This is a genomic window from Bacillus cereus group sp. BfR-BA-01408, from assembly GCF_022663305.1.
Taxonomy (GTDB): Bacteria; Bacillota; Bacilli; order Bacillales; family Bacillaceae_G; genus Bacillus_A; species Bacillus_A pacificus.
Genome location: NZ_JAKUFF010000005.1, coordinates 1 through 57,671, shown reverse-complemented (window position 1 = coordinate 57,671; position 57,671 = coordinate 1). Strand labels below are relative to the sequence as shown.

The following is a 57,671-nucleotide window of genomic DNA, read 5'->3' as shown; positions in this document are numbered from 1 at the left end:
GTATTGCAGCTGCTGAGGTAGAAGGCGTAGCGGCAATGCGTGGTAATTTTGCTACAGATGTTGTTGAGAAGTTAGGTAAGAAAAATCATGGTAAAGGTGTAAAGGTTGAATTAGCAAACGAAGATATTATCGTTGACCTTTATGTTGTGATGTATTTTGGCGTAGCAATTCCAGTTGTTGCACAAAAGATTCAAGACAACATCCGCCAAGCACTCTTTACAATGACAGGGCTTGAGCCAAAAGAAGTGAATGTTCACATCGTTGGCGTAACATTCGAAACACAAAAAACAGAAATCGAACCAGTGTAAGAATGAAAAAGGTGCCTAGTAACATAGGCATCTTTTTTATCGTTTCGTTTCTTCACAAATTACAATCCTCTAATTATTATACTATTTCAAAAAATGGGAAATAAAAAAGAAAATGTTTCGTTTTACCAAAAAACGTACATTGTGATAAGATATGGAACTTGAAGTTAATCTTTTTATTATTTTTCAGCCTTGTAACCCGTGTGTGAAACGATAAATTGTGTTATTATCATTGTATTATAAGGTTGGAAAATCAATGAAAACTGTAAGAGTAAGTGAATTGACGGCTTATAAATTATAATAATATAACAAAGCATAAGGAAAGACTTGAAGCATAAAGGAGAGTTACAATGAAACGTAGGACGGCTAGAGAAAGAGCTATGCAAGCATTATATCAAATGGATATTACAGGTGAATTAGAACCGAAAATAGCGGTGGAAAACACGCTAGATGAAGGTGAAGAAACAAATGAGTTTCTAGAATCACTTGTAGTAGGTTTTGTAGAAAATAAAGAAGTAATTGATGAAGCGATTCGTCAAAACTTAAAAAAATGGAAGCTTGAGCGTATTAGTATTGTTGATCGCAGTATTTTACGTGTAGCTGTGTATGAAATGAAATATATGGAAGAAATTCCGCACAACGTAACAATTAACGAGGCAATTGAAATTGCTAAAACATTTGGGGATGAGGAATCTCGTCGTTTTATTAACGGCGTTTTATCTAATATAAAAGATACACTGTAATTTCTTTAAGGGGGAATCTTAAAATGGTAGCAGTAATCATCAAAGGAAATGAAGTTGCGGAGAAAAAACGAGCACAATTAACAGAAGAAGTTGTGAAGTTGAAAGAGCAAGGGATTGTACCAGGATTAGCAGTTATTTTAGTTGGAGAAGATCCAGCATCTCGTTCTTATGTAAAAGGAAAAGAAAAGGGCTGTGAACAAGTAGGAATCTATTCAGAGCTAATTGAATTTCCTGAAACAATTACGGAGGAGCGTTTGCTTGCTGAAATCGATCGCTTAAATGGAGATGACCGCATTAATGGCATATTAGTGCAATTACCTTTACCAAAACATATTGAAGAAAAAGCTATCATTGAAAGAATTTCACCAGAAAAAGATGTAGATGGATTTCACCCAATCAGCGTGGGACGTATGATGACGGGACAAGATACATTCCTTCCATGTACACCGCATGGTATTGTAGAGTTAGTAAAAGAAACAAATCTTGATATCTCGGGAAAACATGTTGTAGTAATTGGAAGAAGTAATATTGTCGGCAAGCCAGTGGGACAATTGTTCTTAAATGAAAATGCAACTGTCACATACTGTCATTCAAAGACGCAAAATATGAAAGAGTTAACGAAGCTAGCTGATATTTTAATCGTAGCAGTAGGACGACCTAAAATGGTAACAGCTGATTATCTGAAAGAAGGAGCGGTTGTAATTGACGTTGGTGTAAACCGTTTAGAAACAGGAAAACTTTGTGGTGATGTTGACTTTGACAACGTGTTAGATGTTGCAGGTTACATTACACCTGTGCCAAAGGGTGTTGGTCCAATGACGATCACAATGCTTCTTCATAATACTGTTGAATCGGCTAAGCGTGCAGGTGTCGTTTGTAAATAATTTGAGTCGGCTATGAGGAGAGAGAAATGGAGAAACAATATTTAACCGTTACAGCGTTAACACGCTATATAAAAACAAAAATAGAATATGATCCGCATTTACAGTCTGTTTGGTTAAAAGGTGAAATTTCCAACTTTAAAAATCATAGCCGTGGCCACATGTATTTTACATTGAAAGATGAAAATGCAAGAATCGCAGCGGTTATGTTTGCGGGTCATAATCGTAATATTAAATTCAGACCTGAAAATGGGATGAAGGTACTCGTGAAAGGGAAAATTTCTGTTTACGAGGCGAGTGGTTCTTATCAAATTTATATTCAAGACATGCAGCCTGACGGAGTCGGAAACCTGCATTTAGCTTACGAACAATTAAAGGTTCGTTTAGAGGAAGAAGGATTGTTTTCTCAAGTTTATAAAAAAACAATCCCTCCTTATGCGAAAACAATAGGTGTGATTACGTCACCAACAGGAGCAGCGATTCGTGATATTATAACAACGATTAAACGTCGTTATCCAATTGGAAATGTTATTGTGTTTCCAGTACTTGTACAGGGGGAGTCAGCAGCTCCCTCAATTGTACAAGCGATCCGTACAGCGAATGAAATGGAAGGGATAGATGTCCTAATCGTTGGGCGCGGTGGAGGTTCTATTGAGGAATTGTGGGCGTTTAACGAAGAAATGGTTGCAAGAGCTATTTTCAAGAGTGAGATCCCTATTATTTCAGCAGTAGGCCATGAAACAGACTTTACAATTGCGGATTTTGTTGCCGATTTAAGAGCACCAACACCAACTGCAGCGGCTGAGCTGGCAGCGCCTAATATTATCGAGTTACAAGAAAAGGTATTACAAAGAACTCTAAGGTTGCAAAGAGCAATGAGAGAGTTAGTACATAAAAAAGAAGAAAAACTACAAGTATTGCAAAAATCTTATGCGTTCCGTTATCCAAGACAAGTATATGAGCAAAAAGAAGAGCAATTGGATAGAGCGTTAGAACAGCTTGTGTTAGCGAAAGAGCGCTATATTGATAAAAAGGTAAATCAGTTAAAACAGCTTTCATTTTATTTAGAGAAGCACCACCCATCTCAAAAAATTATGCAAACGAAGGTAGCAGTTGAAACATTGCAAAAGCAATTGCAACGTGAAATGCAAACGTTACTTCAAACGAAAGAATTTGCCTTTGTAAGAGCTGCTCAAAAACTTGAAGCGCTAAGTCCGCTTAAAGTAATGATGAGAGGGTACGGGCTTGTATATGATGAAGAGAAGCAAGTGTTAAAAAGTGTGAAAGATGTTAGCCTTGGAGATGCTGTTTCAGTTCAATTACAAGATGGAATACTAGATTGTAGCGTATCAGGAATAGAGGAGCGTGAATTGAATAATGGAAAATAAATTAAGCTTTGAAGAGGCAATTTCGCAACTTGAGCACCTCGTTTCTAAGTTAGAGCAAGGTGACGTACCTTTAGAAGAAGCAATTTCTTATTTTAAAGAGGGTATGGAATTATCTAAGCTTTGTGATGAGAAGTTGAAGAACGTACAAGAACAAATGGCAGTTATTCTTGGGGAAGATGGAGTGCTTGAACCGTTTACTGCTTTAGGAGATGAAGCATAGTGACAATTGCTTTTGATACTTTTTTGAAAGAAAGTAAAACTTTCGTAGAAGAGAAGCTTGTAAGCTATGCAAATGAATTACAATGTCCAAATGTACTTCGTGAAGCGATGGCATATTCTTTGGAAGCGGGTGGAAAGCGTCTCCGCCCGTTACTTTTATTTGCAACATTACAAGCGTTTGGTAAAGAAAAAAATCTTGGTGTAGGTGCAGCTTGTGCTCTTGAAATGATACATACATACTCGTTAGTTCATGATGATTTACCTTGTATGGATGATGATGATTTAAGAAGAGGGAAGCCCACAAATCATAAAGTATTTGGTGAAGCGATGGCAGTTTTAGCAGGAGATGGTTTGTTGACATATGCTTTTCAAGTTATTATGGCATATGAGCAAAAGGAAATCTCTGCTGAGAAAAAAGTAAGACTTGTTCTTGAGCTTGCAAAGGCGGCAGGGCCAGAGGGAATGGTTGGCGGACAAGTAGCAGATATGGAAGCGGAAGGGAAACAGCTTACGATTGATGAGCTAGAGTATATTCATAAGCATAAGACTGGGAAACTACTTGAATTCGCTGTACTTGCAGGGTCGATACTTTCTAATGCCACAGAAGAACAGGAAGAAAAATTACTTGAGTTTGCAAAATATATCGGCCTAGCTTTCCAAATTCGAGATGATATTTTAGATGTGGAAGGAACCGAAGAAGAGATTGGAAAACCGATTGGTAGTGATGTTTCCAACGAAAAGAGCACATATACGACGTTATTTACTGTAGATAGAGCAAAGGATATTTTAGAAGAAACGATTGCAAAAGCAAAAGATGCTATTAGTTCCTTGCAATTACAAGATGAATATTTACTATCTATTTGCGATTTGATTGCAAAACGTAATAACTAATATAACAGCGTTTTCATTTGTTGAGTCATTCATCATTTTATGATATAAATGTAGGAAAAGGTTTTTCTTTTCTTGTTATTGGCAAAAATATATGTAGATTACATTGCCGTTATCACTTCGTGTTAGCGGCTATTTTTTTCATCGCCTAAAGAAATATGGTTTATAATAAGATTAGGGCGCAATAGACTGGTTAATAGCAGGACAAGGTGAAAAATAAAAAAAGAGAATTTCTTGTTTTGTGTAAATGTTTTTTATAATATTTGACATGTTGACAGATTATGAAATGAAAGTGAGTGATCCATGTGGATCTAACGCAAATTCAAAACCCTAGTTTTTTGAAAGATATGTCTATCAGTGAACTAGAGGGATTGAGTGAGGATATTCGTAAGTTTTTAATTGAAGAGCTCTCTCAAACAGGTGGACATATTGCGCCTAATTTAGGTGTAGTAGAACTCACAATTGCTCTGCATAAATTATTTGATAGTCCGAAAGATAAATTTTTATGGGATGTAGGACATCAATCCTATGTACATAAAATTTTAACTGGACGTGCAAAAGAATTCGGCACATTAAGGCAATATCAAGGTCTATGTGGTTTCCCAAAACGTTGTGAGAGTGAGCACGATGTATGGGAAACTGGCCATAGCTCGACATCATTATCTGCTGCAATGGGAATGGCTCTAGCACGTGATTTAAAGAAAACGAAAGAATATGTTATACCAATCATTGGTGATGGTGCTTTAACGGGCGGAATGGCTTTAGAGGCATTGAACCATATTGGACATGAAAAAACAGACATGATTGTTATTTTGAATGATAATGAAATGTCAATTGCGCCAAACGTTGGTGCGCTTCATAATGTGCTTGGACGTCTACGTACCGCAGGAAAATACCATTGGGTAAAAGACGAGCTAGAGTATATTTTGAAGAAAATCCCAGCTGTCGGTGGGAAAGTTGCTGCGACAGCAGAGAAAATAAAAGATAGTCTTAAATATTTACTAGTATCCGGTGTCTTTTTCGAAGAGTTAGGCTTTACATATTTAGGTCCAGTCGATGGACATGATTATGAAAAGTTATTCGAAACGTTGCAATATGCAAAGAAAACAAAAGGCCCAGTGCTTGTTCATGTTATTACGAAAAAAGGAAAAGGTTACAAACCAGCAGAGAGTGATGTTATTGGCACTTGGCATGGAACAGGACCTTATAAAATTGAATCAGGTGACTTCGTTAAACCGAAAGAAGTTGCACCAGCATGGAGTGCTGTTGTTAGTGAAACAGTACTTAAGTTAGCGAGAACGGATGAGCGTATCGTTGCAATTACACCTGCAATGCCTGTTGGATCGAAACTTGAGAAATTCCAAAAAGAATTCCCAGATCGTATGATTGATGTAGGTATTGCAGAACAGCATGCTACAACAATGGCAGCGGGTATGGCAACGCAAGGTATGAAACCATTCTTAGCGATTTATTCAACATTTTTACAAAGAGCATATGACCAAGTTGTTCATGATATATGCCGCCAAAATTTAAATGTTTTCATCGGAATCGATCGCTCTGGTTTAGTAGGAGCAGATGGTGAAACGCATCAAGGTGTATTTGATATTTCATTCTTACGCCACTTGCCGAATATGGTACTTATGATGCCAAAAGATGAAAATGAAGGGCAACATTTAGTATACACGGCAATGCAATATGAAGATGGACCAATCGCATTACGTTATGCGCGAGGTAATGGACTTGGCGTTCATATGGATGAAGAATTAAAGGCGATTCCAATCGGTTCATGGGAAACGTTAAAAGAAGGTACACAAGCAGCTATTTTAACATTTGGTACGACAATACCAATGGCAATGGAAGCGGCTGAGCGTCTTGAAAAGGCTGGAGTTTCAGTGAAAGTAGTGAACGCTCGCTTCATTAAACCAATGGATGAAGCATATTTACATGATCTCTTAGGAAAAAATATACCAATTTTAACGATTGAAGAAGCTTGCTTAATTGGTGGTTTTGGAACAGGAGTAGTTGAATTTGCGTCTGAGAACGGGTACCATAGTGCGTTAGTTGAACGAATGGGTATTCCAGATCGTTTCATAGAGCACGGTAGTGTAACAAAATTATTAGAAGAAATCGGTTTAACGACAGATGCTGTTGTAGACCGTATTCATACAATGATTCCATCAAAACAAAAAAGGGCGTAACAAATGAGTGCGAAAAAAGAAAGAGTAGATGTACTATTAGTAGAGCGAGGGCTTATAGAAACACGTGAGAAAGCAAAACGCGCCATTATGGCCGGCCTTGTATATGCGAATGAGATGAGATTGGATAAGCCAGGAGAGAAAATCCCACAAGATACAGAGATTACGGTGAAGGGGCAAGTTATGCCGTATGTAAGCCGTGGTGGTTATAAACTTGAAAAGGCATTAGAGACATTTCATCTTGATTTACAAGATAAAGTTATGATAGATATTGGTTCATCAACTGGTGGCTTTACCGATTGCGCGCTTCAAAATGGAGCGAAATTATCTTATGCATTAGATGTAGGGTACAATCAACTTGCGTGGAAATTGCGTCAAGATGAGCGTGTTGTCGTAATGGAACGAACGAACTTCCGTTACGTAACACCAGCAGACTTAGAACGTGGTTTACCGCAATTTGCTAGTATCGATGTTTCGTTTATATCATTAAAACTTATATTACCAGTTTTAAAAACAATGCTTATGCCGAATGGGGATGTAGCAGCGTTAATTAAACCTCAGTTTGAAGCTGGAAGAGAGCAAGTTGGTAAAAAGGGTATCGTTCGCGATCGAAAAGTACATGAGGCTGTCGTAGAAATGATTGTAGACTTTGCTATAAAAGAAGGATACGACGTAGAAGGTTTAACATTCTCACCGATTACGGGCGGGGATGGTAACATTGAATTTTTAATTCATCTGAAATGGCATGGTGAACGTGAGAATGGCGAAAATCATTCTCCAGTTTCTGTTGAGCAAGTAGTTACAGAGGCACATGATGTCCTAAAACAAAAAGGGAAAGGGGAATAACATATGTTGTTCCTCTTTTTGTTGTAATTGTATAATGATTGTAAAAACAATTGTGTACAAGTAACGAATTATAAGTTAACATAAATAAGTGAAGTATACCAATGTTTAAACTATGGTAAGAGATAGTGTGAGGTGCAAATGTATGAATAAAGGTCAGCGCCATATTAAAATCAGGGAAATTATTGCGAACAAAGAAATTGAAACACAAGATGAATTAGTTGATATTCTACGTAATGAGGGATTTAATGTAACGCAAGCGACAGTATCGCGCGATATTAAAGAATTGCACTTAGTGAAAGTGCCATTACATGATGGTCGCTATAAATATAGCTTGCCAGCAGATCAACGATTTAACCCGTTACAAAAATTAAAACGCAATCTAGTGGATTCATTTGTAAAATTAGACACGGCAGGACATATGCTTGTGCTAAAAACATTGCCTGGTAACGCTCATTCACTTGGAGCACTTATTGATCATTTAGAGTGGGATGAGATCATCGGAACCATTTGTGGTGATGATACTTGCTTAATTATTTGCCGTACACCTGAAGATACAGGTGTTGTCTCTGATCGTTTCTTAAATATGCTGTAACAAAAAAATCTTGTTTGCTTTCCTCTGTAAAGTGGAAAGTGAACAGGATATTTTTATTGGTTAAAAACGTGAATTCTTAATTGTAATATAATATTTTCTTTGAATAAAATTAGGAAATAGGTGGATTGACCCGTAAAACAAATGTTTGGTACAATGGAGCGGTTAGAAAAGTAATTTATACATACAAACATATAGTATGACTATTTGAATAAAGAACTGAGAAAAGCCCTTCATAGGGGATTAGTTTATAACGAGGTGAATGGGGCATTGTTATCGGAATTATCGATTAGAAACTTTGCTATTATTGAGGCATTAAATATTTCTTTTCAAAAAGGATTAACGGTTTTAAGTGGTGAAACAGGGGCCGGAAAATCGATTATTATTGATGCGATTAGTTTACTTGTAGGTGGCCGTGGTTCAGCAGAATTTGTTCGATACGGAACAGAAAAAGCTGAGATAGAGGGGCTATTTTATGTGGAAGATGATAAGCATCCATGTATTGAAAAAGCAGAAGAGTTGGATATAGAAATAGAAGACGGCATGATTATTTTGAAGCGTGATATCGCTGCAAACGGAAAAAGTGTATGTCGTGTAAATGGAAAACTAGTTACCCTTAGTGTATTAAAAGAAATTGGAAAAACACTTGTTGATATTCATGGGCAACACGAAACGCAAGACTTAATGAATGAAGAACGTCATTTATTTATGCTCGATCATTTTGATGGAGAGCGTATCGTTAAACAATTAGATATATACCAAAACGTATATGCTGACTATGAGAAATTAAAAAAACAGTTGAAATCGTTAAGTGAAAATGAACAACAAATGGCGCATCGCTTAGATTTAATTCAATTCCAGCATGAAGAAATCCGTAAAGCTGATTTAAAGATGGATGAAGAAAATGACTTAACTGAAGAACGATTGCAAATTTCTAATTTCGAAAAGATTTATAAAGCATTAGGTGACGCGTATCGCTCGTTAAGTGCTGACGGACAAGGGTTAGATAATGTACGAAGCGCAATGGGACAGATGGAGAGTATTACACATTTAGATGAAGTGTATCAAGAAAATCATGATTCCATTGCCAATAGTTATTATTTATTAGAAGAAGTTGCCTATCAACTAAGAGAAAAGCTCGATATGATGGAATATGATCCGAATCGCTTAGACGAAATTGAAACGCGTTTAAATGAAATTCGTATGCTAAAGAGAAAATATGGAAATACTGTAGAAGAGATTTTAGCGTATGCTGATAAAATTGAACAAGAAATTTTTACGATTGAAAATAAAGACGTTCATATTGAAACGACGAAGAAACAGTTGAAGGAATTAGAAAGTGTTATTCTGAAAGAAGCAACGTTGTTAAGTAATATGCGTCATGAACTTGCAGAGCATCTTACAAATGCCATTCATCAGGAATTAAAAGAATTATATATGGAAAAAACAAAATTTGAAGTGAGAATCATGAAGCGAGAAGGAAATGCAGAAGAGCCTCTCGTGGAGGGAGCACCGGTAAGACTTACAGCGGATGGTTACGATCATGTGGAATTTTATATTTCAACAAATCCGGGTGAGCCGCTAAAACCACTTTCAAAGGTTGCTTCTGGAGGAGAGTTATCCCGTATTATTTTAGCTTTAAAAAGCATTTTTTCTAAGCATCAAGGTGTTGCATCTGTTATTTTTGATGAAGTGGATACTGGTGTAAGTGGCCGGGTCGCACAGGCTATTGCGGAAAAGATTTATCGAGTATCAGTAAACTCACAAGTACTTTGTATTACGCACTTACCTCAAGTAGCTTCAATGGCGGATTCGCATTTATTTATTCGAAAACAAGTAGCAAATGATCGAACAATTACATCAGTTACCGTTTTAACTATGGAGGATAAAGTAACAGAAATAGCTCGAATGATTTCTGGTGTGGAAATTACAGATTTAACGACAGAACATGCGAAAGAATTACTTACGCAAGCGCATCGTTTTAAACAGACAGCAGAGGCTATCCAGTAATGGATAGCTTTTTTTCTCAAATGATGATTTCTTAATTCTTCCGGTTATAAATAAAGCATTGCAAGGAGAGATTAAAAAGTGAAGCCAAAAGGCTGAATGTGGGGTAGGAGCGAGGAGAGTGAATAAATTGAAATTAGAAAGATTTCGCAAAATAATAGGTATTTTTCTCCTTGTTTCTTTAGTTTTTATTGGGTGTTTTAAACCGCTTCGGACGTTTATTTCATCTCCGAAGCAACTTGTTGTTTTTGAAGGACAACAATCAGAAATAGCTTCATTACCAGTGTTTAAAGCTTCATCTACAGATCGTCATGTGTTTACAGTAAGTTCAAATGAACAAAAACAAGGACTTATGGTAAATTCTCATCAAAATGGTGAAGCAGATATGGTGTTTCAGCTTGCTGGTTTTCCAGTGAAAAAAGTAAATGTGAGAGTATTAAAAGATTTCAAAGTTATTCCAGGTGGACAATCAATTGGTGTAAAGTTAAACACAAAAGGGGTACTTGTTGTAGGCCATCATTTAATTCAAACTGAAAAAGGGAAAGTATCTCCTGGTGAAACAGCTGGTGTGCAAATTGGAGATATGATTACTGAAATTAATGGTAAAACAATTGAAAGAATGAGTGATGTAGCACCATTTATTCATAATAGTGGGGAAACAGGCGAACCGCTTAATCTCGTTTTGTTAAGGGATGGAAAGCATATCCGCACTAAATTAACACCACAAAAAGACAGTGGAGAATCGTCTTATCGCATTGGTTTATATATTCGTGATTCGGCGGCTGGAATCGGAACAATGACATTTGTTCATCCTGATTCTATGAAATATGGGGCACTTGGTCATGTCATTTCTGATAATGATACGAAAAAGCCGATTCAAGTCGAAGATGGACAAATTATGCGTTCGACAGTTACATCAATTGAAAGAGGTAGTCATGGGAATCCAGGGGAGAAATTAGCGAGGTTCTCACCTGATCGTGAAGTGATTGGCAATATTACAATCAATAGTCCATTTGGTATTTTTGGCAAATTGAATACAAATATGACAAATGGCGTAATGGATAAAGCAATGCCTATTGCACTATCTCATCAAGTAAAAGAAGGACCAGCAAAAATATTAACGGTTATTGATCAAGATAAAGTGGAAGCGTTTGATATTGAAGTTGTGAGTACAGTACCGCAAAAGTTTCCGGCAACAAAAGGCATGGTAATAAAAGTAACAGATAAACGTTTATTAGCGAAAACAGGTGGTATCGTACAGGGGATGAGCGGAAGTCCAATTGTACAAAATGGAAAGGTAATTGGCGCTGTTACACATGTATTTGTAAATGATCCAACATCAGGATATGGTGTTCATATTGAATGGATGTTACATGAGGCTGGAATTAACATTTATGATCAAGAAAGAAAAGCGAGCTAATTAATAATTAGCTCGTTTTTCTATTGAAAAATTCGTTGAAATTTTGTAAAAGCTCCGCAAGAGGTGTTTTTTGTTGTAAAATAAAAGGAAAGGGTTGAACGTTTCGTTGTTTTTCTATGATGGAATGTGTTGCGAAAAGGAATAAATAAACGATAAACATATTTTTTTGTGATTTTATCGGAAAGTAACAAACTTTAAAAGGGAATTTTCACACAATTGTCGAACAATTCATGTAGCCTAGAAGGATACACATGTCGGAGAATCGATTCGGTAAGGGAGGAAAAGCTGTGGAGAAAATTAAAGTATGTCTTGTGGATGATAATAAAGAATTAGTATCAATGCTAGAGAGTTATGTAGCTGCTCAAGAGGATATGGAAGTAATCGGTACTGCTTATAATGGTCAAGAGTGTTTAAATTTATTAAAAGATAAGCAACCGGATGTACTTGTATTAGATATTATTATGCCACATTTAGATGGGTTAGCTGTACTAGAGAAAATGCGCCACATTGAAAGGTTAAGACAGCCTAGCGTAATTATGTTGACAGCGTTTGGACAAGAAGATGTGACGAAAAAAGCAGTTGACTTAGGTGCGTCATATTTCATATTAAAACCATTTGATATGGAGAATTTAACGAGTCATATTCGTCAAGTGAGCGGTAAAGCGAACGCTACTATTAAACGTCCACTGCCATCTTTCCGATCAGCAACAACAGTAGATGGAAAACCGAAAAACTTAGATGCAAGCATTACGAGTATCATTCATGAAATTGGTGTGCCTGCTCATATTAAAGGGTACATGTACTTAAGGGAAGCAATTTCTATGGTGTACAATGACATCGAATTACTTGGATCTATTACGAAAGTATTGTATCCAGATATCGCGAAGAAATATAATACAACAGCAAGCCGTGTCGAGCGTGCAATCCGTCACGCAATTGAGGTAGCATGGAGTCGCGGGAATATCGATTCTATTTCGTCCTTATTCGGTTATACAGTATCTATGTCAAAAGCAAAACCTACGAACTCCGAGTTCATCGCAATGGTTGCGGATAAGCTGAGACTTGAACATAAGGCTAGCTGAGAATAGAAGAAGTAAGGGATTTAAGTTTTTAATAATTCTTGAAATGTATACTTGATAGTAAATTTAAAACCAATGAACTTTTTAATTAAAGACCAATGAATGTTAGAATTCGTTGGTCTTTTTATTGTACATGTTCGAAGTGAAGGTTAAATTGAATCACGGTATATCCGATGAGGGATTTTAGCAAGCAAGTCATCCGTGATATAATAGAAAATAATAAAAAGTCCTGTGAAACAGGACTGTATTATTCTTCGTCTTTATTTTGTTTTTCTAATTCAACTAACTTTTGAATTAAAATGTGCTGTGGCATATGCATAAGTTGTTCAAGTGGAACACCTAATGCTTTTGATAGGCGGACTGCAGTGTCTGGAGAAATTTGTAATGGTCTCATAGAAGTACCTCCTTTTTCGTATAGTATAGCATAAGATTGGGGGAGTGAGGATGACTCTTATATTTGCACATCGTGGTGCAGCGGGAACGTACCCAGAAAATACGATGATTTCATTTGAAGCAGCTGAATCTTTTAAGGCAGATGGAATTGAGCTTGATGTTCAATTAACGAAAGACGGAAAGGTTGTCGTCATTCATGATGAAACAGTGGACCGGACAACAAATGGAAAAGGTGCGGTTCGAAATTATGTATATGAGGATTTATGTAAATTAGATGCGAGCTATAAATTTGGTGATAAAGTAGGTTTTTGTAAAATACCTCTTTTAGAAGAAGTGTTACAATGGATTGAACAAACAGGGTTGTTACTTAATGTTGAACTTAAAAATAATAAAATTCCATACAGAGGCTTAGAGGAAGAAGTTATAACGCTTGTACGCAAATTTAATTTAGAAAATCGTGTTATATTTTCTTCATTTAATCACTACAGTATGAAAAGGTGTCATATGATGGCTCCTGATATTCAAACAGCGATTTTATATCGCGAAGGCCTGCATAGCCCATGGGCATATGCAAAAAAGATGGGAGCTACTGCGGTGCATCCGAATTATCGTTACCTTCAAGATGCCATTGCTGAATTAACGATGGAAAGTGATGTAGAAGTTCGGCCCTATACAATTAATGAAGAAACACTTATGCGTAAATATTTTGATATGAACATATCGGCGATTATTACTGATTATCCTGAAACGGCAAGAACGTTATTGCCAATAAAAAAATGAGACCGCGTGTAACGGTCTCATTTTTTTATTGATAAGTAGTAGGACTTTCCTATCTTTTAAAGCGCGCTTGTACTTTATTTCGTTTACGGTCTCGGTGTAAGACGAAGCCACCAAAAATATAAAACCCTAGTCCGAAGCAAAGAGCGCCAATTAAAAATTGTAACCAAAGTATAGAGAGTGGAGGAAATAGAATCCCGAATACTGTATCTCTCATTAACTTAATGCCAAGCACAGCTAATGAAATAGGGATGAGTGCTAATAATAGAGCAAGGTAACGCTGCATATAAACGCTCCTTTTCAGATTATTTCGTTTATTTCAATAATGTTATATGAAAAGGGGGTTTGTCAAGAGGGGGCTGAACGAGTAAGATAAGGGTGTGAAAAATTTTGCAGAGATACTTCGAGAGGAAGTGTAATATATGAAACAAAAAGTTTTAATTGTTGGTGCAGGTGAAGGTGGTAGTACACTGCTACGTCTGTTACAGAGTTCGAATATATTTCAGATTATAGGGATTATTGATATAAATCCGATAGCAAAAGGGTTACAGATGGCAAAGGAATACGGGATTGCAATTGGAGAGAGTGTGACTCCGTTTCTTTCTATGCACATTGATGTAATGTTTGATATGACAGGTGACGATAATTTACATAAAGATTTATTAAAGAAAAAGCATAAAGATACTCTTCTTATACCAGGTGATATTGCAAAGATTGTTACGAGATTAGCACATGAGAAGGAAGATTTAATTGGAAAGTTAGAAGAGCAAACGCAGCAAGGTGATTTAATTTTAAACTCCACGCATGACGGTATGATAGTGATTGATCAAGAAGGACAAGTTCGCCTATTTAATAAAAGTGCAGAACGTATTATCGGATATAAAAAAGAAGATGCGGTAGGCAAATATATTTTAGAAGTTATTCCGACTAGTAAGCTGCTTCGTATTATACGTACGAAACAAATAGAAGTAAATTATGAACTGACGCTTGAGAATGGAAAGAAAATTATTACAACCCGTATTCCAATATTAAAAGAGGGAGGAGAAGTGCAAGGGGCATTTGCGATTTTTAAAGATATAACAGAGGTTGTAGATCTTGCGGAAGAAGTTACAGATTTAAAGGAGATTCAAACGTTACTTGAGGCGATTATTAACTCGTCTGAGGAAGCCATTTCGGTCGTGGATGAAAAAGGACGAGGGTTAGTAATTAACCCTGCATATACGAAATTAACAGGTTTAACAGAAGAGGACATTATTGGAAAGCCAGCTACAACTGATATTGTAGAAGGTGAAAGTATGCATATGAAAGTACTTCGAACGCGTAGGGCAGTACGAGGAATACATATGAAGATTGGACAAAAAAAGCGAGACGTAATTGTAAACGTAGCACCAGTCATTGTAGATGGAATATTGAAAGGGAGCGTTGGTGTAATTCGTGACGTATCAGAAATTCAAAAGTTAACAAATGAATTGAATCGAGCAAGGCAAATTATTCGAACGTTAGAAGCGAAATATTCATTTGATGACATTGTCGGAAATTCAGATGAAACAACGGCTGCTATTGAGCAGGCAAAACTGGGGGCGAATACACCAGCAACAGTATTGCTACGCGGGGAGTCAGGGACAGGTAAAGAATTGTTTGCACATGCTATCCATAATGGAAGTAATCGAAAATATAATAAGTTCGTTCGTGTAAACTGTGCAGCTATTTCGGAGACGTTGTTAGAAAGTGAATTATTTGGTTATGAGGAAGGGGCGTTTTCTGGCGCGAAAAGAGGCGGAAAACGTGGATTCTTTGAGGAAGCGAATAACGGCAGTATCTTTTTAGATGAAATAGGCGAACTATCTGCCAATACGCAAGCGAAACTCCTTCGCGTTTTGCAAGAGAAAGAAATTGTAAAAGTTGGTGGAACGAAAGCAATCCCTATTAATGTCAGAGTAATTGCAGCGACGCACGTGAATTTAGAAAAAGCCATTTTAGAAGGAGAATTCAGGGAGGATTTATATTATCGATTAAATAAAATTCCAATTCACATTCCATCCCTTCGTCAGCGTAAAGGGGATATACCGGCAATCGCAGACAGATTAATTCAAAAAATTAACCAAGATTATGGCCGAAATATAGAGGGGCTCACTAATTCTGCTATTTCCTATTTACAATCATATGAATGGCCAGGGAATGTGAGGGAACTTGAAAACATTTTGGGGAGAGCTATTATCTTTATGAATTATAACGAGACTTATATTGATGTACAACATTTACCGCCATTACATAACGAAGAGCAGGTGGAGTCAAAGCAAGCTCATTTATTACCTGAGTTAGAAGAAAAGCCACTTGAGCATTTAGTGACGGAGTTTGAAGGGAATATCATTCATGAATATTTAGAGAGGTTTGGTGGAAATAAAACACAAACAGCAAGAGCGTTAGGAATTTCGGTTCGAAATTTATATTACAAGCTAGAAAAGTATGAGTGTGCAAAAAATAGCATGCAATAAATTGCGTACCGTGCAATTTATTGCATGGTATACAAAAAGCGACAAAATAAGACAGAATCTTTTGTTATTTTCCAAAGTATTGATTTTACTGTGTTTTGAATGCGTTTTCATTATTGGTAAGACCACTTTAAAAAGTTGGCACGGTATTTGCTTAATAAAAAGACGAGGGACGACGGAAAGGGTTGATTACAAAATATGAAGTTAGAACACTTAATTGATCAAGCAGCAGGCCAGCCTAAAAAAACTGTGGCTGTAGCAGTAGCTGAAGATCATGAAGTAATTGAAGCTGTAGCGAAAGCAATTACATTACAGCTAGCTCAATTTCGTCTATATGGAAACCAAGAAAAAATAATGGGGATGTTACAAGAACATAATTTACAAACTTCAGAACATATTGAAGTGATTGCAGCACAGTCAAGTGCTGAGGCTGCAGAACTTTCTGTGAAAGCTGTAAGAAACGGCGAAGCAGATGTGCTCATGAAGGGAAACATCCCAACAGCAAATATTTTGAAAGCTGTATTAAATAAAGAGTGGGGACTTCGTAAAGGTAGCGTACTTTCACACGTTGCAGCATTTGAAGTTCCAAATTACGATCGTCTCATTTTTGTTACAGATGCAGCGATGAACATTGCACCTGATGTAACACAGAAAGCTGCTATTATACAGAATACTGTAGAAGTTGCCCGGGCAATAGGAATTGATTTGCCAAAGGTAGCACCAATTGCAGCGGTAGAGGTTGTGAATCCTGCGATGCAAGCGACAATTGATGCAGCGATGTTAACTCAAATGAATCGCCGCGGACAAATTAAAAATTGTGTCGTTGATGGACCACTTGCTTTAGATAATGCAGTATCACAAATTGCAGCAGAACATAAAGGCATAGTAAGTGATGTAGCAGGTAAGGCAGACATTTTACTCGTCCCAACGATTGAAGCTGGAAATGTGCTATATAAATCACTCGTATACTTTGCGGATGCAAAAGTAGGAGCAATGATTGCTGGCGCAAAAGCACCGATTGTTTTAACATCTCGTGCTGATTCAGCAGAAACAAAAGTATATTCATTAGCATTGGCAGTTGCGACTGCTTCAAAATAAACCAAATAGGGTAAAACAATTAGGGGGAAACGACAATGACATTAGAAATCTTCGAATACTTAGAAAAATATGATTATGAGCAAGTAGTATTTTGTCAAGATAAAGAATCTGGTTTAAAAGCAATCATTGCAATTCATGATACAACACTTGGACCAGCTCTTGGTGGAACAAGAATGTGGACATATGATTCTGAAGAAGCGGCGATTGAAGATGCATTGCGTCTTGCAAAAGGGATGACATACAAAAACGCAGCAGCTGGCTTAAACTTAGGTGGTGCGAAAACAGTAATTATCGGTGATCCACGTAAAGATAAGAGCGAAGCAATGTTCCGTGCATTAGGACGTTACATTCAAGGACTAAACGGACGTTACATTACAGCTGAAGATGTTGGTACAACAGTAGATGATATGGATATTATCCACGAAGAAACTGACTTTGTAACAGGTATTTCACCATCATTCGGTTCTTCTGGTAACCCATCTCCAGTAACTGCATACGGTGTGTATCGTGGTATGAAAGCTGCTGCGAAAGAAGCTTTCGGTACTGATAATTTAGAAGGAAAAGTAATTGCTGTTCAAGGTGTTGGTAACGTAGCATATCACCTATGCAAACATTTACACGCTGAAGGAGCAAAACTAATCGTTACAGATATTAATAAAGAAGCTGTACAACGTGCAGTAGAAGAATTCGGTGCAACAGCAGTTGAGCCAAATGAAATTTACGGTGTTGAATGTGATATTTACGCACCATGTGCATTAGGCGCAACAGTTAATGACGAAACTATCCCACAACTTAAAGCAAAAGTAATCGCTGGTTCTGCGAATAACCAATTAAAAGAAGATCGTCACGGCGACATCATTCATGAAATGGGTATCGTATACGCACCAGATTATGTAATTAATGCAGGTGGCGTAATTAACGTAGCAGACGAGTTATATGGATACAATAGAGAACGTGCATTAAAACGCGTTGAGTCAATTTATGACACAATTGCAAAAGTAATCGAAATTTCAAAACGCGATGGCATTGCAACTTATGTAGCAGCTGATCGTCTAGCTGAAGAGCGCATTGCAAGCTTGAAAAACTCTCGTAGCACATACTTACGCAACGGTCACGACATTATTAGCCGTCGCTAATCATTCATATATTACTTTTACAAAAGGTGTGGTTACCTCTTATGAGGTTTCCACCTCCTTTTGAATTTATTAGTGGAGGTAGCAACAGTGTCTTTAAATCGAATTCTTGTTATTAATCCGGGTAGTACATCCACAAAAATCGGTGTTTTTGATAATGAAAGACCCGTTTTAGAAGAAACTATTCGTCATGACGAAGAACAGATTGGAAAATATAAGCGAATTATTGACCAATATGAGTTTCGTAAAGAAACGATCTTAGAAGTTCTACATTCTCACGGTATTAACATTTCAAAGTTAAACGCAGTTTGTGGACGCGGGGGATTACTTCGTCCAATCGAGGGCGGAACATACACAGTAAACGATGCGATGTTAGAAGATTTGAAAAATGGATTTAGCGGTCATCACGCTTCAAACCTTGGGGGCATTTTAGCATATGAAATTGCTTCTGGATTAAATATTCCGGCATTCATTGTAGACCCTGTCGTTGTAGATGAAATGGAGCCGGTTGCTCGTATAAGTGGTATCGCTGGTATGGAACGTAAAAGTATTTTCCATGCATTAAATCAAAAAGCAGTCGCTCGCAAAGTGGCTGAAGAATTAAACCACAAATATGAGGATTTAAATTTATTAGTTACACATATGGGCGGCGGTATTACAGTTGGTGCTCATAAAAAAGGAAAAGTTATCGATGTGAATAATGGTTTAAATGGAGAAGGACCATTTAGCCCAGAGCGTGCGGGTACAGTACCAGTAGGACAACTAGTTGAAATGTGTTTCTCTGGTGAGTATTACCGAGACGAAATGGTTAAAAAACTTGTCGGACAAGGTGGACTTGTAAGTCTTATTGGTACAAATGATGCGATTAAAGTAGAACAAATGGTTGAAAAAGGTGATCCTGAAGCAACTCTTATTTATAAAGCAATGGCGTATCAAGTTGCAAAAGAAATTGGTGGAGCTAGCGCTGTACTTCACGGGAAAATCGATGCAATTGTATTAACTGGTGGACTTGCTTACAGTAAAATTCTTGTTGATGAAATAAAAGAACGAGTAGACTGGATTGCAGATGTTATCGTACATCCAGGAGAAGATGAATTACAAGCATTAGCAGAAGGGGCACTTCGTGTACTACGTGAAGAAGAAGCTCCAAAAGAATATATTGTACGTGAAAAAGAAACGGTAGCTAGGGGTTGAGATAATGGCAAAAGAATATGATTTAGTCATCGTTGGCGGCGGTACTGGTGGATATGTTGCTGCTATTCGTGCATCACAACTAGGTTTAAAAACGGCACTTGTTGAAAAAGAAAATCTTGGTGGTACTTGTTTACACAAAGGATGTATTCCTAGTAAAGCCCTTTTACGTAGTGCGGAAGTATACGCAACTGCTAAGAAAAGTGAAGAGTTCGGGGTTATTGCAAGTAATGTAGAACTAAACTTTGCAAAAGTACAAGAGCGTAAAGAGAAGATTGTAACGCAACTTCATAAAGGTGTTCAGCACTTAATGAAACAAGGTAAAATTGATGTGTTTGAAGGTATTGGCCGTATTCTTGGTCCATCTATTTTCTCTCCGATGCCAGGGACAATTTCAGTTGAACTTGCAAGTGGAGAAGAGAATGAAATGTTAATTCCAAAAAATGTACTTATTGCAACAGGTTCTCGTCCAAATTCATTACCAGGTTTAGAATTAGACGGAGAGTACGTAATGTCTTCCGATCATGCCCTAAAAATGGAAACGCTTCCTAGTTCAATTATTATCGTTGGTGGCGGTGTAATCGGTATTGAGTGGGCATCTATGCTTGCTGACTTCGGTGTAGAAGTTACAGTATTAGAGTATGCGAAAACGATACTACCACTAGAAGATCAAGACGTTTCAAAAGAAATGCAACGTCTATTCAAGAAAAAAGGCATTAAAGTGGTAACTGGTGCAAAAGTATTACCAGAAACATTGGTAAAAGATAATGGAGTAACAATTCAAGCTGAACATAACGGTGAGAATAAAGAATTTAAAGCAGAAAAAATGCTTGTATCTGTAGGACGACAAGCCAATACGCAAAATATTGGTTTAGAGAATACGGATATCGTTGTGGAAAAAGGATACATTCAAACAAATGAGTTTTATCAAACGAAAGAATCTCATATTTACGCAATCGGTGATGTAATCGGTGGCTTACAGCTTGCTCACGTTGCTTCTCATGAAGGAATTGCTGCAGTAGAACATATTGCTGGTAAAGAAGTTACACCAATTGATTATTCTATGGTATCAAAATGCGTATATAGCAGTCCGGAAGTTGCTTCTGTCGGTTTAACAGAACAAGAAGCGAAAGAAAAAGGCTATAAGTTAAAAGTAGGTAAGTTCTCATTCCGTGCAATCGGGAAAGCGCTTGTATACGGCGAATCAGATGGTTTCGTAAAACTTGTAGTTGATGAAGAAACAAATGACATTCTCGGTGTTCATATGATTGGACCACATGTAACAGATATGATTTCTGAAGCTGGTCTTGCAAGAGTACTTGATGCAACACCTTGGGAAGTAGCACATACAATTCATCCGCATCCATCATTATCTGAGGCGATTGGTGAAGCAGCGTTAGCTGTAGATGGAAAAGCGTTACACGCATAAAAATGTGGATTTAGGAGGTTATGAAAAATGGCAGAAGTAAAAGAAAAGCGCCATGAAGAGCTTGGCTTAAGTGATGAGCAAGTATTAGAAATGTTCCGTACGATGTTACTTGCACGTAAAATCGACGAACGTATGTGGTTATTAAACCGTGCTGGTAAAATTCCATTCGTAATTTCTTGTCAAGGACAAGAGGCAGCACAAGTTGGAGCAGCATTCGCTCTTGATAGAGAGAAAGATTATGCATTACCATACTACCGTGATATGGGTGTTGTATTAGCGTTTGGTATGACAGCGAAAGAACTGATGCTATCTGGTTTCGCGAAAGCTGGAGATCCAAACTCTGGTGGTCGTCAAATGCCTGGTCACTTCGGCCAAAAGAAAAATCGTATTGTGACAGGTTCATCTCCAGTAACAACGCAAGTACCACATGCAGTTGGTATTGCATTAGCTGGAAAAATGGAAAAGAAAGATTTAGTAACGTTTGTTACATTCGGTGAAGGTTCTTCTAACCAAGGTGATTTCCATGAAGGTGCAAACTTTGCTGGCGTACACAAGTTACCTGTTATTTTCATGTGTGAAAATAATAAATACGCAATCTCTATTCCAGTTGAAAAACAATTAGCTTGTAAAAATGTATCAGATCGTGCAATTGGATACGGTATGCCTGGATATACAGTAGACGGAAACGATCCGCTTGCAGTATATAAAGCTGTAAAAGAAGCAGCAGACCGTGGCCGACGCGGTGAAGGCCCAACTTTAATTGAAACAGTATCATATCGTTTAACAGCACATTCAAGTGACGATGATGATCGTGTTTATCGTGATAAAGAAGAAGTAGAAGAAGCAAAGAAAAACGATTCAATTATAACATTTGCTGCTTATTTAAAAGAGGTTGGCGTGTTAACTGAGGAATCTGAAAAACAAATGTTAGACGAAATTATGCATATCGTAAACGAAGCAACAGAATATGCAGAAAATGCTCCGTATGCAGCACCTGAAGATGCATTGAAGCACGTATACGCAGAATAGGGGGGAACGTTTCATGGCTGTAATGTCTTATATTGATGCTATTACATTAGCAATGCGCGAGGAAATGGAACGCGATGAGAAAGTATTCGTTTTAGGTGAAGATGTTGGTAAAAAAGGTGGCGTGTTTAAAGCGACACACGGATTATATGATCAATTTGGTGAAGATCGTGCGCTAGATACACCACTTGCAGAATCTGCAATCGCTGGGGTCGCAATTGGTGCAGCAATGTATGGAATGCGTCCAATCGCTGAAATGCAGTTTGCGGATTTCATCATGCCAGCAGTAAACCAAATTGTTTCTGAGGCAGCAAAAATTCGTTACCGTTCTAATAATGATTGGACTTGTCCAATTACAGTTCGTGCGCCATTTGGTGGCGGTGTTCACGGTGCATTGTATCATTCACAATCTGTAGAAGCGATGTTTGCAAACCAACCTGGTTTAAAAATCGTTATCCCTTCTACACCATATGATGCAAAAGGCTTACTAAAAGCTGCAATTCGTGATGAAGATCCAGTATTATTCTTTGAGCATAAGCGTGCATATCGCTTAATTAAAGGTGAAGTGCCAGAAGATGATTACGTATTACCAATCGGAAAAGCAGATGTAAAACGTGAAGGTGATGATATTACTGTTATCACATACGGATTATGTGTTCATTTTGCTCTTCAAGCGGCTGAAAAGTTAGCACAAGATGGCATCTCTGCACACATTCTTGATTTACGTACTGTATATCCATTAGATAAAGAAGCAATCATTGAAGCAGCTTCTAAAACAGGTAAAGTTCTTCTTGTAACAGAAGACAATAAAGAAGGAAGTATTATGAGTGAAGTGGCAGCAATTATTGCTGAAAACTGTCTGTTTGATTTAGATGCACCAATCGCACGTCTTGCAGGGCCAGACGTTCCAGCAATGCCATATGCACCAACAATGGAAAAATTCTTTATGGTAAATCCAGATAAAGTTGAAAAAGCAATGCGTGAACTTGCGGAATTTTAATCGGGGGGACTATACATGGCTGTAGAAAATATTACAATGCCTCAGCTCGGGGAGAGCGTTACAGAGGGTACAATTAGTAAATGGCTCGTGAATGTTGGCGATCACGTAAACAAATATGATCCGCTTGCAGAAGTAATGACTGATAAAGTAAACGCTGAAGTACCATCTTCTTTCACTGGTATTGTGAAAGAGTTAATCGCTAGTGAAGGTGATACGTTAGCTGTAGGTGAAGTAGTTTGTGTAATTCAAGTAGAAGGCGCAGATGAAGTAGCGGCAACAGCTGTTGAGGAAAAAACAAAAGAAGAACCAAAGGCAGAAGTAGCTACGCCTGAAAAAGCACCGAAAGCAAAACAACCAACTGATGGAAAACCTCGTTTTTCACCAGCTGTGTTAAAACTTGCGGGTGAGCATAACGTTGATTTAGATCAAGTAGAAGGTACGGGGGCAAACGGCCGTATCACTCGTAAAGATATTTTAAAGCTAGTGGAATCTGGAAATATTCCGCAAGCAGGTGCGGCGAAGAAAGAGGAAGCGGTAGCAGCAGTAGTAGAAGCGCGTCCAGAAGCACCAAAAGCAGCGCCAGTAGCGCAAAAAGTAGAATCTGCGAAACCAGTTTCTGTACCAACAATGCCTGGCGATATCGAAATTCCAGTAACAGGTGTGCGTAAAGCAATCGCAGCGAACATGTTACGTAGTAAACACGAAGCGCCACACGCTTGGATGATGATTGAAGTAGATGTGACAAACCTTGTGTCATACCGTAATTCAATTAAAGGTGACTTCAAAAAGCGTGAAGGCTTTAACTTAACGTTCTTTGCTTTCTTCGTAAAAGCAGTAGCACAAGCGTTAAAAGAATACCCTCAAATTAATTCAATGTGGGCTGGCGATAAAATCGTTCAGAAGAAAGATATTAACCTTTCTATCGCTGTTGCAACAGAGGACGAACTATTTGTACCAGTAATTAAACATGCGGACGAGAAGACAATTAAAGGCATTGCTCGTGAAATTACAGAACTTGCAGGAAAAGTACGTACGAAATCGTTAAAAGCGGACGAAATGCAAGGCGGAACATTTACAATTAATAACACAGGATCATTCGGTTCTGTTCAATCTATGGGTATTATTAATTACCCACAAGCGGCTATTTTACAAGTTGAATCAATTGTAAAACGCCCAGTAATTATGGATAATGGCATGTTTGGTGCTCGTGACATGGTTAACTTATGTTTATCACTTGATCACCGTGTACTAGATGGCTTAATTTGTGGTAAGTTCTTAGGACGTGTAAAAGAAATTTTAGAAAATACGTCAGAAAATAATACATCTGTATATTAAATAAAAAGCTCGCTTATGCGAGCTTTTTATCATCCTATTTCTTCATCTACATCCTACTATATGTATAATACCTTTCCCAGTAATCTTACAATGAACGATTATGTATTAGGAATTTATGAAAATACATTGCTGATATATGGTATATGGATATAAAATAAGAAAAGAATAATTTTTTTGGCAAATCTTACTGATGAAACTGTAGTATAATATATTGTATTGTATGAAAAAGAGAGTTATTCTATATAAGTGTTTTATAGATAATGTGTAATCAGTCGTCAAAACATGAAGAATGTTGACTCCTGGTTTTTTATTTTGCTGTAACAATGTTTCAGGAGGATGTCATGAAAAGAAGTACCGAGTTTCTAAAAAGTTTAGATGTAAAATTAATATTAATTTTGTTAGCATTATGTGTTACGAGTATAGCTGCTATATATAGCAGTCAGCAAACTGGCCAATATGGAGAGGCAAACTTTGCAATGAAACAGGGTTTGAACTACATAATTGGGGTTGTATTGTTATTGCTTGTTGCAAGCATTGACTTAGATCAATTACAAAAATTGTCTTGGCCACTTTATATCGTTGGATTTGCTTCACTTATTCTTTTGAAAATACTACCGGTTTCGACTTTCACACCTGAAAAATTAGGTGCAAAAAGATGGTTTGTATTTCCGTTAGTTGGACAAATTCAACCATCTGAGTTTTTCAAAATTTCATTGCTTCTCGTGGTAGCAAGTATAGCAGTGAAACATAATGCGCAGTATATGGCAAGGACATTCCAAACGGACTTAAAATTAGTAGGTAAAATTGTACTAGTATCCCTCCCGCCTATTGCTGTTGTATATAGCCAACCGGATACAGGGATGGTGTTCTTATATGCTGCTGCCATTGCATGTATTTTATTCATGTCAGGTATTCAGAAGAAATTGATAGCGTTATGTACAGTTATTCCAGTCACTATACTATCTACGTTAATATTTATTTACGTAAGGTATGAGGATTTCTTCTTTAATAAGTTAGTTACGCTACTAAAACCGCACCAACAATCACGTATTTTAGGTTGGTTAGATCCATTTGAACATACAGATCAAGGTTATCAAACACAGCAATCAATTTTAGCTGTAGGTAGTGGCGGTATGGAAGGGAAAGGGTTTGGCGAAGGGAACGTTTATATCCCTGAGAAGCATACAGACTTTATTTTCGCTACAATTGCCGAAGAAGGTGGATTTATCGTAGCAGCGTTAGTTGTATTCTTGTTCCTATTACTACTATATAGAACAATTATTATCGGTTATTCTGCTGATAATTTATTCGGTACATTATTATGTGCTGGATCGATTGGGATATTAACGGTTCAAATATTCCAAAACATCGGTATGATCGTTGGATTAATGCCTGTAAAAGGGATTGCATTACCTTTCTTATCTTATGGGGGAAGTTCCTTATTCTCGAATATGATTATGATGGGGCTCATATTATCGGTACGGAAAACGTATAAAAAATATATGTTTTCAGTTAAGTAAAAAAAGCTGGTTCGTTTTTAAACGAACCAGCTTTTTTTACATATATACGCATAAACGTTGCAAACTAAAACGGACTAGCAGTTTGGGATGTAAGGAGTGCAAAGTGATGCATATGCATATTTTTGAGGGAGCACGGCATCTTTCTAATAGTGAATGGGTTATTCGGGCTATCATAGCATACATATTTTTAATATTAGTTGCGAAAGCAATGGGACAAAGATCCATCGCGCAACTTCGTTTTTTAGATGTTGTATTAGTGTTATTGCTTGGCGGGAATATTTCTAACGCATTGTCTGATGAAAAAGTAGGATTAATGGGCTCGATGATTACAACGTTTATACTCGTTGTACTTCATATTATAAGTTCAGTTTTAATGTTGAAATGGGATAGATGGAGACGCTTTTTAGAGCCAGCACCTATCATTCTTATACACAACGGCTCCATTGATTTTAGCAATTTGAAAAAAGCGAGAATTACGGTGGAATATTTATTTTCAGAACTTCGTATGCGAAATGTGAGCGATATTCAAACGATCAAATTAGCATTATGGGAAGCGAACGGTGTCGTTTCTATATTTCGGTATCCAGAATATGAGGCAGCTTCCCGACTTGATCTAAAAGTGGCGGGAAAAAAATCTCCAGTCTCTTTTGTATTAGTAAAGGATGGGAGCATTCAGCAAGATGTTCTTGCTTTATTAGGGAAAACAGAAGAATGGGCGAGAGAATTTCTAGAGAAAAACGCAGAAGTTGAATCCATTTTGTTAGCTACAGTAGATGAAGCACATAAAATAAATATTTTGTTAAAAAAATGAAAAATATACGCATTTTGTCGTTTCATACATATGATACAATAGTGTGGACAACGAAAAAGGAGGGATACGATGGGATATGTAGAAGAATTACGGAAAATAGTTGGTCATCGCCCTTTAATTTTAGTTGGTGCTGTTGTACTCGTTATAAATGAAAATAGATATGTATTATTGCAACAAAGAACAGAGCCTTACGGAAAATGGGGGCTGCCTGGCGGATTAATGGAGCTTAGTGAATCACCAGAAGAAACTGCTTTTCGTGAAGTATACGAAGAAACAGGAATAAAGGTGAAGAACCTACGATTAATCAATGTGTTTTCTGGAGCGAACTATTTTACAAAATTAGCAAACGGTGATGAATTTCAATCTGTAACGACCGCTTATTATACGGACGAATACGATGGAGATTTTGTTATGAACAAAGAAGAAGCGGTTCAGCTTAAATTCTTCCCACTAACAGAACTACCTGACTATATTGTTGGGTCGCATAAAAAAATGATTAGTGAATATATGAAGATTATGGAAAAAAAGATATAATAATAGTGAAAGAAATACAAAAACACAGTTCTGGTTGGTAGTCCAGACGCATGATTTCATGTCAGTAACCTTCCCCTCCGGGATGTCCCGTATTTCTAATTTTTTTAGGGGGGGCTGTCAATGGATTTGACAGTATATCACGATGGCCAATTTTTTGTTGGAATCATTACATGTAAAGAAAAAGGGAAGTTGTATGGAGCGAGGTATATTTTTGGAACGGAACCTTCAGACGAAGAAGTGCTTATATTTGTGAACGGTTCAATGTTAGCGTATTTTCAGCACTTTGCAAAATGTGGCGTGGAAGTGAAAGAAAAACAGCGTCCCAAAAATATAAAGCGGATCATACGACAAGCAGCAAAAGAAGTAAATGTAAACCGCTTTACTAAGGCGCAAGAGGCAATTAGCTTATCTTATGAACTGCATAAACAAGAAAAGAAAGTGCAATCTAAGGAGAAGCGAGAGGCTGAAAAACAAAGAAGACGTTTAATCAAAGTACAAAAAGCAAAGCAAAAACATCGTGGTCATTAAGAAAAGGTGTTAGAGCAAGAGCTCTAACACCTTTTCTATGCTGAAATACAAGTAAACTTACTTGTATTTCATAAACATTAACTGGTAAGATACAAATAGGTAGTTTTAGAGGAGGGAAAAGATTGATTAATTTTAACTTTTTTATGAATGATGTTGTCCGCCAAGCGCGTGAAGAGATTGTCTCTGCTGGATATACAGAATTGACGACGCCAGAAGCAGTAGACGAAGCGTTTAAAAGAAATGGAACAACACTTGTAATGGTCAACTCTGTATGTGGTTGTGCAGGTGGTATTGCTCGTCCTGCTGCTGCGCATTCTGTACATTATGATAAACGTCCTAACCACCTTGTAACGGTGTTTGCAGGTCAAGATAAAGAAGCGACAGCAAGAGCTCGTGAATATTTCGAAGGGTACCCACCATCTTCTCCATCATTTGCTTTATTAAAAGATGGAAAAATTGTAACGATGGTAGAGCGTCATGAAATTGAAGGTCATGAACCGATGCAAGTTATTGCAAAACTACAATCGTATTTCGAAGAGAATTGTGAAGAACTATAATCAGTAGAGGTGGTTCATCCCAACTGATTATAAGTCCTTATAAAAATAAATGAAAAGGCGGTACGTCCACACTCAAGTGGATGTACCGCCTTTTTTTATTTCGTATTAAAATTTGTGGGATATGCATGGTTTTATTATTTTATGCATCTTTTTATACATGAATAACGGTATTTTCACTTGGTTTATATTTATTTTTATTTTATATATTGCATAAAAATAAAAGTGCTGATACAATACAAACATCGAATAAATATTCTATTAAACTTTTAAATATACATTATTAGGGGGAAGAAAGATGAAGAAGTTATTATCAATATCGTTTGCACTTATTTTGATTGTAAGTATGTTTAGTGCTTGTAGTAATGGGGAAGAAAAGGCTACTGGAAAAAATAAAAAAGTACTGGTTATGGGGACTTCAGCAGATTATAAACCGTATGAATACGTAGAAGCTTCAAAAAGTGATGAAATTATCGGCTTTGATGTTGATGTTGCTAAATATATCGGAAAAGAACTTGGTTATGAAGTGAAAGTGAAAGATATGGACTTTGGTGGTTTATTAGCATCTCTTAGCTCAGGAAAAGTTGATTTCGTAATGGCAGGTATGACGCCAACTGCAGAGCGTAAAAATAATGTTGATTTCACAGATATTTATTTCGTTGCGAAAAACATGGTCGTTTCTAAAAAGGATTCTAACATTCAATCTGTAGAGGATTTAAAAGGGAAAAAAGTAGGGGTACAAACAGGATCAATTCAAGAAGAGAAAGCAGCAGAATTTAAAAAACAAGTAGATTTCAAAGTTGAGGGACGTGACCGTATACCAGAAATCGTACAAGAAATTAAAGCTGGTCGTTTTGACGCTGCAATTATAGAAGACACAGTTGCTAAAAATTATTTAGAGAAAATGAAAGATTTACAAGGAATTGAAATTAAAGAAGCGCCAGAAGAAGTTGGAGCAGCAATTGCCCTTCCGAAAAACAGTGACAAAACAGCTGAATTTAATAAAGTAATTAAAAAAATGCAAGAAAATGGAGAAATGGATAAATTAGTGAAGAAATGGTTTGGCAGCGAAAAATAAGCTGCCTTTCACTTTTCTGTGAGGGGAATGAAAAGAATGAACTTAGATTTTTCGGCGATTACGCCTTCGATACCGTATATATTAAAAGGTCTAGAAGTTACTTTGAAAATTGTAGCAGTATCAGCTTTAGCAGGGTTTCTTTTAGGGACGTTATTAGCGCTTTGCAAAATTGCTAGAATACGAGCATTAAATATAGCGGCAGATCTTTATACATCAATTTTCCGTGGTACACCACTTGTATTGCAATTAATGATTATTTATTTCGGTGTCCCGCAAATAATTGGTTATGAAATACCGGCATTCTTAGCAGCTGTACTTGCATTTAGCTTAAATTCAGGTGCATATATGTCAGAAGTAATCCGTGCCGGCATTCAAGCGGTTGATAAAGGACAAACAGAAGCGGCGATGGCTTTAGGAATTCCATACGGAAAAATGATGCGAAATATCATTTTTCCTCAAGCTTTAAAAAATATATTACCGGCACTTGTAAACGAGTTTGCGACACTTACGAAAGAATCGGCTGTAGTAACAGTAATAGGCGCAACGGATTTAATGCGCCGTGCTTACATCGTAGGCGGGGAGACATTTAAATATCTTGAACCATTACTTTTTGTTGGACTCATTTATTATATGCTAGTCATTATTCTTACATTAGTCGGGAAGGCAATTGAAGGGAGAATGAAGAAAAGTGATTAAAATTGAAAACCTTCATAAATCATTTGGAAAAAACGAAGTATTAAAAGGAATTACAACAACGATTGGAAAAGGGGAAGTAGTAGCGATTATTGGACCGTCTGGATCAGGGAAATCAACATTTTTACGTTGTATGAATGTGTTAGAAGCACCGACAAATGGTCACATTTGGATTGGAACGGAAGAAGTAACGAATCCGAAAACGAATATTATGCACGTCCGTGAAAATGTCGGAATGGTATTTCAGCATTTCCACCTATTTCCTCATATGACTGTATTAGAAAATATTACGTATGCTCCTATCAATGTAAAAGGAGTAACGAAACAAGAAGCTGAAAAGAAAGCCGAAAAACTTTTAGAAAAGGTCGGCTTATTAGATAAAAAAGATACGTATCCGAATCGTCTTTCTGGCGGACAAAAGCAACGTGTAGCAATTGCAAGAGCGTTAGCAATGGAACCAGAAGTAATGTTATTTGATGAACCGACATCAGCACTAGATCCAGAGATGGTAAAAGAAGTGCTAGAAGTTATGAAATCATTAGTTACGACAGGAATGACAATGGCAATTGTTACACATGAAATGGGATTTGCAAAAGAAGTAGCAGATCGTGTTCTCTTTTTAGATGGTGGAAAACTTGTAGAAGATAGTGCGCCAGCAGAATTTTTTGCAGCACCGAAAAGTGAGCGTGCACAACAATTTTTACAAAAAATATTGTAATATGTAAAGGATACGTGAATAATAAGTAGAAAAGGATGACATTGTGTCATCCTTTTTTTATACTAACTGTAAATACGTTTATACATATAGGAGCAATGCTATGTTCAAAATTGGATACCGTACAGTAAAAACAGCAATAGGGACAGGCGCAGCCGTTTTTATTGCTCAGTTATTAGGATTAGAATTTTATAGTTCAGCGGGTATTTTAGTTATATTATGTGTACAAAATACGAAACGTAAATCACTTCAAGTATCGTTACATCGTTTTTTAGCTTGTGTATTATCAATGGTGTTCGCATTTTGTATTTTTGAGACAATTGGATATACACCACTAGCAATTAGCGTATTATTACTTACATTTATTCCGACTGCAGTTATGCTTAAAATTCAAGAAGGTATTGTCACGAGTTCAGTTATTGTGATGCATCTATATTCATTGAAACAAATTACATGGCTTATTGTTGGAAATGAAATTGCGATATTAACGATAGGGATTAGCGTGGCTCTCTTAGTGAATATGTATATGCCAAGTAGTGAAAATAAACTAAAAGAGTATCAAGATAAAATAGAAAGTAATTTTAAAACGATTTTGTTTGAAATGGTTGTGTATTTACGAAATCGAGAAAGTAGTTGGAGCGGGGCAGAACTTATTGAAACTGAACAGATGCTAAATGAAGCTAGAGATTTATCGTTTAAGAAACTTGAGAATGCATTTATGCGAGAAGATGACTATTACTATCGTTATTTTAATATGCGCATGCAACAATTCGAAATTTTAGAGCGAATGATTCCGTTAGCAGCTTCTTTATCGTGGACATATGAACAAGCTGACATGATTGCCGATGTGGTTGAAAACATTAGTAATGCTATTAGCCCTCAGAGTACCGGGGTTATTTCTTTAAGACAGCTTCAAGAAATGAGAGAATTATTTAGAGAGATGCCATTGCCGGCTACACGTGAAGAATTTGAGATACGTGCGAAACTTGTTCAACTTGTATACGAAATGGAACAATATTTACTCATTAAAAGTCGTTTTAAGGGAAAGGATAATATAAAAGAACTTATATAGAAGGTAGGAATGATTTATGCCGTATCTTCTCTCTTTCCTATTATGTCTTTCTTTATCGCCTATTTGGCCCCTTGGTGATAATCCACGTGCCGGTGATCCTTTTATTATTGTAAATAAAGCGACGAATAAACTAGCTTATATTGACGATGGGAAGATTCAAAAGGTTTTTCCAGTCGCGACAGGAAAAACAAATGAATTAACCCCAGAGGGAACTTTTGATATTGTAATGAAAGCAAAGGATCCGTATTATATTGCAAAGGATATTCCAGGGGGATCACCGAAAAATCCACTTGGATCTAGGTGGATGGGATTTAATGCACGAGGAACTGATGGGAGTAAATATGGAATACATGGAACAAACCAACCGAGTTCAATTGGAAAGTATATTTCACAAGGGTGTATAAGAATGAAGAAAAATGATGTGGAGTATTTATTTGATCGTATTCCAATTGGAACGAAAGTGTGGATTGTAAAATCGAAAAAATCATTTCAGCAATTGGCAAAAGAAAAAGGAGCCATTGCATATGAAAAAGCCAACGAAAAAGTTGGTTTTTTCTATTGTAATAAGTTGTCTTGACATGTGTACATAACCATGCGTTAATGAGAGTATAGAAAGATCAAATTAGATAAAGGAGTTGCTCATATGTACTTGAATCCAAAACTTTCGTATATGCAGTTTTTTATGGGATTTCTATTTATTATTACATTCATATTGGCAACTTTTAATATATGTTCTTATCTTGTAGCGATTGTATGTATGGTATTACTTAATCTTACTTTTGTTATTGGGGCATTTCAGCAGAAACAATATACAAGTTTTGTGATAGCACTTGTAATGTCATTTTCCTTTAGCATTGTAGCGATTGTGCTTTACATAAAATAAACCATCTCGATTTCGAGATGGTTTATTTTATTATGTGTAAAAAGTAAAAAAAGGACGAACAGATCGTCCTTTTTACCAAAACATACTTGCGCCAGCAAGTAATGTTGTTACAAGCATAGAAATTAGCATTACATAAATCATAACTTTTTGAGCTTTTTTATGCATCGTTAAACCTCCTTGCAAATCAGTACAATATCATTGTAACGAGAAATGATATTGTGAACAAGGGGGAGAGAAATGACAAAATTCGAGAAGTGTGTGTAAAGTATAACAGGAAATTTGTATGTACGTAGAGAATATATAAAAATGATAGGGTATAAGTTTTTTGTTATGCAAGCTGAAGAATGGAGATACGATGATGAAAATATATGAAACAAATCGTTTACATTTAAGGGAAATTGATGAGTCGTATGCTGAAAAAGTTCTTCAATATTACGACAGAAATCGTGAATTTTTAAAAGCCTGGGAAGAGTATAGACCGGATGATTTTTTTACGTTAGATTATCAAAAGAAAAAGTTACAAAAGGATAGAAAAGAGATCGCAGAAGGTAAAATCATCAGGCTTTGGATTTTTAAAAAAGGTGATGATACGAAAATAATTGGATGTATTTCATTTAATTTAATTGTTCGTGGAATTTACCAATCTTGTGTACTCGGCTATAAATTAGATAAGGAAGAGTTAAACAAAGGTTATACGACAGAAGCGCTTAGAAAAGCGATTCAAGTTGCTTTTGAGGAATTTCAATTACATCGTATAGAAGCACCGATTATGCCACGAAATTTAGCATCTATACAAGTCGTGACGAAGATAGGTTTTCAGTATGAGGGCGTGTCTAGGAAGATGTTAATGGTTAATGGAGTGTGGGAAGATCATATGCGCTGGGTATTGTTAAATGAGTAATAGAAAGCAGATGGTTATCTAGACATATAAACCGTCTGTTTTTTGTCTTGTATTTCGAAACTTTTGCGAAATTCTGTTATAATTAATAGTGTTACATACATAATGGTAGTGCAGGAGGCGCAGTCTTATGATTAATCAAGAACGTTTAGTAAATGAATTTATGGAGTTAGTACAAGTAGATTCTGAAACGAAATTTGAAGCAGAAATTTGCAAAGTATTAACAAAGAAATTTACAGATTTAGGTGTAGAAGTATTTGAAGATGACACAATGGCTGTTACTGGGCATGGTGCAGGTAACTTAATTTGTACATTACCAGCAACAAAAGATGGTGTTGATACAATTTACTTTACTTCTCATATGGATACAGTAGTTCCTGGTAATGGAATTAAGCCTTCTATTAAAGATGGATATATCGTATCAGATGGTACTACGATTTTAGGTGCAGATGATAAAGCAGGATTAGCATCCATGTTCGAAGCAATCCGTGTTTTAAAAGAGAAAAATATCCCTCATGGTACAATTGAATTTATTATTACAGTTGGAGAAGAATCTGGTCTTGTTGGTGCAAAAGCATTAGATCGTGAGCGCATTACTGCGAAATACGGTTATGCATTAGATAGCGATGGAAAAGTTGGTGAAATCGTTGTTGCAGCTCCAACACAAGCGAAAGTGAATGCGATTATTCGCGGGAAAACAGCTCATGCTGGTGTAGCACCAGAAAAAGGTGTATCTGCAATTACTATCGCAGCGAAAGCAATTGCGAAAATGCCACTTGGCCGTATTGATTCTGAAACAACTGCAAATATTGGACGTTTTGAAGGTGGTACACAAACGAATATCGTTTGCGATCACGTACAAATCTTTGCAGAAGCGCGTTCTTTAATCAATGAAAAAATGGAAGCGCAAGTTGCGAAAATGAAAGAAGCATTTGAAACAACTGCAAAAGAAATGGGCGGTCATGCAGACGTTGAAGTAAACGTTATGTATCCAGGATTTAAATTTGCTGATGGCGATCACGTTGTAGAAGTTGCAAAACGTGCAGCTGAAAAAATTGGTCGTACACCTTCTCTTCACCAAAGTGGTGGCGGAAGTGATGCAAACGTAATTGCAGGACACGGCATTCCAACAGTTAACTTAGCAGTTGGTTATGAAGAAATTCATACAACAAATGAAAAGATTCCTGTTGAAGAATTAGCGAAAACAGCAGAATTAGTTGTTGCAATTATTGAAGAAGTAGCGAAGTAATGTAATAGAAAAAGCGTGTAAATCACAACTGATTTACACGCTTTTTATTTTGATTCGATTACTTTTACAAGGCGGATAAGCCAATACAAGAAAATCCATGGCAGTATGTAAGTTGTTACTACATGGACTAGGCGAGGGAGAAAACCAGCTATGTTAATATCAAAAATAGGAAGAAGTAAATAATTGATTGCGACGATTAGTATAATTACGAGAAACGTATAATTGAGTTTATCAGTCGATTTCATAATAATCACCCCTGATTACAAATATATCCACTTTGTTTAAATTATAGCAATAAATATGATAGAAAAGAACAAGTAATTATTATAATTATTGTGCAAAATTTGATATAATAAAAGAACGAATGTTCTAGTTGGGGGAGTACTATGCGAGAAATGTATCCGAAAAAGGGCCGTGTTATTTTACATGTAGATATGAATTGTTTTTTTGCATCTGTTGAAATTGCTCATGACCCATCATTACAGGGGAAGCCGTTAGCGGTTGCTGGAAATGAAAAAGAAAGAAAAGGAATTATCATCACATGTAGTTATGAGGCGAGAGAATATGGAATACGTACAACGATGCCACTTTGGGAAGCAAAAAGGTTATGTCCACAATTAGTTGTAAGGCGCCCTAATTTTACATTATATCGTGAAGCTTCATTTCAAATGTTTCAAATCCTTTCCCGTTTTACGGAAAAAATACAACCAGTATCAATAGATGAGGGATATTTAGATATTACAGATTGTTACGCACTCGGTTCGCCTCTTGAAATAGCAAAGATGATTCAGCAAGCGTTATTAACAGAGTTACAGTTGCCGTGTAGCATCGGAATTGCTCCAAACCTTTTCCTAGCAAAAACAGCTTCTGATATGAAAAAGCCTCTCGGTATTACCGTGCTCCGAAAACGAGATATTCCAGAAATGATTTGGCCGCTTCCGGTTGGAGCGATGCATGGAATTGGAGAAAAAACAGCTGAGAAATTAAAAGATATTCATATACAAACAATTGAACAGTTAGCAAAAGGAAATGAACATATCATTCGCGCTAAAATTGGAAAGCATGGTGTTGATTTACAAAGAAGGGCAAAAGGTGTGGATGATAGAGAAGTTGATCCGAGTCAAATGGGACAACATAAAAGCGTTGGTAATTCGATGACTTTTTCAAAGGATATGGATGAAGAAAAAGAATTACTTGATATGTTAGAAAGGCTATCAAAATCAGTGAGTAAAAGATTACAAAAGCGAACTCTTGTCAGCTATAATATTCAGATTATGATTAAATATCATGATAGGCGGACAGTAACGAGGAGTAAGCAATTGAAAAATGCCATTTGGGAAGAACGAGATATTTTTCAAGCGGCCTCTCGTTTATGGAAGCAACATTGGGACGGCGATTCCGTTCGTTTATTAGGTGTTACAGCTACTGAAATAGAGTGGAAGACTGAATCGGTGAAGCAATTAGATCTGTTTTCATTTGAAGAAGATGCGAAAGAAGAGCCGCTACTTGCTGTCATTGATCAAATTAATGATAAGTATGGAATGCCGCTTTTACAACGAGGTAGTCAACTATTACGTAAGCAAGAAAAGTCTTTTCAGCAAAAATTAGAAAATAAGTTTATGTAGAAGGTGTCATGAAACTGTAAATATCATGACACCTTTCATTTTTAACTTGCTTCTAAATCTAATGAAGTTTTCCAACCAGCTGCAGTAACGCCAGATTCTAATAGCATTCTGCTCACTATTTTTTCAATTAAGACTGCTGTATTTGTGTTGCAGTGTAATGTCGCTTGTATACATACTTTTTGATTAGAGTCTACGTCCTCACTATACAATTCTTTTAAACCAATGCCTTCAGAACTTACCATATGCATAAGTAAAAAACGAATATGGGCTTCATGTTCTTCTGAACAAGTAAGAGAAAGTAAGTAGTTCGTTTGTTCAGGTGATTCTTCTTTTGATTTTTGATTCATAAAGAGAGCGATTGGGCGAAGTAGTATGTTTGCTAGTAAAACGCCAGCTGCACCTAATATAGCTGCAATGAGGAAACCAGCGCCTGTAAGAGTACCAACAGCAGCTGCGCACCATAGGGTAGCCGCAGTATTAAGCCCCCTAATACTAAAACCATCGCGGATAATAACGCCGCCTCCTAAAAAACCAATCCCACTGACGACTTGAGCGGCAATACGTGAAGGGCTAGCATCGTGATCAATCATGACGGATAATAAAACAAATATACAGGCACCAAGTGATACGAGAGCATTTGTCCGTAGCCCAGCCATCCTATGTCTCCATTGTCGTTCCATTCCGATGCAAGCACCTACAATAATTGCAATAAATAATCTTAGTACAATGTCATACCATACCATCATGGTCACCTCCATACATATAAGTCCAAGTCATGTTTTTGAGAATGAGCGGGAAGCACCCGCTCATTCTTATTTTTATAACCAGCTATGAAACTTTTTAATATAAATTTTTTTTAGGAACTGTGTTAAGAAAGCATAGCCTAATAGTATTCCTACTAACCAAGGGAAATAGCTAAGTGGTAATGCTTGTAATCCAACGGCTGCTCCAAGTGGCGAGAATGGAATATAAATTCCGATTACCATAATACAAGCGGTTAATAAAAGAACCGGTACTGATGCAGTACTTTGAATAAACGGAATCTTCTGTGTTCTTATCATGTGAACAATTAAAGTTTGTGTTAGCAATCCAACGACAAACCAACCAGATTGGAATAATGATTGTTCGCTAGCTGTATTTGCACCGAAGACGTTCCACATGACCACATAGGTGATGATATCAAATATGGAACTAATGGGACCGATGCAAATAATGAAGTTCCGTAAATTTGCAGTATCCCATTTTCTTGGTTTTTCTAAAAATTCTTTATCCATTTTGTCCCATGGGATAGACAGTTGTGAAATATCATAAAGTAAGTTTTGAATTAAAAGGTGAATGGCAAGCATCGGCAAGAAAGGAATGAAGGCACTTGCTACTAACACACTAAATACATTTCCGAAGTTAGAGCTCGCTGTCATTTTAATGTATTTCAAAATATTACCGAATGTAGTGCGTCCTTCTAAAATACCTGCCTCTAATATCATTAAACTTTTTTCAAGTAGAATAATATCGGAAGACTCTTTTGCAATATCAGTTGCAGTATCAACAGATATGCCAACGTCAGCTTCCCGTAACGCTACGGCGTCGTTAATGCCATCTCCCATATAACCTACAGTGTGTCCGTTTCCTTGTAATACTCGTATAATGCGAGATTTTTGCATTGGATTTAGTTTAGCAAAAACAGTTGTTTCTTCGGCTAGCTTTGCTAATGCTTTATCAGGTAAAGCATCGATTTCGTAACCAAGGATAGGCTCGCCAATATTTAATCCAACTTCTTTACATACCTTTTTTGTCACGATTTCGTTATCACCAGTTAAAATTTTTACTTGTACACCATGTTTTTGTAATGTTTGAATGGCAGTAGCGGCAGATGGTTTCGGCGGATCTAAAAAGCCAATATATCCAGCGAGAATCATATCATTTTCATTTTGTACGGCGTACTCTTTATTATTTGTTGGTCTATTTTTTTTATAAGCTACAGCAATAACGCGCATACCTTCACTATTCAAAGTTTCACTTAGTTGTTTTACATGTAAGCGCATGTCATCGGTAAGAGAAGCAATTTTGCCATCTATTTCAGTGTAGTTGCAAATAGATAAAATTTCTTCTACAGCCCCTTTACAGACCATTGTATGTTCACCTGAATTGTTTTTTACAATGACGGACATACGCCGACGAGCAAAGTCAAATGGAATTTCATCTAGTTTTTGAAAAACAGATGGATCAAATTTTTGATTTTCTTCTGTATGTTTTATAACGGCTTTATCTATTAAATTTTTCAATCCTGTTTGATAGAAGCTATTTAAATAGGCAAAGTGTAATACACGATTACATGTATTACCATTAGGATCTAAGTGCCGAACAAGTACAACTTTATCTTCTGTTAAAGTTCCTGTTTTATCGGTACAAAGAATGTTCATAGCACCTAAATTTTGAATAGAATTCAGCTGTTTTACAATTACTTTCTGTTTAGACATGTTAACGGCACCTTTAGCTAAATTAGCAGTCACAATCATTGGTAACATTTCAGGTGTTAGACCAACTGCGATTGCAATAGCGAAGAAGAAAGCTTCTTGCCAATCTCCTTTTGTGAACCCGTTAATGAGAAGAACGATAGGTGCCATAATAAGCATGAATGTAATTAAAAGCCAGCTTACTTTGTTTACACCTTTATCAAAGCTTGTTTCTACGCGCTTACCGATTACTTTATTTGCTAAAGAGCCGAAATACGTATCGGTACTTGTGGAGATGACAACCGCTCTTGCGCTACCACTTACAATATTTGTCCCCATGAAGCAAAGATTTTCCATATCGAGTGGATTGTAATTTTTTTTCGTGCTTTTCGGTAATAGATGTTTATTTTCTGTATGGTAGCAGTTTTCGTATTTTTCTACAGGAAGTGCTTCTCCTGTTAAAGAAGATTGGTTCACAAATAAATCTTTAGCCGATAAAATACGCACATCAGCTGGAACAATGTCTCCGGCTGAAAGTGAAATAATATCGCCAGGTACAAGTTCCTCAATTGGAATTTCCTTTGTATCAGTTCGCTTCAAAATTTTTGCATTTTTTGTTTCGTGTACAAATCCATCTATTCTAAAGACACTCGCCGTTGTTCGGACCATAGCCTTTAACTGATCCGCAGCTTTTTGAGAACGAAATTCTTGTAAAAAGCGAATCGTTGCACTTAGCATTACCATTACAGATACGACAATAGTTCCTTGTATGTCATCTGTGAAAAAAGAAAGTGCGCCGAGAGCTAATAAAACAAAAATAAATGGATTTTTAAATGCCAGCAGAAATTGAATGTACCACGGTGATGTTTTATTATGAGCTATTTCATTAAGGCCATATAAAGAAAGTCTACGAGACGCTTCTTCTTTAGAGAGTCCATTTTCTGTTGTTTCTAAAAGTCGTAACGCTTTGTTTGCATCCTGCGTTGCGACTTCCACTAATAATTTGTGATTTGTTTTCATACAATCTTGATCGTATGAATGTTTCGTTTCTTGTCTTAGTAAATTTAACATCGGTAGTTCCTCCTTTTTCATGAAGGAGGAAACAAGCTGTTACTCGACTATTTAAAATTAGGAGGAACAGTTTCTTTCCTACCTACATGATGAAATATTAACGTAAAACATATGGGTATCTGGGCCGAATCATCAATTGCCAACTGTTCCTCACCTCCGTACAATTTAGTAGTTTCTGAATATGCTATGTTTGTTTCATAGTAAGGTGCATATATACGTAAAAAGACCTTTACTCAAAACGAGTAAAGGCCTGAATTCGCAGTTAAAAGAGTCCACAACAAAGACTGTTAGTAAGCATAAATCAAAACAGTTTTTGTGTATGACAAAATACATGCACCTCTCCCTCGTTGAGTTTTAGCACTGTATAGCATAGGTACTGAAACCAGCTACGTTAAAAAAGGCCTTCATTCCGACCTTTCTTGTTGACCCATTGGCGTCTCTCGACATTTTTGGGCAGCAGCGTTTCTCTATACAGGAGCCTCACCTAACAGAGACCATATTCAATTACATGTTGAATGTTAGCACTGAAATTTTGTAGTGTCAACATGTTTTTTGAAAACTCAAATAGATTTATCTTGGCTATATAGTAGGAAATAAGCGGAGTTTTTTTGAAATAAGGTTGGAAAATAAATATTGTAATGAACATAAATAAAAAGCACTGATCACAGTGCTTTTTGTTATAGATTATGAGATTGTAGCATTTTCAAAAATAACAATCTCTGAACTGTTTGCAGTTGAAACGCGTTGTGCATAATATGTTAAAGCTGAAGAAATATATGTTGGTAACGAATCATTTGTATGTGTTGTTGTATATTCATGGATTAACTCTTTCAAAGTCGTCCATTCTAATTGTGCTGGGTGATCAGACACGAAAGAACTTACCCAGCGATCAAATGAAGATGAAAAATCAGTTTGTAAACGAAATGCTTCTTTCATAATAAAACGCTCCCTTAAAATGTAGTATAATCATTTTAACATAAAACACGAACGATATCTAAACTTTTTGAGTATAACGTTCGTGATATATAGTTGTCTAGATGATTGGTTGTGTAAATTCGATTTGCCATTTGAAATAACATTCCGTAAGATGAAAGGTAGATTATATAAAGAGCTGGAGGAAAGAAAGTGGAATTTGTATTTTTAGGAACTGGTGCAGGTGTTCCTTCGAAAGGAAGGAACGTTTCAGCAATTGCTTTGCAATTGTTAGAAGAACGAGGACAAACTTGGTTATTTGATTGTGGCGAGGCGACGCAACATCAAATATTACATACATCAGTACGTCCACGCCGCATTGAAAAAATATTTATTACGCATTTACATGGTGATCATATTTTTGGATTGCCTGGTTTATTAGGAAGCCGTTCGTTTCAAGGAGGGACTACACCTTTAACAGTGTATGGACCAAAAGGAATTAAACAATTTATTGAAGTAGCATTATCAGTAAGTACGACACATGTAAAATACCCACTTGAAATTGTTGAGATAACAGAAGAAGGTACCGTGTTTGAAGATAATGAATTTCATGTGGAAACGAAAAGATTGTCACACGGTATTGAATGTTTTGGGTATCGTATTATAGAGAAAGATATACAAGGCGCCCTTTTAGTCGATAAATTGCTGGAGATGGGTGTGAAACCAGGTCCGCTCTTTAAGCGTTTAAAAGATGGAGAAGTGGTTGAATTGGAAAATGGTACGATACTAAACGGACAAGATTTTATCGGCCCACCTCAAAAAGGAAGAATTATTACCATTTTAGGTGATACAAGATTTTGTGAAGCGAGTAGAGAGCTGGCACAAGACGCTGACGTACTAGTTCATGAAGCAACTTTTGCGGCAGAAGATGAACAACAAGCTTATGATTATTTTCATTCCACATCTAAGCAAGCTGCGAGTATTGCACTTCAGGCAAATGCAAAACGATTAATATTGACTCATATTAGTTCTCGTTATCAAGGGGATACGTATAAGGAATTATTGAAAGAGGCAAGAGAGCTATTTTCTAATACAGAAATAGCAACGGATTTAAAATCATTTCCAGTAGAAAGATAATAATGATATGAAAAAATGGCGACGAGAGGTTGCCATTTTTTTTTCTAAAAAAATTAAAATAAAACTGTTATCATTTTATGCTTATATTAGATGAAACAGAAAGTTTTAATGATGTGAAAATATAGGATAAAAATACATAGTATCGATTATTTAGAAAAACTGTTATATAAGTCAGATGACATACGAATGATACAAATAGCAAAAATGGATTTTTATTCAGAACTTTTAAAATTCATTAAAAGTAAGCGTTTTATTAAAAACAAGTTATAATGAGGGCAGATTATAATTTATCCCACTTTAATGGGCAGTAAGACTCTACCTCAAAATTCGCGAATGCGAGGAATTTAAGCGAGAGATAACTGCTCGTAAAAGCACGATTGTTGTGGGCTAATAATTATTGGGAATGGACAAAACTCCCGCTGATTATAGTTTCACTTGTTTATGCTATCCTTGTAAGTGGTTCTGTGTTAAACTTTGGATTGCTACCAGACTTTATTGTGGATTAGCTTATATTATTTTTAAATGAAGGTAATGCTAAGTTTCTTATTTATTATGACAACTAGTATTATTTCAGGATAGATTGTTTCATTGTTATTCAAAAACGATCCAATTCGTATAGCGGAACAAATTCGTAGTACAACTGGAAAAGCAACCGATTTGGTAGCTTAATAGAATAGTAAAAAATTTTTTCATAGAGGTTTAGGGGGAGTTATGATGAAGTATCGCTCAGTATTTGATATTATCGGTCCAGTTATGATTGGTCCATCAAGTTCACATACAGCAGGCGCAGCACGAATGGGGCAAGTTGCTCGCCAGCTGTTTCGTCATGAACCAGAAAGAGTAAGCATTTCATTATATGGATCATTTGCAAAGACGTATCGTGGGCATGGTACAGATGTAGCGCTAATAGGTGGGATATTAGGGTTTGAAACAGATGACTTACGTATTCCAGAGGCGCTAGAGATAGCAAAAGAGCGCGAAATTGAAGTGGAATTCATTGAAGAGGATGCCAATGCACCTCACCCAAATACAGCAAGAATTCGTTTGTATAAAGGTGAAGAAGAAATTGAAGTTGTTGCTTGCTCAATTGGTGGCGGTAAAATTGAAGTTGTAGAATTAAACGGATTCGATCTTCAATTATCAGGCACGAGTCCAGCACTACTTATTGTAAATAACGATCGCTTCGGTGCTATTGCAGCAGTAGCTTCAATCCTTGCGAAACACGAGATTAACATTAGTACAATGAGTGTTTCTCGTAAAGAAAAAGGAAGAAGAGCGCTTATGGTCATCGAAACAGATGAAATATTAGCAGATGAAGTGATTGAAGAAATAAAAGCGCAACAAAATATTTGTCAAGTAACTATTATGGAATAATTGCAGGGGGGACACACCATGTTTCGGAACGCAGCGGAACTAGTGGCGCAAGCTAAAGAACAAAATGTAAAAATCGCAGAAATTATGATTCAATGTGAAATGGAAACAAGAAGTATTTCACGTGAAGAAGTAATTGCTGGTATGGAAAAGAACTTAGTCGTGATGGAGCAAGCAGTAGAACGTGGTATTCGCGGAGTGAAATCACCAACTGGTTTAACTGGTGGAGATGCTGTAAAAGTTCAGGCGTATATGAAGAGTGGAAAAGGCTTATCTGGAGATACGATTTTGGACGCAGTGAGTAAAGCTGTTGCAACAAATGAAGTAAACGCAGCGATGGGAATTATTTGTGCAACACCAACAGCAGGGTCTGCTGGAACAGTGCCAGGTGTACTATTTGCACTAAGAGAAAAATTGCAGCCTACACGTGAAGAAATGATTGAATTCTTATTTACAGCAGGAGCTTTCGGTATGGTTGTTGCGAATAACGCTTGTATTTCTGGTGCAGCGGGAGGATGCCAAGCTGAAGTTGGTTCAGCAAGTGGAATGGCAGCTGCAGCTGCAGTTGAAATGGCTGGTGGAACACAAGAGCAAGCAGCTACAGCGATGGCAATTTCATTAAAGAACATGCTTGGTTTAGTATGCGATCCTGTTGCAGGACTTGTAGAAGTACCTTGCGTAAAACGTAATGCAGCAGGAGCTGCAAATGCGATGATTTCAGCTGATTTAGCATTAGCTGGTGTAACGAGTACTATTCCATGTGATGAAGTAATTGAGGCGATGTTTAGAATCGGACAAACGATGCCAGTAGCACTTCGTGAAACAGCTGAAGGTGGACTTGCAGCAACACCGACTGGTCGCCGTCTGCAAGAAGAGATTTTTGGGAAGACGAATAACTAAAAATATATGTTTATAAAAAATGGAGCTCAAGTAAGATTGAGCTCCATTTTTTATTTTTCTTTTGTTAACTGTTCTAACGTTTTCCCAAGATTATGTGATCGTTGCGCTGCCTGTGTAATACAAGAAATAAGCGCTTGTTGAAATTGGTGTTCTTGTAATACTTCAATGCCCGCTTCGGTCGTTCCACCAGGAGAGGTAATTTCCTTTCGCAAAATAGACGGGTGTTTTTCACTTGCTTTTAGCATTTCAGCAGCACCAATCATCGTTTGGAGAATAAGTGACTTTGCAACATCTTCTTTTAAACCGATTTTTTTTGCAGCTTCTTCCATCGCTTCTACTACGTAATAAATATAAGCAGGCCCGCTTCCGGATAATGCAGTGACAGCATGCATATCTTCTTCCTCTACAACAGAGACGAGACCGATCGTTTCAAATAAAGCTATGGCAGTTTGAATATGTTCCTTTGTTGCATGTTTTGAAGGTGAGATAGCAGTAGCTGATTTTAAAATAGCTGCAGATGTATTTGGCATGGCACGAATAATCGGAACGTCTTTTTGAAGTAGACTTCTAATTGAATGAGTAGAAACACCTGCTAATAACGAAATAATAAGCAGGTTATTATGTATGTCTTCTTGAAAAGGGGTAAGCGCTTCTGCAACATCTTTTGGCTTCATTGCTAGAAAAAGAATATTTGTATTAGTAAGTAGTTCTTTTTTATTATGTGTACCTTTGACACCGTATTTGTTATGTAGCTCCTGTAACCTTGTCTCATTAGAACGATTACTTACAGTAATTTGTTCGCCTTTCACAACATTTGCATGTAACAAGCCACCAATAATCGCTTCAGCAATAGAGCCTGCACCGAGAAAGGAAATGTTTTGAATAGACATGATGTTCCTCCTTTAATTTTGGTTAGAAATTCTTATAAATGTACATACATTCGTTTTTTTCTAGGAAACACCTCTTTTTATCTGAAAATAATGACAAATATATAAGGAAGTTGTAAACTGAAGAAGTATTCATTTTTGAACCGGAAAGAGACAGGGGGGCTAAGCATGACGGCGATTCACCGAATGGAGATTCCTGTGCCATTTGCAGTTGAAACTGTGAATGTGTTTTTAGTTGAGGGGGAGACATTAACATTAATTGATACAGGGACGAATACAGAAGAGGCAAGAAATGCGTTAGAAAGTCAGTTATGTACATTAGGATATACGATAGAAGATATTAAAACAGTAGTTATTACGCATCATCATGCGGATCATTGTGGGCTTTTAAATATATTTTCTGAGAAGACGAACATTATTGGACACCCTTGGAATGAGCCGTGGATCACGCAAAATCCAGAATTTTTAAAGCGATATCATGAGTTTTTTAGAGAGACGGCTTTACAATTTGGTGTTCCAGCAGCATTTTTGAAAGACGAGGCGTTATTGACGACAAGGACACTGAAATATTCTTGTAATAGATCGCTAACGCATACTGTGAGAGAGGGAGATCGTATTGATTCAATGCCTGGTTTTACAGTAATTGAAACACCAGGTCATGCTTCCACTCATATTTCATTATATAGAGAATCTGATGGAATACTAATTGGAGGGGATGCTCTCATTAGTCATATTTCTTCGAATCCAATATTAGAACCACCATATGAAGGACAAACAGAAAGGGCGCGCCCGTTATTACAATATAATCAAACGTTAAAGCGTTTAAGTGAAATGAATATTTCACGCATTTTATCAGGACATGGAGAAGATGTTCTAAATGTGAAACAACTTATTGAAACGAGATTACAAAAGCAAGAAACACGTGCATTTAAAGTGCTTGAGTTATTAAAGGAAAAACCAATGACAGCATTTGAAGTATGTGTAAAACTATTTCCGGTATTGTATAAGGAACAATTGCCACTTACTATTTCAGAAACGGTTGGACAATTAGACTTTTTAGCATATAATCAACAAGTGATGATTGATGAATCTTCGCAACAATTGATTTATTATGCAAAGTAGGTGACAGCAATGACGGGACGTTTACAAAATAAAGTAATCGTCATTACAGGTGCTTCTAGTGGAATTGGAGAGCAAGTTGCAATGCAAGTTGCAGAGCAGGGGGCGACTCCAGTATTAATGGCTAGAACAGAAGAGAAATTAAAAGCGTTAGTAGACAAAATTAAAGAAACTTATAATACGCCTTGCTATTATTATGTATTAGATGTAAGTGAAGAGACGGAAGTACAATCTGTTTTTTCAAAAGTATTACAAGAGGTAGGACGTATTGATATATTAGTAAACAATGCGGGATTTGGTATTTTTAAAACGTTTGAAGATGCATCAATGGATGAAGTGAAAGATATGTTCCAAGTAAATGTATTTGGATTAGTAGCTTGTACGAAAGCGGTACTACCTTATATGGTGAAAAGAAACGAAGGACATATTATTAATGTTGCTTCACTTGCTGGGAAAATTGCAACTCCGAAATCGAGTGCGTATGCAGCGACGAAACATGCAGTACTAGGCTTTACGAATAGTTTACGCATGGAGTTATCTAGTACAAATATTTTCGTAACAGCGATTAATCCAGGTCCGATAGATACAAACTTTTTTGAAATAGCTGATCAATCCGGTACATATGTGAAAAATATGGGACGATACATGTTAAAACCAACATATGTAGCAGAGCAAATTGTAAAAGCGATGCAAACGAAAAAGCGTGAAGTAAACTTACCGAAATGGATGGGCATTGGTCCAAAACTGTATGCTTTATTCCCAGGTTTATTTGAGCGCGTAGCAGGCAAATCATTAAGTAAAAAATAGGAGATTTCCATATGGAAATCTCCTATTTTTTTATCCCGCTTTAATGGGCAGTAAGACCCCCACCTCAAAATTCAGCGAAAGCAAAGAAGTTAGGTGGGGGATCAACTGCCCATAAAAGTCCGATTGGTGAGGGCTGATAATCAGTGGGGGATGAAGAAAACCCCCACTGATTAAAGTTTTACTTTATTTCCCAGTCACATAATCGTAAACGATATCCTCAACTGCCTCGTATACATCAATTTCAGTATTTGAATGAATAATCGTTTGAATATGTTTAATAAGCATTTCCTGATCCTCATTTGACATAGGATTACATTGATATTGCTGAAAACTTTTTATAATCATTTTCTCAATTAATTTTTCATTCATGTTCTCCCCGCCTGTATGTACGTATGTATTGTTTTATTGTACTTGAAGTGAAATAAAAAAACTACTATGCACTATTTGTGTATAAAAATTCTGTTGTGTATATTGTTTTTCTAGTAAAATTAAGTTTTTTAAGTTTATGAAATTTATAAATATTTAATTGACTCTATAAATATACAATATTATAATCATACTTAATTTAAAGAATCGATATGAGGAGGAGCATATGAAAGTCGCGATTATTGGAGCAACTGGGTATGGAGGTATTGAGTTAATTCGGTTATTAGAACAACATCCATATTTTTCGATAGCATCTCTCCATTCTTTTTCACAAGTTGGCGAGTGTATAACAAATGTATATCCGCATTTTCAAAATGTTCTTGTTCATACGTTACAAGAAATTGATGCGGAGGAAATAGTGAAAGAAGCAGAAATTGTATTTTTGGCAACCCCGGCAGGAGTATCAGCAGAGTTAACTCCAAAATTATTAGCAGTAGGTTTAAAAGTAATTGACCTATCTGGAGACTTTCGTATGAAAGATCCTTTCATATATGAACAGTGGTACAAAAGGGCAGCTGCAAAAGAAGAAATTCTTAGTAAAGCTGTATATGGGCTAAGTGAATGGAAAAGGTCCGAGGTTCAAAATGCAAATTTAATTGCAAATCCGGGATGTTTTGCTACAGCTGCATTATTAGCGACATTGCCATTAGTTCGTAGCGGCATAATTGAAGAAGATTCGATTATTATTGATGCGAAATCAGGAGTATCTGGAGCAGGAAAAACGCCAACAACGATGACTCACTTTCCTGAGTTATACGATAACTTGCGTATTTATAAAGTAAATGAGCATCAACACGTTCCTGAGATTGAGCAAATGCTCGCGGAATGGAATAGAGAAACGAAGCCAATCACGTTTAGTACACATTTAATACCGATATCACGTGGAATTATGGTTACACTTTATGCGAAAGTAAAGCGAGAAATGGAAATAGAACAACTTCAAAAATTATATGAAGAAACGTATGAACAATCGGCTTTTGTTCGAATTCGTACGCAAGGAGAGTTTCCAAGTCCGAAAGAAGTGAGGGGCTCAAATTATTGTGATATGGGGATAGCTTACGATGAAAGAACAGGAAGAGTGACAGTCGTTTCTGTTATAGACAATATGATGAAAGGTGCGGCTGGGCAAGCAATTCAAAATGCAAACATAATAGCGGGACTAGAAGAAACAACAGGTTTACAACATATGCCGCTTTATCTATAAGGGGGGACATGATGATTAAAGTAGCGTCTATTACAAAAGTAGAAAATGGTTCGATTGTAACTCCAAAAGGTTTCTCGGCCATTGGCACTGCAATTGGTTTGAAAAAAGAGAAAAAGGATTTAGGGGCAATCGTTTGTGATACACCAGCATCATGTGCTGCTGTTTATACAACAAATCAAATACAAGCAGCTCCCTTGCAAGTAACGAAGGATAGTATAGCGACTGAGGGGAAATTACAAGCTATTATCGTTAATAGTGGAAATGCAAATGCTTGTACAGGAATGAAAGGATTACAAGATGCTTACGAGATGCGTGCATTAGGAGCAGAACATTTTGGATTGAAAGAAAATTATGTTGCAGTAGCTTCAACAGGTGTAATTGGTGTTCCGCTGCCGATGGATATAATCCGAAATGGGATTGCTACTCTTATCCCAGCGAAGGAAGAAAGGGAAGCTCATTCTTTTTCTGAAGCGATCTTAACGACGGATCTTATAACGAAAGAAACTTGCTATGAAATGGTGATTGATGGGGAGAAGGTGCTGATTGCTGGTGTTGCGAAAGGTTCAGGGATGATTCATCCAAATATGGCAACGATGCTAAGTTTTATTACGACAGACGCTCATATAGAGCATGACGTATTACAAACAACATTATCACAAATCACGAATCATACATTCAATCAAATTACGATAGATGGAGATACTTCTACGAATGATATGGTCATCGTTATGGCAAGTGGATTATCAGAAACGAAACCAATCAATATGGAACATGCAGATTGGGAAACTTTCGTATTTGCTTTACAGAAGGTATGTGAAGATTTAGCGAAAAAAATCGCACAAGATGGTGAAGGCGCTACGAAGTTAATAGAAGTAAATGTGTTAGGAGCTCGAACGAATGAAGAGGCAAAGAAAATTGCAAAGCAAATAGTCGGTTCTAGTCTTGTGAAAACAGCAATACATGGTGAAGATCCAAACTGGGGGCGAATTATTAGTACCATTGGACAAAGTGAAGTCGCGATTAACCCAAATACAATTGATATTACTCTTCAATCTATTGCGGTGCTGAAAAATAGTGAACCTCAAATGTTTTCTGAAGAGGAAATGAAAATGAGATTACAAGAACATGAAATTATGATTGATGTGAATTTACATTTAGGAGAAGAGACCGGATCAGCTTGGGGCTGTGACTTAAGCTATGAATATGTGAAAATAAACGCTTGTTATCGTACATAAGGAGAGGGAAGATGAGCGATTATATTGTAGTGAAATGCGGCGGTAGTATGTTGGATCAATTACATGATGTGTTTTTTGATTGTATAAAGAAATTGCAACAGAAGTATAAAGTAGTGATTGTCCATGGCGGTGGCCCAGAAATTGATGCCAAATTAAAAGATTGTAACATCAACGTAGAAAAAAAAGATGGATTACGGGTAACACCAAAAGAAGTTATGGATATTGTTCAAATGGTGCTATGCGGAAGTACGAATAAAAAACTTGTAATGAATTTACAAAAGCATAATTTACGTGCGGTAGGTTGCTCAGGGTGTGATGGCAAGTTACTTCAAGTTCAACCTGTCAGTGAGGAGATAGGATATGTGGGAGAAGTAAGGTATGTCGAAACGGCCTTACTAAAAGGATTAATAAATATGAATTATATTCCTGTTATTGCTCCGGTCGGCATAAATGATAATGAGATTTATAACATAAATGCGGATACCGCCGCAGCTGGAATTGCGGCTGCATTATCTGCAAAAGAGCTCATTTTTATTACAGATGTAGATGGGGTATTACATGAAGGAAAGTTACTAAAGAAAACGGATGAATTTGAAATTGTGAATTTAATAGAAAAAGGAGTTATTACCGGTGGGATGATTCCGAAAGTACAGGCAGCACTAGCATCATTAAAAATGGGAGTGCAAAAGGTTAGTATCGTAAATGGGACGAAGGATTTTACCGAGGTTACAGGTGAGTGTATCGGAACGACGGTAACGAGGGGTGTGAGTATTGCATGACAAGTCATCTTTTTCAAACGTATGGAAGAAGAAAGAGTGAGTTTGTAAAGGGAAAAGGAACGAAAGTTATTGATCATAACGGTAAGCAATATTTAGATTTTACATCGGGAATTGGCGTATGTAATTTAGGGCATTGTCACCCTACTGTTATGAAAGCTGTACAAGAGCAACTGCATGAAATATGGCATATATCTAACCTGTTTACAAACAGCTTACAAGAAGAAGTCGCGTCATTATTAACAGAAAATATAGCATTAGATTATGCGTTTTTCTGTAATAGCGGGGCAGAGGCGAATGAAGCAGCTTTGAAGTTAGCCCGTAAGCATACTGGAAAATCTCTCGTCGTAACGTGTGAGCAGTCTTTTCACGGTAGAACATTTGGAACGATGAGTGCGACGGGGCAAAATAAAGTGAAAGAAGGATTTGGTCCGCTCCTTCCATCTTTTTTACATACGCCTTTTAACGATATAAAGGCATTAGAGGAAGTAATGAATGAAGAAGTTGCGGCAGTAATGATAGAAGTTGTTCAAGGAGAGGGAGGAGTCATACTTGCTGATCTATCTTTTTTGAAAGCGATTGAAGCATTATGTAAGAAGTTTGGGTCCTTATTTATTATAGACGAAGTCCAAACAGGGATCGGAAGAACAGGGACATTATTTGCTTACGAACAAATGGGAATAAAACCTGATATCGTTACCGTCGCAAAGGCACTTGGAAACGGGATTCCTGTCGGAGCAATGATTGGTAGGAAAGAACTTGGAACATCGTTTACTGCAGGATCACATGGTTCAACGTTTGGCGGGAATTATGTTGCAATGGCTGCAGCGAAAGAAGTATTGCAAGTAAGTAAAAGACCATCGTTTTTAAAAGAAGTAAAGGAAAAGGGCGATTACGTATTACAGAAGTTGCAAGAGGAATTACGACATGTCGAATGTATTCAAAATATACGTGGTAAGGGGCTTATGGTTGGGATTGAGTGTAAGCATGAAGTTGCAAGTTTTATAGAACAACTAGAAGAAGAAGGACTTCTCGTATTACAAGCAGGACCTACTGTTATAAGACTATTACCGCCACTTATTGTAACGAATGAAGAACTAGAACAGGCAGTATATATGATAAAAAAAGTAGTTTGTACAAAAAACGTATCAATTATATAAGGGGGAATTTTCATGTCAACTGTACAAGTACCGAAATTAAATACGAAAGACCTTTTAACACTAGAAGAATTAACGAAAGAAGAAATTATTTCTTTAATTGAGTTCGCAATATATTTAAAAAAGAATAAGCAAGAGCCTTTACTGCAAGGCAAAATATTAGGGCTTATCTTTGATAAACATTCAACTCGTACTCGCGTATCTTTTGAAGCAGGAATGGTACAGCTCGGGGGACACGGTATGTTTTTAAGTGGAAAAGAGATGCAAATGGGAAGAGGAGAAACCGTTTCAGATACTGCGAAAGTATTATCGCAGTATATTGACGGGATCATGATACGTACATTCTCACACGCGGATGTAGAAGAGCTTGCAAAAGAATCGAGCATTCCTGTTATTAACGGTTTAACTGACGATCATCATCCTTGTCAAGCATTGGCAGACTTAATGACAATATATGAAGAAATAAATACATTTAAAGGAATAAAATTGGCTTACGTCGGTGACGGAAATAATGTATGTCATTCATTGTTGTTAGCGAGTGCAAAAGTCGGAATGCACATGACAGTTGCAACGCCTATAGGATATGAACCGAATGAGAAGATTGTAAAAAAAGCGTTAGCGATTGCTGAAGAAACAGGAGCTGAAATTGAAATTTTGCATAATCCTGAATTAGCGGTGAGTGAAGCAGATTTCATTTATACTGACGTTTGGATGAGCATGGGGCAAGAGGGAGAAGAAGAGAAATATACTTTATTTCAACCATACCAAATTAATAAAGAACTTGTTAAGCATGCGAAGCAAACGTATCGTTTCTTACACTGTTTACCTGCCCATCGTGAAGAAGAAGTAACAGGCGAAATTATAGATGGACCAAAATCTATCGTATTTGAGCAAGCCGGTAATCGATTGCATGCGCAAAAAGCATTATTAGTAAGTTTATTTAAAAATGTAGAAGAGCTTTCCTAAAGGATGTACACCTTCAGTTGTTAGATGTAAATAACTGGAGGTGTGCTTTTTTATATTGAAATGTCGTATGTATATTTGGTTAACCATCTTTATATCATTTATAATAAAAAGAGTAAACTAAATTTGTTTTTCATATCATGTAAGGACATACTAGATAAAAAAATATAGTTAAAGAGATGATGAATTTGAAAACAACTAAGAAAACATATTCGTTTTTTCAGCGGATGTGGAGAATATTAAAGTTTCAATATTATAAGTTGCTTCGATCACCAGAAGGAGCGAAGAAAGTATCGTTAGGTTTTGCGATTGGTTTTGGTTTAGAGATGTTGGTTATATATACAGCATCGCTCGTCTATTTAATATTTTATCCAATCGTCAGGTTAGCAAAGGGATCTTTTCCTGCTGCGGTGATTGGCAATATTATCGGGAAAATATCATTTTTACCGGTATTTTTATTTCCATTTGCTTATGCGTTAGGAAAAATGATTTATCCATTTCATGTGAAAAAAATACATCATGAACCCTTTACGATATCTGACTTGTTTTCGAGTCATATTTTTACGATATTAAAGGGGTTATTACAAAGTGAAGTGTATGTATTAATTGGAATGACGATTTTAGGAGTTGTGTTTGGGGTAATTTCATATTTTGTTGTGCATTATTTGTATGAAAAGAACCGTAAGTTACGTTTGAAGAATAGAAAGAAAAAAGTGAGAGAACCACTTGTACAAATATAAAGAATGGCACATTCATTTTCTCCTTTGAATATGTTTAAGAAAAAGGGGGAGAGAATGAATGTATTATTACTATGTACCTCAAGTATACTCATATACAAATTATTATCCAGTAAATGATATGAGGCAGCAAGTTGGAGTGTATCAACAGCAACAATTTCAGCAAATACCACAACAACAGCCTACGCAAGAACATAAACCGTATTTAACGACATGGCCATATTCAAATGTATATTATGGTAATTATTACGAATCATAAAGCTGCTTCTATTTAGAAGCAGCTTTATGCGTTTGTTTTCAAAATTAAATTTTGAATGGTTTGAAGAGAGTGAATGAGTTTTTCACGTTCTTCCTCAGATAACGTTTGGAAATTTTCTTTTAATTTGTCTAAAATGAATTGTTGATACTGATTTACTAACAATTTCCCTTCAGCTGTCAGGGAAATTAAAATGACCCGTCGATCTTTTTCGCTATAATGACGCTCTATTAGTTCTTCTTGGATCAGTTTGTTTAATAGAGGTGTCATGTTAGGCCGTGAAATCGCTAGCCGCTTGCCGATTTCGGAAACTGCTAATGTGCCATTTTCATGCAGAAGCAGTAATACTTGTGTATGTGATGGCGGCATATGTCTTTGAGAAGAAAATTCTCCAGGAAGCATAAATTTGCGATAAAAAAGAGGCACTAGCGAAAGAAGATGATCAACAATACGTTCCCACTCGCGTGATTCCATATAAAGGCCCCCTTCCACTCTCATTGTAACAAAAAAGACATGTTATAAAAATAGAATTGTTTCATGTGAATTTTAATATTTGTAGGCCAACACTTTTTTTGTAAAGGAATCGGCAATAATCGAATAGCCTTTATCGTTAGGGTGTACTTGGTCAAAGAGTAATTCTTTCTTATCATTTGATATTAATTTGCGAATTGGTAAAACGATAGATGGTTGATTTGCTTTTGCAATGGAATAAACAGATTCATTCCAGCCATCTAAAAACATATCTGCATAACTTGCGATGGAGTCATCGAGTTGTAACGGGTTATAGAGTTCAGAAAGAATGAGTAAAGCATCCGGATTTTGATTTCGGACTGTCTTTACAATATTTTTTACATCCGCTTCAAAATGAGCTTTTTCTTTATTTAACATTTTAATACCGTCTATAACACCGACATCACGATTTAAGCGAAACAAATTATTTCCCCCAATATTAATTGTAATAATATTGGCTGCTCTAATTTTTTGCTTTACATCTTCTGATTCAACCTTTTTAGCGAGACGATCTGTTGTAAGACCGTTTATCCCAAGGTTTTCTACAGTAATTGGTTTATGAATTTGTGCTTCTATTTGTTTAGAGGCTAATTCAGCAAATCCACCTTGTGTCGATCCATATCCTTTGGCGAGCGAATCACCTAGTACGAGATGATAGAAGGAATCGTTTGTTTGCTTATCAATCCAACTTGGAGTAGATGTTTTTTCTGTTTTTTCTTCGGGTTCATTTTGTTTTGTCTCATCGTTCTTTTCAAAATAAGAATAAGAAATGATTAGAAGGAGGAGACAAACAATTGTTAAGATGACTTTTTTCATAAATTCATCCTCCTTGTAATTGGTAATTGTATCATATTCAGCAGTATTAACAATGTAAGGGCATATTATATGTTTATGAAAAGTTTACAATAACTTTACAGAAAATTTGTAGAAGTATGTCAAAAAATATTGACGATATGAAAGTACATTATATATGATAATGTCAGATAAGGTGAAATTTTAATTAGCAGGGCTTTATTTCCCGATGAGTAAAATCTCACCAATCGAGCGTTTAAGAGGACTACTCATTAGCGCAGGATGAAATGAAAATCTTATCTCCAATAGAAGAAAAAAGGTATGTAATTAGAGACGGATTCATTTCATTATTTTTGGTAATTGTATAAGGGGGATTTTTTGTGAAAAAGTCAAAAAAAATGCTAGCTGGAGCAACTCTTGCTATTGGTGTTATAGCGCCGCAAGTATTGCCAGCAACAGCTCATGCGGATGAGCAAACTGGGGAGAGTACGGTTAACTTACGAATTCTAGAAACATCAGATATTCACGTTAACTTAATGAATTACGATTATTATCAAACGAAAACCGATAATAAAGTAGGTCTCGTGCAAACTGCAACACTTGTGAATAAAGCGCGTGAAGAAGCGAAGAATTCTGTCCTATTTGATGATGGAGATGCATTACAAGGGACACCGCTTGGAGATTATGTAGCGAATAAAATAAATGATCCGAAGAAGCCTGTGGATCCTAGTTATACACACCCATTATATCGTTTAATGAATTTAATGAAGTATGACGTCATCTCTCTTGGGAATCATGAATTTAACTACGGTTTAGATTATTTAAACAAAGTAATTAGTAAAACAGAATTCCCGGTTATTAACTCGAACGTCTATAAAGATGATAAAGATAATAATGAAGAGAATGATCAAAACTACTTTAAACCATATCATGTTTTTGAAAAAGAAGTAGAAGATGAATCAGGTCAAAAACAAAAAGTGAAAATTGGCGTAATGGGATTTGTTCCACCTCAAGTTATGAACTGGGATAAAGCAAATTTAGAAGGAAAAGTGAAAGCGAAAGATATAGTTGAAACAGCGAAAAAAATGGTGCCAAAAATGAAAGCAGAAGGTGCAGATGTTATCGTTGCACTAGCGCATTCAGGTGTTGATAAGAGTGGATACAACGTTGGCATGGAAAACGCATCGTATTATTTAACAGAAGTTCCTGGTGTAGATGCAGTATTAATGGGACATTCACATACTGAAGTGAAGGACGTATTTAATGGTGTTCCAGTTGTAATGCCTGGTGTCTTTGGAAGTAACTTAGGTATTATTGATATGCAATTGAAAAAAGTAAATGGAAAATGGGAAGTACAAAAAGAGCAATCGAAGCCGCAACTTCGTCCGATTGCTGATAGTAAAGGAAACCCACTCGTACAATCTGATCAAAATTTAGTTAATGAAATTAAAGATGATCATCAAGCGACAATTGATTATGTGAATACTGCTGTAGGAAAAACGACAGCGCCAATTAATAGTTATTTCTCATTAGTACAGGATGATCCTTCTGTACAACTTGTGACAAATGCACAAAAATGGTATGTAGAAAAGTTATTTGCTGAAAATGGGCAGTACAGCAAATATAAAGGAATTCCAGTTTTATCTGCAGGAGCACCATTTAAAGCAGGTGGCCGAAACGGTGCTACATATTATACGGATATTCCAGCTGGAACGTTAGCAATTAAAAACGTGGCAGATTTATATGTATATCCAAATACGTTATATGCTGTAAAAGTAAATGGGGCACAAGTAAAAGAATGGCTTGAAATGTCTGCAGGTCAGTTTAATCAAATTGATCCAAAGAAAACAGAAGAACAGCCGTTAGTAAATATAGGTTATCCTACATATAACTTCGATATTTTAGATGGCTTAAAATACGAAATTGATGTAACACAACCGGCGAAATACGATAAAGATGGAAAAGTTGTAAATGCAAATACGAATCGTATTGTAAATATGACATATGAAGGGAAGCCAGTAGCTGACAATCAAGAATTCATCGTCGCTACAAATAACTATCGCGGAAGCAGCCAAACGTTCCCAGGTGTAAGCAAAGGGGAGGTTGTATACCAATCACAAGATGAAACGCGTCAAATCATTGTGAAGTATATGCAAGAAACGCCAGTTATTGATCCAGCAGCAGATAAAAATTGGACGTTTAAACCGATTGTTGCCGATAAATTACATACAACATTCGATTCTTCACCAAATGCACAAAAGTATATAAAGAAAGATGGAAAAATATCATATGTTGGACCATCTGAAAATGAATTTGCTAAATATGCAATTGATATAACGAAGAAGAACGATGATGATAAAGAAA

59 protein-coding genes, 1 pseudogene and 1 riboswitch (1 of these 61 running past the window's edge) are annotated in these 57,671 nt (G+C 36.5%); of the genes and pseudogenes, 49 read left to right on the top strand and 11 right to left on the bottom strand.

All coding sequences use genetic code 11. The features are described 5' to 3' along the window. The 12 genes from MR083_RS04595 to spo0A form a co-directional block, all read left to right on the top strand. Nucleotides 1-308 carry the 3' portion of an Asp23/Gls24 family envelope stress response protein gene (locus MR083_RS04595; RefSeq protein WP_000807630.1) on the top strand. Its footprint begins 85 nt before the window's first position, so the window shows 308 of its 393 coding nt (coding positions 86-393); its start codon lies beyond the left edge, outside the window; it ends in the stop codon at nt 306-308. 347 nt (nt 309-655) lie between these two features. Beyond that, nucleotides 656-1,048 carry a N utilization substance protein NusB gene (gene nusB, locus MR083_RS04590; protein WP_000830243.1) on the top strand — a complete coding sequence of 131 codons (393 nt, stop codon included), beginning with the start codon at nt 656-658 and terminating at the stop codon, nt 1,046-1,048. 23 nt (nt 1,049-1,071) lie between these two features. Then, on the top strand, nt 1,072-1,932 hold the full coding sequence (gene folD, locus MR083_RS04585) for a bifunctional methylenetetrahydrofolate dehydrogenase/methenyltetrahydrofolate cyclohydrolase FolD (protein ID WP_000226727.1): 861 nt from the start codon (nt 1,072-1,074) through the stop codon (nt 1,930-1,932). A 26-nt stretch (nt 1,933-1,958) separates the two neighbouring features. Next, on the top strand, nt 1,959-3,317 hold the full coding sequence (gene xseA / locus MR083_RS04580; RefSeq protein WP_000415266.1) for an exodeoxyribonuclease VII large subunit: 1,359 nt from the start codon (nt 1,959-1,961) through the stop codon (nt 3,315-3,317). After that, nucleotides 3,307-3,537 (top strand): exodeoxyribonuclease VII small subunit, encoded by a 231-nt coding sequence (gene xseB / locus MR083_RS04575; RefSeq protein ID WP_000428425.1) that lies wholly within the window; start codon nt 3,307-3,309, stop codon nt 3,535-3,537. The genes xseA and xseB overlap by 11 nt, the downstream gene beginning before the upstream one ends. Continuing rightward, nucleotides 3,537-4,427, top strand: a complete 891-nt coding sequence (gene ispA / locus MR083_RS04570; protein WP_000150362.1) for a (2E,6E)-farnesyl diphosphate synthase — start codon at nt 3,537-3,539, stop codon at nt 4,425-4,427. The genes xseB and ispA overlap by 1 nt, the downstream gene beginning before the upstream one ends. A 302-nt stretch (nt 4,428-4,729) precedes the next feature. Continuing rightward, entirely contained in the window at nt 4,730-6,622 is a 1,893-nt protein-coding gene (gene dxs, locus MR083_RS04565) for a 1-deoxy-D-xylulose-5-phosphate synthase (protein WP_000366448.1), read from the top strand. A 3-nt stretch (nt 6,623-6,625) separates the two neighbouring features. After that, complete coding sequence (locus MR083_RS04560; RefSeq protein WP_001274742.1) at nt 6,626-7,465, top strand: TlyA family rRNA (cytidine-2'-O)-methyltransferase; 840 nt, start codon at nt 6,626-6,628, stop codon at nt 7,463-7,465. A gap of 142 nt (nt 7,466-7,607) precedes the next feature. Then, nucleotides 7,608-8,057, top strand: coding sequence for an arginine repressor ArgR (argR, locus tag MR083_RS04555; protein WP_001032581.1), 450 nt, complete (start codon nt 7,608-7,610; stop codon nt 8,055-8,057). 267 nt (nt 8,058-8,324) lie between these two features. Continuing rightward, entirely contained in the window at nt 8,325-10,064 is a 1,740-nt protein-coding gene (gene recN, locus MR083_RS04550; RefSeq protein ID WP_000947753.1) for a DNA repair protein RecN, read from the top strand. A 118-nt stretch (nt 10,065-10,182) separates the two neighbouring features. Next, on the top strand, nt 10,183-11,481 hold the full coding sequence (spoIVB, locus tag MR083_RS04545; RefSeq protein ID WP_002028467.1) for a SpoIVB peptidase: 1,299 nt from the start codon (nt 10,183-10,185) through the stop codon (nt 11,479-11,481). Nucleotides 11,482-11,768: 287 nt separating this feature from the next. Beyond that, nucleotides 11,769-12,563 carry a sporulation transcription factor Spo0A gene (gene spo0A, locus MR083_RS04540; protein WP_014297988.1) on the top strand — a complete coding sequence of 265 codons (795 nt, stop codon included), beginning with the start codon at nt 11,769-11,771 and terminating at the stop codon, nt 12,561-12,563. A 244-nt stretch (nt 12,564-12,807) separates the two neighbouring features. Here the strand turns inward: spo0A and MR083_RS04535 are convergent, their stop codons facing one another. Further along, nucleotides 12,808-12,954: a YycC family protein gene (locus MR083_RS04535; protein ID WP_001247671.1), complete on the bottom strand. Its 147-nt coding sequence runs from the start codon at nt 12,952-12,954 to the stop codon at nt 12,808-12,810. A 50-nt stretch (nt 12,955-13,004) separates the two neighbouring features. Here MR083_RS04535 and MR083_RS04530 point away from each other — a divergent pair, with 50 nt between their 5' ends. Beyond that, nucleotides 13,005-13,733, top strand: a complete 729-nt coding sequence (locus MR083_RS04530) for a glycerophosphodiester phosphodiesterase (RefSeq protein ID WP_000172558.1) — start codon at nt 13,005-13,007, stop codon at nt 13,731-13,733. 49 nt (nt 13,734-13,782) lie between these two features. Here the strand turns inward: MR083_RS04530 and MR083_RS04525 are convergent, their stop codons facing one another. Further along, nucleotides 13,783-14,016, bottom strand: coding sequence for a DUF2627 domain-containing protein (locus MR083_RS04525; RefSeq protein WP_001190192.1), 234 nt, complete (start codon nt 14,014-14,016; stop codon nt 13,783-13,785). Between the two features lie 136 nt (nt 14,017-14,152). Between MR083_RS04525 and MR083_RS04520 the strand changes: the two genes are divergently transcribed. The 19 genes from MR083_RS04520 to MR083_RS04430 all read left to right on the top strand — a co-directional run bounded on the left by MR083_RS04520 (nt 14,153) and on the right by MR083_RS04430 (nt 32,822). Next, nucleotides 14,153-16,225, top strand: coding sequence for a sigma-54 interaction domain-containing protein (locus tag MR083_RS04520; protein ID WP_000811009.1), 2,073 nt, complete (start codon nt 14,153-14,155; stop codon nt 16,223-16,225). Between the two features lie 195 nt (nt 16,226-16,420). Continuing rightward, nucleotides 16,421-17,320, top strand: coding sequence for a phosphate butyryltransferase (gene yqiS, locus MR083_RS04515; protein ID WP_000763072.1), 900 nt, complete (start codon nt 16,421-16,423; stop codon nt 17,318-17,320). A 35-nt stretch (nt 17,321-17,355) separates the two neighbouring features. Then, the gene (locus MR083_RS04510; RefSeq protein ID WP_000171362.1) at nt 17,356-18,456 is read left to right on the top strand and encodes a leucine dehydrogenase; all 1,101 of its coding nucleotides are present in this window, start codon (nt 17,356-17,358) and stop codon (nt 18,454-18,456) included. Nucleotides 18,457-18,543: 87 nt separating this feature from the next. Then, on the top strand, nt 18,544-19,647 hold the full coding sequence (gene buk / locus MR083_RS04505) for a butyrate kinase (RefSeq protein WP_000056191.1): 1,104 nt from the start codon (nt 18,544-18,546) through the stop codon (nt 19,645-19,647). A gap of 4 nt (nt 19,648-19,651) precedes the next feature. Further along, nucleotides 19,652-21,073, top strand: a complete 1,422-nt coding sequence (gene lpdA / locus MR083_RS04500; protein ID WP_001051288.1) for a dihydrolipoyl dehydrogenase — start codon at nt 19,652-19,654, stop codon at nt 21,071-21,073. Nucleotides 21,074-21,100: 27 nt separating this feature from the next. Further along, complete coding sequence (gene bfmBAA / locus MR083_RS04495; protein ID WP_000852554.1) at nt 21,101-22,102, top strand: 3-methyl-2-oxobutanoate dehydrogenase subunit alpha; 1,002 nt, start codon at nt 21,101-21,103, stop codon at nt 22,100-22,102. A 13-nt stretch (nt 22,103-22,115) separates the two neighbouring features. Further along, a complete protein-coding gene (bfmBAB, locus tag MR083_RS04490) occupies nt 22,116-23,099 on the top strand; it encodes a 3-methyl-2-oxobutanoate dehydrogenase subunit beta (RefSeq protein ID WP_000290076.1) in 984 nt (327 codons plus the stop codon). A gap of 15 nt (nt 23,100-23,114) precedes the next feature. Next, nucleotides 23,115-24,434 carry a dihydrolipoamide acetyltransferase family protein gene (locus MR083_RS04485; protein ID WP_000257678.1) on the top strand — a complete coding sequence of 440 codons (1,320 nt, stop codon included), beginning with the start codon at nt 23,115-23,117 and terminating at the stop codon, nt 24,432-24,434. A 341-nt stretch (nt 24,435-24,775) separates the two neighbouring features. Beyond that, a complete protein-coding gene (locus MR083_RS04480; protein ID WP_016718455.1) occupies nt 24,776-25,954 on the top strand; it encodes an FtsW/RodA/SpoVE family cell cycle protein in 1,179 nt (392 codons plus the stop codon). 106 nt (nt 25,955-26,060) lie between these two features. After that, the gene (locus MR083_RS04475; protein WP_000550966.1) at nt 26,061-26,765 is read left to right on the top strand and encodes a DUF421 domain-containing protein; all 705 of its coding nucleotides are present in this window, start codon (nt 26,061-26,063) and stop codon (nt 26,763-26,765) included. Nucleotides 26,766-26,834: 69 nt separating this feature from the next. Further along, nucleotides 26,835-27,299 (top strand): NUDIX hydrolase, encoded by a 465-nt coding sequence (locus tag MR083_RS04470; RefSeq protein WP_014481752.1) that lies wholly within the window; start codon nt 26,835-26,837, stop codon nt 27,297-27,299. A gap of 120 nt (nt 27,300-27,419) precedes the next feature. Then, a complete protein-coding gene (locus tag MR083_RS04465) occupies nt 27,420-27,827 on the top strand; it encodes a YjdF family protein (protein WP_000366594.1) in 408 nt (135 codons plus the stop codon). 143 nt (nt 27,828-27,970) lie between these two features. After that, on the top strand, nt 27,971-28,384 hold the full coding sequence (locus MR083_RS04460; RefSeq protein ID WP_001998211.1) for a BrxA/BrxB family bacilliredoxin: 414 nt from the start codon (nt 27,971-27,973) through the stop codon (nt 28,382-28,384). Nucleotides 28,385-28,679: 295 nt separating this feature from the next. Continuing rightward, a complete protein-coding gene (locus tag MR083_RS04455; RefSeq protein ID WP_048550733.1) occupies nt 28,680-29,459 on the top strand; it encodes a transporter substrate-binding domain-containing protein in 780 nt (259 codons plus the stop codon). 36 nt (nt 29,460-29,495) lie between these two features. Further along, the gene (locus MR083_RS04450; RefSeq protein ID WP_001046921.1) at nt 29,496-30,155 is read left to right on the top strand and encodes an amino acid ABC transporter permease; all 660 of its coding nucleotides are present in this window, start codon (nt 29,496-29,498) and stop codon (nt 30,153-30,155) included. Then, a complete protein-coding gene (locus MR083_RS04445; protein ID WP_000590225.1) occupies nt 30,148-30,870 on the top strand; it encodes an amino acid ABC transporter ATP-binding protein in 723 nt (240 codons plus the stop codon). Before MR083_RS04450 ends, MR083_RS04445 begins: the two co-directional genes overlap by 8 nt. A 100-nt stretch (nt 30,871-30,970) precedes the next feature. Further along, nucleotides 30,971-31,939, top strand: a complete 969-nt coding sequence (locus MR083_RS04440; RefSeq protein ID WP_000472684.1) for an aromatic acid exporter family protein — start codon at nt 30,971-30,973, stop codon at nt 31,937-31,939. 16 nt (nt 31,940-31,955) lie between these two features. After that, a complete protein-coding gene (locus MR083_RS04435) occupies nt 31,956-32,516 on the top strand; it encodes a L,D-transpeptidase (RefSeq protein WP_001146556.1) in 561 nt (186 codons plus the stop codon). A gap of 66 nt (nt 32,517-32,582) precedes the next feature. Continuing rightward, nucleotides 32,583-32,822 (top strand): DUF3894 domain-containing protein, encoded by a 240-nt coding sequence (locus tag MR083_RS04430; RefSeq protein ID WP_242268625.1) that lies wholly within the window; start codon nt 32,583-32,585, stop codon nt 32,820-32,822. 72 nt (nt 32,823-32,894) lie between these two features. Here the strand turns inward: MR083_RS04430 and prli42 are convergent, their stop codons facing one another. Further along, on the bottom strand, nt 32,895-32,987 hold the full coding sequence (gene prli42, locus MR083_RS04425; protein WP_000549038.1) for a stressosome-associated protein Prli42: 93 nt from the start codon (nt 32,985-32,987) through the stop codon (nt 32,895-32,897). Between the two features lie 190 nt (nt 32,988-33,177). Between prli42 and MR083_RS04420 the strand changes: the two genes are divergently transcribed. Beyond that, nucleotides 33,178-33,723: a GNAT family N-acetyltransferase gene (locus MR083_RS04420; protein WP_001993297.1), complete on the top strand. Its 546-nt coding sequence runs from the start codon at nt 33,178-33,180 to the stop codon at nt 33,721-33,723. A gap of 127 nt (nt 33,724-33,850) precedes the next feature. Beyond that, entirely contained in the window at nt 33,851-34,969 is a 1,119-nt protein-coding gene (locus MR083_RS04415) for a tripeptidase T (protein ID WP_000609808.1), read from the top strand. Between the two features lie 44 nt (nt 34,970-35,013). Here the strand turns inward: MR083_RS04415 and MR083_RS04410 are convergent, their stop codons facing one another. After that, complete coding sequence (locus tag MR083_RS04410; protein WP_000842872.1) at nt 35,014-35,214, bottom strand: hypothetical protein; 201 nt, start codon at nt 35,212-35,214, stop codon at nt 35,014-35,016. A gap of 141 nt (nt 35,215-35,355) precedes the next feature. On the opposite strand from MR083_RS04410, the gene MR083_RS04405 reads away from it, so the two are divergent. After that, nucleotides 35,356-36,594, top strand: a complete 1,239-nt coding sequence (locus tag MR083_RS04405; protein WP_001208836.1) for a DNA polymerase IV — start codon at nt 35,356-35,358, stop codon at nt 36,592-36,594. A 41-nt stretch (nt 36,595-36,635) separates the two neighbouring features. On the opposite strand, the gene MR083_RS04400 is transcribed toward MR083_RS04405, so the two are convergent. The 3 genes from MR083_RS04400 to MR083_RS04390 form a co-directional block, all read right to left on the bottom strand. Continuing rightward, on the bottom strand, nt 36,636-37,337 hold the full coding sequence (locus tag MR083_RS04400) for an MgtC/SapB family protein (RefSeq protein WP_000262355.1): 702 nt from the start codon (nt 37,335-37,337) through the stop codon (nt 36,636-36,638). Between the two features lie 75 nt (nt 37,338-37,412). Further along, nucleotides 37,413-40,118: a magnesium-translocating P-type ATPase gene (gene mgtA, locus MR083_RS04395; protein WP_242268623.1), complete on the bottom strand. Its 2,706-nt coding sequence runs from the start codon at nt 40,116-40,118 to the stop codon at nt 37,413-37,415. 331 nt (nt 40,119-40,449) lie between these two features. Beyond that, nucleotides 40,450-40,617: riboswitch (M-box (ykoK) riboswitch) on the bottom strand. Nucleotides 40,618-40,802: 185 nt separating this feature from the next. Continuing rightward, nucleotides 40,803-41,054, bottom strand: a complete 252-nt coding sequence (locus tag MR083_RS04390; protein ID WP_000656492.1) for a DUF3932 family protein — start codon at nt 41,052-41,054, stop codon at nt 40,803-40,805. A 189-nt stretch (nt 41,055-41,243) separates the two neighbouring features. Between MR083_RS04390 and rnz the strand changes: the two genes are divergently transcribed. The 4 genes and pseudogenes from rnz to sdaAA all read left to right on the top strand — a co-directional run bounded on the left by rnz (nt 41,244) and on the right by sdaAA (nt 44,438). Beyond that, entirely contained in the window at nt 41,244-42,167 is a 924-nt protein-coding gene (gene rnz / locus MR083_RS04385; RefSeq protein ID WP_000397447.1) for a ribonuclease Z, read from the top strand. A gap of 377 nt (nt 42,168-42,544) precedes the next feature. Then, nucleotides 42,545-42,802, top strand: a pseudogene (locus MR083_RS04380) (hypothetical protein). A gap of 79 nt (nt 42,803-42,881) precedes the next feature. Next, on the top strand, nt 42,882-43,541 hold the full coding sequence (gene sdaAB / locus MR083_RS04375) for an L-serine ammonia-lyase, iron-sulfur-dependent subunit beta (RefSeq protein ID WP_000877446.1): 660 nt from the start codon (nt 42,882-42,884) through the stop codon (nt 43,539-43,541). An 18-nt stretch (nt 43,542-43,559) separates the two neighbouring features. Continuing rightward, complete coding sequence (gene sdaAA, locus MR083_RS04370) at nt 43,560-44,438, top strand: L-serine ammonia-lyase, iron-sulfur-dependent, subunit alpha (RefSeq protein WP_000489463.1); 879 nt, start codon at nt 43,560-43,562, stop codon at nt 44,436-44,438. Between the two features lie 50 nt (nt 44,439-44,488). On the opposite strand, the gene proI is transcribed toward sdaAA, so the two are convergent. Then, on the bottom strand, nt 44,489-45,328 hold the full coding sequence (gene proI / locus MR083_RS04365) for a pyrroline-5-carboxylate reductase ProI (RefSeq protein WP_242268622.1): 840 nt from the start codon (nt 45,326-45,328) through the stop codon (nt 44,489-44,491). Nucleotides 45,329-45,493: 165 nt separating this feature from the next. Between proI and MR083_RS04360 the strand changes: the two genes are divergently transcribed. Together MR083_RS04360 and MR083_RS04355 are read left to right on the top strand one after the other, a co-directional pair. Beyond that, nucleotides 45,494-46,447, top strand: a complete 954-nt coding sequence (locus MR083_RS04360; protein WP_049112518.1) for an MBL fold metallo-hydrolase — start codon at nt 45,494-45,496, stop codon at nt 46,445-46,447. Between the two features lie 9 nt (nt 46,448-46,456). Then, the gene (locus tag MR083_RS04355; RefSeq protein WP_229135488.1) at nt 46,457-47,251 is read left to right on the top strand and encodes an SDR family oxidoreductase; all 795 of its coding nucleotides are present in this window, start codon (nt 46,457-46,459) and stop codon (nt 47,249-47,251) included. Nucleotides 47,252-47,434: 183 nt separating this feature from the next. Here the strand turns inward: MR083_RS04355 and MR083_RS04350 are convergent, their stop codons facing one another. Then, the gene (locus MR083_RS04350; protein WP_001003210.1) at nt 47,435-47,620 is read right to left on the bottom strand and encodes a YqzH family protein; all 186 of its coding nucleotides are present in this window, start codon (nt 47,618-47,620) and stop codon (nt 47,435-47,437) included. A gap of 223 nt (nt 47,621-47,843) precedes the next feature. Between MR083_RS04350 and argC the strand changes: the two genes are divergently transcribed. The 7 genes from argC (at nt 47,844) to MR083_RS04315 (ending at nt 54,008) form a co-directional block, all read left to right on the top strand. Next, complete coding sequence (gene argC, locus MR083_RS04345) at nt 47,844-48,881, top strand: N-acetyl-gamma-glutamyl-phosphate reductase (protein ID WP_000861217.1); 1,038 nt, start codon at nt 47,844-47,846, stop codon at nt 48,879-48,881. An 11-nt stretch (nt 48,882-48,892) separates the two neighbouring features. Then, entirely contained in the window at nt 48,893-50,116 is a 1,224-nt protein-coding gene (argJ, locus tag MR083_RS04340; RefSeq protein WP_000598420.1) for a bifunctional glutamate N-acetyltransferase/amino-acid acetyltransferase ArgJ, read from the top strand. Between the two features lie 11 nt (nt 50,117-50,127). Beyond that, nucleotides 50,128-50,895 carry an acetylglutamate kinase gene (gene argB, locus MR083_RS04335; protein WP_001286773.1) on the top strand — a complete coding sequence of 256 codons (768 nt, stop codon included), beginning with the start codon at nt 50,128-50,130 and terminating at the stop codon, nt 50,893-50,895. After that, a complete protein-coding gene (argD, locus tag MR083_RS04330) occupies nt 50,892-52,052 on the top strand; it encodes an acetylornithine transaminase (RefSeq protein ID WP_000200518.1) in 1,161 nt (386 codons plus the stop codon). Before argB ends, argD begins: the two co-directional genes overlap by 4 nt. 12 nt (nt 52,053-52,064) lie before the next feature. Beyond that, the gene (argF, locus tag MR083_RS04325) at nt 52,065-53,015 is read left to right on the top strand and encodes an ornithine carbamoyltransferase (protein WP_000108857.1); all 951 of its coding nucleotides are present in this window, start codon (nt 52,065-52,067) and stop codon (nt 53,013-53,015) included. A gap of 176 nt (nt 53,016-53,191) precedes the next feature. Beyond that, nucleotides 53,192-53,752: a DUF2062 domain-containing protein gene (locus tag MR083_RS04320; RefSeq protein ID WP_011040649.1), complete on the top strand. Its 561-nt coding sequence runs from the start codon at nt 53,192-53,194 to the stop codon at nt 53,750-53,752. 58 nt (nt 53,753-53,810) lie between these two features. Continuing rightward, nucleotides 53,811-54,008 (top strand): hypothetical protein, encoded by a 198-nt coding sequence (locus MR083_RS04315; protein WP_041184699.1) that lies wholly within the window; start codon nt 53,811-53,813, stop codon nt 54,006-54,008. A gap of 24 nt (nt 54,009-54,032) precedes the next feature. Here the strand turns inward: MR083_RS04315 and MR083_RS04310 are convergent, their stop codons facing one another. Both MR083_RS04310 and MR083_RS04305 read right to left on the bottom strand, forming a co-directional pair. Next, complete coding sequence (locus tag MR083_RS04310; protein ID WP_000445817.1) at nt 54,033-54,479, bottom strand: MarR family winged helix-turn-helix transcriptional regulator; 447 nt, start codon at nt 54,477-54,479, stop codon at nt 54,033-54,035. Nucleotides 54,480-54,551: 72 nt separating this feature from the next. Next, complete coding sequence (locus MR083_RS04305) at nt 54,552-55,331, bottom strand: GDSL-type esterase/lipase family protein (RefSeq protein WP_242268620.1); 780 nt, start codon at nt 55,329-55,331, stop codon at nt 54,552-54,554. A gap of 356 nt (nt 55,332-55,687) precedes the next feature. Between MR083_RS04305 and cpdB the strand changes: the two genes are divergently transcribed. After that, the coding region (gene cpdB / locus MR083_RS04300; RefSeq protein WP_242268618.1) for a bifunctional 2',3'-cyclic-nucleotide 2'-phosphodiesterase/3'-nucleotidase at nt 55,688-57,671 on the top strand (1,984 nt) is incomplete at its 3' end.

Bases quoted from the DNA above. Each gene is read 5' to 3' on its own strand.
- nusB (WP_000830243.1), top strand. From the start codon at position 656: ATGAAACGTAGGACGGCTAGAGAAAGAGCTATGCAAGCATTATATCAA.
- folD (WP_000226727.1), top strand. From the start codon at position 1,072: ATGGTAGCAGTAATCATCAAAGGAAATGAAGTTGCGGAGAAAAAACGA.
- xseA (WP_000415266.1), top strand. From the start codon at position 1,959: ATGGAGAAACAATATTTAACCGTTACAGCGTTAACACGCTATATAAAA.
- xseB (WP_000428425.1), top strand. From the start codon at position 3,307: ATGGAAAATAAATTAAGCTTTGAAGAGGCAATTTCGCAACTTGAGCAC.
- MR083_RS04560 (WP_001274742.1), top strand. From the start codon at position 6,626: ATGAGTGCGAAAAAAGAAAGAGTAGATGTACTATTAGTAGAGCGAGGG.
- argR (WP_001032581.1), top strand. From the start codon at position 7,608: ATGAATAAAGGTCAGCGCCATATTAAAATCAGGGAAATTATTGCGAAC.
- MR083_RS04535 (WP_001247671.1), bottom strand. From the start codon at position 12,954: ATGAGACCATTACAAATTTCTCCAGACACTGCAGTCCGCCTATCAAAA.
- MR083_RS04530 (WP_000172558.1), top strand. From the start codon at position 13,005: ATGACTCTTATATTTGCACATCGTGGTGCAGCGGGAACGTACCCAGAA.
- MR083_RS04525 (WP_001190192.1), bottom strand. From the start codon at position 14,016: ATGCAGCGTTACCTTGCTCTATTATTAGCACTCATCCCTATTTCATTA.
- MR083_RS04520 (WP_000811009.1), top strand. From the start codon at position 14,153: ATGAAACAAAAAGTTTTAATTGTTGGTGCAGGTGAAGGTGGTAGTACA.
- yqiS (WP_000763072.1), top strand. From the start codon at position 16,421: ATGAAGTTAGAACACTTAATTGATCAAGCAGCAGGCCAGCCTAAAAAA.
- MR083_RS04510 (WP_000171362.1), top strand. From the start codon at position 17,356: ATGACATTAGAAATCTTCGAATACTTAGAAAAATATGATTATGAGCAA.
- lpdA (WP_001051288.1), top strand. From the start codon at position 19,652: ATGGCAAAAGAATATGATTTAGTCATCGTTGGCGGCGGTACTGGTGGA.
- bfmBAA (WP_000852554.1), top strand. From the start codon at position 21,101: ATGGCAGAAGTAAAAGAAAAGCGCCATGAAGAGCTTGGCTTAAGTGAT.
- bfmBAB (WP_000290076.1), top strand. From the start codon at position 22,116: ATGGCTGTAATGTCTTATATTGATGCTATTACATTAGCAATGCGCGAG.
- MR083_RS04485 (WP_000257678.1), top strand. From the start codon at position 23,115: ATGGCTGTAGAAAATATTACAATGCCTCAGCTCGGGGAGAGCGTTACA.
- MR083_RS04480 (WP_016718455.1), top strand. From the start codon at position 24,776: ATGAAAAGAAGTACCGAGTTTCTAAAAAGTTTAGATGTAAAATTAATA.
- MR083_RS04475 (WP_000550966.1), top strand. From the start codon at position 26,061: ATGCATATGCATATTTTTGAGGGAGCACGGCATCTTTCTAATAGTGAA.
- MR083_RS04470 (WP_014481752.1), top strand. From the start codon at position 26,835: ATGGGATATGTAGAAGAATTACGGAAAATAGTTGGTCATCGCCCTTTA.
- MR083_RS04465 (WP_000366594.1), top strand. From the start codon at position 27,420: ATGGATTTGACAGTATATCACGATGGCCAATTTTTTGTTGGAATCATT.
- MR083_RS04460 (WP_001998211.1), top strand. From the start codon at position 27,971: ATGAATGATGTTGTCCGCCAAGCGCGTGAAGAGATTGTCTCTGCTGGA.
- MR083_RS04455 (WP_048550733.1), top strand. From the start codon at position 28,680: ATGAAGAAGTTATTATCAATATCGTTTGCACTTATTTTGATTGTAAGT.
- MR083_RS04450 (WP_001046921.1), top strand. From the start codon at position 29,496: ATGAACTTAGATTTTTCGGCGATTACGCCTTCGATACCGTATATATTA.
- MR083_RS04440 (WP_000472684.1), top strand. From the start codon at position 30,971: ATGTTCAAAATTGGATACCGTACAGTAAAAACAGCAATAGGGACAGGC.
- MR083_RS04435 (WP_001146556.1), top strand. From the start codon at position 31,956: ATGCCGTATCTTCTCTCTTTCCTATTATGTCTTTCTTTATCGCCTATT.
- MR083_RS04430 (WP_242268625.1), top strand. From the start codon at position 32,583: ATGTACTTGAATCCAAAACTTTCGTATATGCAGTTTTTTATGGGATTT.
- prli42 (WP_000549038.1), bottom strand. From the start codon at position 32,987: ATGCATAAAAAAGCTCAAAAAGTTATGATTTATGTAATGCTAATTTCT.
- MR083_RS04420 (WP_001993297.1), top strand. From the start codon at position 33,178: ATGATGAAAATATATGAAACAAATCGTTTACATTTAAGGGAAATTGAT.
- MR083_RS04415 (WP_000609808.1), top strand. From the start codon at position 33,851: ATGATTAATCAAGAACGTTTAGTAAATGAATTTATGGAGTTAGTACAA.
- MR083_RS04410 (WP_000842872.1), bottom strand. From the start codon at position 35,214: ATGAAATCGACTGATAAACTCAATTATACGTTTCTCGTAATTATACTA.
- MR083_RS04405 (WP_001208836.1), top strand. From the start codon at position 35,356: ATGCGAGAAATGTATCCGAAAAAGGGCCGTGTTATTTTACATGTAGAT.
- MR083_RS04400 (WP_000262355.1), bottom strand. From the start codon at position 37,337: ATGGTATGGTATGACATTGTACTAAGATTATTTATTGCAATTATTGTA.
- mgtA (WP_242268623.1), bottom strand. From the start codon at position 40,118: ATGTTAAATTTACTAAGACAAGAAACGAAACATTCATACGATCAAGAT.
- MR083_RS04390 (WP_000656492.1), bottom strand. From the start codon at position 41,054: ATGAAAGAAGCATTTCGTTTACAAACTGATTTTTCATCTTCATTTGAT.
- sdaAB (WP_000877446.1), top strand. From the start codon at position 42,882: ATGAAGTATCGCTCAGTATTTGATATTATCGGTCCAGTTATGATTGGT.
- sdaAA (WP_000489463.1), top strand. From the start codon at position 43,560: ATGTTTCGGAACGCAGCGGAACTAGTGGCGCAAGCTAAAGAACAAAAT.
- proI (WP_242268622.1), bottom strand. From the start codon at position 45,328: ATGTCTATTCAAAACATTTCCTTTCTCGGTGCAGGCTCTATTGCTGAA.
- MR083_RS04360 (WP_049112518.1), top strand. From the start codon at position 45,494: ATGACGGCGATTCACCGAATGGAGATTCCTGTGCCATTTGCAGTTGAA.
- MR083_RS04355 (WP_229135488.1), top strand. From the start codon at position 46,457: ATGACGGGACGTTTACAAAATAAAGTAATCGTCATTACAGGTGCTTCT.
- MR083_RS04350 (WP_001003210.1), bottom strand. From the start codon at position 47,620: ATGAATGAAAAATTAATTGAGAAAATGATTATAAAAAGTTTTCAGCAA.
- argC (WP_000861217.1), top strand. From the start codon at position 47,844: ATGAAAGTCGCGATTATTGGAGCAACTGGGTATGGAGGTATTGAGTTA.
- argJ (WP_000598420.1), top strand. From the start codon at position 48,893: ATGATTAAAGTAGCGTCTATTACAAAAGTAGAAAATGGTTCGATTGTA.
- argB (WP_001286773.1), top strand. From the start codon at position 50,128: ATGAGCGATTATATTGTAGTGAAATGCGGCGGTAGTATGTTGGATCAA.
- argD (WP_000200518.1), top strand. From the start codon at position 50,892: ATGACAAGTCATCTTTTTCAAACGTATGGAAGAAGAAAGAGTGAGTTT.
- argF (WP_000108857.1), top strand. From the start codon at position 52,065: ATGTCAACTGTACAAGTACCGAAATTAAATACGAAAGACCTTTTAACA.
- MR083_RS04320 (WP_011040649.1), top strand. From the start codon at position 53,192: ATGATGAATTTGAAAACAACTAAGAAAACATATTCGTTTTTTCAGCGG.
- MR083_RS04315 (WP_041184699.1), top strand. From the start codon at position 53,811: ATGTATTATTACTATGTACCTCAAGTATACTCATATACAAATTATTAT.
- MR083_RS04310 (WP_000445817.1), bottom strand. From the start codon at position 54,479: ATGGAATCACGCGAGTGGGAACGTATTGTTGATCATCTTCTTTCGCTA.
- MR083_RS04305 (WP_242268620.1), bottom strand. From the start codon at position 55,331: ATGAAAAAAGTCATCTTAACAATTGTTTGTCTCCTCCTTCTAATCATT.